Here is a 56,881-nt window from a genome sequence, read left to right on the forward strand (position 1 = left end):
CGGCGGGCCAGGATTGTTTACATCATTAAATTCATCGACTTGCCATGGCGTTTCGGTAGGCGCTCAAGGGAAACGTAAGAATCGTCGACATCCCTTTTCAGCGCCCCAGCTCGGTTGCCAGCACACGAGCGTCCGCCAGACTGTCGAAGCTGCGGCCATCCTTCAGCACGGCCCCGATCTCGTCCCGCGCTTCGGCCTTGCGGCCAGCCGCCGCCAGGGTCCATGCGAGGTGGTAGCGGATCTCGTCGCTCTGCGGCGCTCGCAAGCGAGCGTCGCGCAGCAGGCGCAGCGCCTGATCGTGGCGACCGGCGCGGGCCAGGGCCCAGCCATAGGTATCCATGAACATGGGAGTGTTCGGTGACGTGCGATAGGCCTTTTCCGCCGTACTGACGGCGGCCGGATCCTGCAGCCGGACCAGCACGACGGCCAGGTTGTTCACCAGATTGGGAGATTCGCCTACTTCCCGGATCAAGCCCTCCAGCGTCGTCCGTGCGCTTTTCCAGTCGCCGGTCATCATCTGGCCTTCGGAAATGGCAGCCTTGAGGCGCGGGTCGGGATACTTGCGTAGCCACTCCTGCAGGAACACCAGGCCCTTGGCGGGCTCTCGCGCCACCAGGTGAGCGCGCCAGACCCGCAGCGCGGACTCCACGCCGGGCTCCCGTGTCAGTGCGCTGCGGTGCTGTGCCAGTGCCACGGCGGTCTGTCCACGGCTGGCGGCGACATCCCCCAGCACGTGGTAGCCGGCCGCCTTGTCCGGATAACGGGCCACCAGGGTCTTGCCGTACTGCTCAGCCTGGGCGGTTTCGCCACCGCGCAGCGCGCTGTCGGCCTGCAGGACAAGCGCCTCGAAGTGTTCCGGCTTGGCTGACAGCGCCTTGGCCAGGCTGTAGCCGGCGCCCGTGGGGTTCTCGGCGGCGAGTTGCAGGCGGGCGATTTCCACCTGCAGGTCAGCGTCGTATTCGGCGAGCCGGGTCATGCTGGAAAGTGTCGTCCGGGCGCCAGTCAGATCCTGGTTGGCAAGTTGCGCACGGACATGGGCCGCCATGACGGTCAGGTTCTCCGGCTGTGCAGAAAGTGCGCTGCGCGTAGCCTCAAGCGCCTGCGCGGGCTGGCCATTGCGCAGGAGGATTTCGGCCAGGGCGAGCGCGGGGCGCGTGCCGCGGCTGTCGATGGCACGTGCCTTCTCCAGCCAGCGGATGGCGTCGGGCAGACGCCCCGCCGCTTCATCGAGCTGGGCAAGCTCGAACATGGCATCCAGATTGTTCGGCTCCACCTTCAGCAGTTCGTTGAGCCGGTTGCGAGCGCTGTCCCGCTTGCCCTCGGCGGCATCCAGGCGCGCCAGATTGAGGCGGGCTGCATTCAGTTTGGGATCGACCGACAGCGCTTTTTCATAGGCTTGGCGCGCTGCCGGGAAATTGCCCGCCGCACCCTGCGCCACGCCCAGCATGTTGAAAGCCAGCGGGTTGCGCGGGTTGCGCGCGGCCACCTGTTCCAGCACGCCGACGGCCTGCTTGCTTTGCCGCTCCTTCAGATAGATGGTGGCCAGCGCCATGCCGGTACGCGCATCACCGGGCGAGCGCGCGAATGCGGCCTGCATCTGCTGGGCGGCGGCGGCCGTCTTTCCCATGCCGACCAGGCTCAAGCCCAGGTTGGCCATGACGTCGGGAGAATCTCCGGCACCAAGCTGGGCGGCCTCCTGGTAGAGCTGCGCCGCGCGCTGGTAGTGCTTCAGCGCCAGATGGGCGTTGGCGGTGAGGATCAGGAAAGACGCATCGTTGCGGGCATTCGGGCGGATGCTGTCGAGCAGGGTCAGTGCCCGCGCCGGTTCGCCCGCGATCAGCGAAGCCGAAGCCAGCAGCTTGATCGCGCCGACGTTGAAGGGTTGCTGGCGCACCAGGATTTCGAGGTACTCGCGCGCCTTCTGCATGTTGCCAAGGCCGTAGTGCGCCGTGCCGCCGAGCATCAGCAACTGCGGCCGCCGTGCACGCGACTCGGGCGACATCGGATCAATGGTTGCCACGACCTCGCCCAACGCCAGTTGCACCGCACTGCCTTCGCCACGCCTGGCAGCTAGGTTGGCGCGCAGCATGGCGACGCGCGGATCATCCGGTGACAGCTTGCCGAGTTCGTCGATGTCCGCCTTCGCAGGAGCGTCCTGCCCGGCGTCCAGCAATACGGTGGCGCGGGCAAGGCGCGCCTCGATGTGCTTGGGCTCCGCAGCCAGCGCCCGGCCGTAGGCAGCCAGCGCCTCCGGCACCTGGCGCTGGGCCAGCAGCACGCCGGCCTTGGCGGCCCAGGCGTCGGCATTGGCCGGAGCGATGGACAGTGCCTTGTCGGTCAGCGCCAGGGCCGCATCGACACGACGCAGTTTCAATTGCAGCGAAGAGTCGGCGAGCAGCACGGCCACCGAGTTGGGATCAAGGCTGCGTGCTTCGTCGAGACTGCGGGCTGCGGCCTGGTTGTCACCCAGTTCGCTATAGGCAGACCCGCGCAGGACCAGCACTTCCAGTCTGGCCGCGGCGGGCAGGTCGGTCGGCTGCACCCGCTCGATGACCTGCTGGAACTTGGCCTGGCCGTAGAGCGCCCTGGCCATCAACGGCGCGATCTCGCTGCGCGCGACACCCAGCGAGGACGCCGTGACCAGCGCCACTTCGGCAGTCGACAACTCGCCCATCTGGATCAGCGAGCGGGCTAGCAGCAGGTGGGCCGCCAGCATGCGGCTGTCCTGCTGCAACGTGTTCTTGAGCTGGATCACAGCGCCCGCGTAGTCGGCGCGGTTGAATCTCACCAGCGCGTCTTCGTAGAAGGCTGCAGCCTTGTCCGGGTTGCCCGCCGCCTGCACCGCTGCTGGCACCGACGCCAGCACGGTCGCCGCCATGAGGAGCGGCAGCAAGGAACGGATCGAACGCTGCACTTTCATATGTTTGCCATGTCGCACGCTTTGTAAGGCCCGGAGTATAGTGCTTCGGCCCCAAGCGCCCCGTGACAGGATGCGCCCTTTGCCCAACAGAACGAAGGGCCACTTTCCCTAAGTTATTTCACCGATTGGACGACGCTCCGATCTGGTGCAATTTGTGCAGGTAGTTCTGCTGGGCCAGGGTGGTCCGGCAGGCATTTCAGTAGCTTGGAAAGGAACAAAAATGTCTGGTAACTGGAAAATCGGATGTGTCGCGGTAGCAGTACTGGCGGCCGGCATTCAATCGGCGTCGGCTCAGGAACTCACCGGCACCCTCAAGAAAGTCAAGGATTCCGGGGCGCTCACCCTGGGCATCCGCGAGTCCTCCTTCCCGTTGTCCTACCTCGACGCCAACCAGAAACCGGTGGGCTACCACATCGACATCTGCAACAAGATTGCCGATGCGGTGAAAACCCGTCTCGCGCTGAAGGCGCTGACGGTCAACCAGCAACCGGTCACCTCGCAGAACCGCATCCCGCTGACGGTCAACGGCACCATCGACCTGGAGTGCGGATCGACCACCAACGACGCCTCGCGCCAGCAACAGGTTTCCTTCGCGCCGACCACCTACGTGACCAACGTGAAGATGGCGGTGAAGAAGGCCTCCGGCATCACCAGCCTGTCGCAACTGGGCGGCAAGCCGGTCGCGACGACCACCGGCACCACCAGCGTCCAGCTGATGCGTGCCAACGAGAAGGGCAAGGGCGTCGACTTCAAGGAGGTGTATGGCAAGGACCACGCCGACTCCTTCCTGATGCTGGAGACCGATCGTGCCGTGGCTTTCGTCATGGACGACAACCTGCTGCTGGGCCTGATCGCCAGTTCCAAGAACCCGGCGGATTACGCCGTGGTCGGTGAATCCCTGTCGGTGGAGCCGATCGCCATCATGCTGCGCAAGGACGACCCGCAGTTCTACGGCCTGGTGCATGCCACCGTGAAGGACATGATGAAGTCCGGCGAAATCGACAAGCTGTACCAGAAGTGGTTCCTGTCGCCGATTCCGCCCAAGGGCGTGAATCTCGCCTTCCCGATGAGCGACGCACTGAAGAACGCCATCGCGAATCCGAACGACAATCCGAAGGAAGCTTACGTCAAGAAGTAAGCACTGAACGGGGCGGCGCCAGCCGCCCCGTGTTCGTCCCCCGCCCTACCTTTTACCGCGTGTTTACCGCATTCTCCCCTGCCATTCGGTGGGCGCACGGCGCCCTCGAGCGAGGAGCCCGCACAGCATGAACTATCAGTGGAACTGGACCTTCTTCCTCGACACTGCGATGAGCAGTGACGAGACCTATCTTGACTGGCTGATATCCGGCCTCGGCTGGACGGTGGCCATCGCGCTCAGCGCATGGGTCATCGCGCTGGTGCTCGGCAGCATCGTCGGCACGCTGCGCACGGCACCCAACAAATTGCTCGCCACGCTGGCCAATGCCTGGGTGGAAACCTTCCGCAACGTGCCGATCCTGGTGCAGTTGTTCCTGTGGTTCTTCGTGTTCCCCGAATTGCTGCCGCGCGAGCTGTCACTGTGGGTCAAGCAGGACATGCCGGCCAAGGAATTCTTCACGGCCACCATCGCGCTGGGCCTGTTCACTTCCGCGCGCGTTGCGGAGCAGGTCCGCGCCGGCATCCAGAGCCTGCCGCGCGGCCAGCGCAATGCCGGCCTGGCCCTTGGCTTCACCCAGGCCCAGACCTACCGCTTCGTGGTGCTGCCGATGGCCTTCCGCATCATCATCCCGCCGCTGACATCGGAGTTCATGAACGCCTTCAAGAACTCCGCCGTGGCCTTCGCCATCGGTGTCATGGACCTGACCTTCGTGTCGCGCCAGATGGTGGAAGAGTCCGGCCGCGTCATCGAAAGCCTGCTGGCGGCGACGCTGCTGTACTTCCTGTGTGCCTTCCTGGCCAACCGCATCATGGTGTTCATCGAACGTCGCGTGCGTGTGCCCGGCTTCATCATCGCGAAGTAGGAGGCCGGCATGCTCAGCAATCTTGACTTCAGCGTCATTCCGGTCAGCCTGCCTTTCATCCTGGAAGGCCTGCGCTACAGCCTGAAACTGACCATCACCGCGATGTGCGGCGGCATCATCCTCGGCACCCTGTTGGCGCTGGCGCGCCTGTCGGGCGGCCCGGTGCTCAGCCGCTTCGCCGCCGCCTACGTGGACACCCTGCGCTCCATCCCGCTGCTGATGGTGATCCTGTGGTTCTTCTTCCTCATCCCGCTGGTCACCGGCAAGCCGATGGGGGCGGAGAACTCGGCGCTCATCACCTTCACCCTCTTCGAGGCGGCGTTCTACAGCGAGATCATGCGCGCCGGCATCCAGAGCATTCCGAAGGGCCAGGTCAATGCCGGCTACGCGCTGGGCATGAGCTACTGGCAGACCATGGTCACCGTCGTGCTGCCCCAGGCCTTCCGCAACATGCTGCCGGTGCTGCTGACGCAGACCATCATCCTGTTCCAGGACACCTCGCTGGTGTATGCCATCGGCGCCAAGGATCTGCTGAAGGCCGCGGAGAACACCGGCAAGAACTACAACCGCCCGGTAGAGATGTACCTCTTCTCGGCCCTCATCTATTTCGTCATCTGCTTCTCGCTGTCCATGCTGGTCAAGCGGCTGCAGAAACGCATCGCCATCATTCGCTAGGTCAACGACATGATCGAGATAAAGAACGTCTCCAAGTGGTACGGCAACTTCAAGGTGCTGACCGATTGCACCACCAACGTCGCCAAGGGTGAGGTCGTCGTGGTGTGCGGCCCGTCAGGCTCGGGCAAGTCCACGCTCATCAAGTGCGTGAACGCGCTGGAGCCGATCCAGCAGGGCGAGATCATCGTCAACGGCACGGTCGTCAGTGACCCCAAGACTGATCTGCCGAAGGTGCGCGCGCGCGTCGGCATGGTGTTCCAGCACTTCGAACTGTTCCCGCACATGAGCATCACCGAGAACCTGTGTATCGGCCAGGTGAAGGTCCTCGGCCGCAGCAAGGACGAAGCACGCGAACGCGGCCTCAAGCTGCTCGACCGCGTCGGGCTGAAGGCCCATGCCAGCAAGTTCCCCGGCGAGCTGTCCGGTGGCCAGCAGCAGCGAGTGGCTATCGCCCGCGCGCTGTCGATGGACCCGATCTGCATGCTGTTCGACGAGCCCACATCGGCGCTGGACCCCGAGATGATCAACGAGGTGCTGGACGTCATGGTCGAACTGGCGCAGGAAGGCATGACCATGATGGTGGTGACCCACGAAATGGGCTTCGCCCGCAAGGTGGCGCACCGCGTGGTGTTCATGGACGCCGGCCAGATCGTCGAGGACGCGAAGAAGGATGACTTCTTCGGCAAGCCGCGCTCCGAACGCGCCCAGCAGTTCCTGTCGAAAATCCTTTCCCACTGAACGATGAAGCTCGCCCTGCTCGCCACCGGCGGCACCATCGCCGGCGTGGGCACGGCGGCGCGCTACACGGCCGCCCGGCTGGGCGTCGAGTCGCTGCTCGAAGCCGTGCCGCAGCTCACCGGGCTGTGCGCCTGGCAGGCGGAGCAGGTGTTTGCGCTGGACAGCCGGGACATGACGCCGGCGCACTGGGTCCGGCTGGCCAGGCGCTGCCAGGCCCTGCTCGACGACACCGGCATCGATGGCATCGTCATCACCCACGGCACCGACACGCTGGAAGAGACGGCCTATGCGCTGTCCTTGCTGCTGGCAACGGACAAGCCGGTCGTACTGACCGCCGCCATGCGTCCCGCCACCGATCCGCAGGCCGACGGCCCCGCCAATCTGCTGCAGGCCGCGCATGAGGCCCTTACCGGCCTGCCGGGTGTGCGCGTTGCGGTGCATGGCAGCGTCATTCCCGGGGCGCGGCTCACCAAGCTGCACACGCAGGCCCCTGGCGCTTTTGCCGAAGACGAAACGCCCTTGCCGGCGATACGCATTCCGCTGCCCTCCGGCGAGGCTTTGCCACGCGTCGATCTGATCCACGTCTTCAGCGGGATGGAACGGGGCGTGGTGGACCACGCCATCGCAGCCGGGGCACGGGGCCTCGTCATCGCCGCGGCTGGCGACGGCAGCCTGCCCGCGGCATTGCTGCCCGCCCTGAGGTCAGCGCGCGACGCCGGTATCACCGTCGTCCGCGGCAGCCGTGTGCCGCATGACGGGGTCCGGCGTGATCGCAATGCCGACGACACGGCAGAGGGCTGGATTCCGGCCGGAACCCTGGCGCCCCTCAAAGCGCGCGCTGCCTTGCTGCTGAGCCTCGCCGCCGGACTCGGCCCCTTCGAAACATTTGCCGCGCTCACCGGCGACACGCTCTAAATACCGGAAAAACAAAGATTTTTCTTGCATGCAACGCAGCAATCCGATAAAGTGCGCGGCTTGCTCGTGACCCGCCTTTCGTTTCGCGAGCCTTTGGTTCATCGTCCCTGACCCCTCCGACGCGTTTCCGTCCATCCGGAATCCCTAGCGTTCGCAAGTAATGGTTGGCGCCGATGTTTTATGCGCCGACTCACGCCTCTCCGTCCTGCCTGCCAGGACGCCCCTGCGTTGATTCGTGCCTGATTTGCGCCAGCCCGCCGCCTGTTGATGGCCGTGGCGAAGCTTGCGTCGTTTCCGATTGGAACCGTGATGTCGTTTGAATCCCTGGGCCTCAGCCCTGCCCTCGTAGCCGCCGTGAACAAGTCCGGCTACACCGAACCCACTCCCGTGCAGGCCGCCGCCATTCCGCTGGCCCTGCAAGGCGGCGACCTGATGGTCTCGGCCGCCACCGGCAGCGGCAAGACCGCCGCCTTCATGCTGCCCGCGCTGCAACGCCTGAGCGAAGCCCCCACCGTCAACAGCATCGGCCCGCGCGTGCTGGTGCTCACCCCGACCCGCGAACTGGCCCAGCAGGTCAGCCACGCCGGCTCCACCTATGGCAGCGCGCTGCGTCGGCTGTCGGTCGTCACCGTGGTCGGCGGCATGCCCTACCCGGTGCAGATCAAGATGCTGCGCCAGCCGGTGGACATCCTGGTGGCCACCCCGGGCCGCCTGCTCGACTACATCACCCGCGGCCGTATCGATTTCTCGCGTTGCGAGATGGTGGTGTTCGACGAAGCCGACCGCATGCTGGACATGGGCTTCAAGGAAGACATCGAACAGATCGTCGCGGCCCTGCCCCCGAAGTACCAGACCATGCTGTTCTCGGCGACCTTCGGTGGCGCCGTCGGCCGCCTGGCCGAATCGATGCTGAACAACCCGCAGCGCCTTGAACTGGCCACCCACCAGGACAAGCACGCCGACATCGAACAGCGTGTTCACTACGCCGACAACGTCGGCCACAAGAACAAGCTGCTGGACTACCTGCTGCGCGACGCCGGCATGGAACAGGCCATCGTCTTCGCCGCCACCAAGCGCGACGCCGACTCCCTGACCGAGACCCTGGCCGACCAGGGCTTCGCCACCGCCGCCTTGCACGGTGACATGCCGCAGGCCAAGCGCAACCGCACCTTGCAACACCTGCGCCGCGGCCACATCCGCGTGCTGGTGGCCACCGACGTCGCCGCGCGCGGCATCGACGTGCCCACCATCAGCCACGTCATCAACTACGGCATGCCGATGAAGCCGGAAGACTACGTGCACCGCATCGGCCGCACCGGTCGCGCCGGCCGCAGCGGCATCGCGGTGACGCTGCTGACCGCCGCCGAACGCGGCAAGCTGCGCGCCATCGAGCGCTTCACCTCCCAGCAGATCCCGGTGCATGTCATTCCGGGCCTGGAGCCGACCGCCCGCGTCGAAACCCGCGAGCGTCGCCCCTACGCGGGTGACCGCCCCGGCTACGGCCGTGGCCGTGACGGCCAGCGCGGCGGTTATCGCGAAGGCGGTGGCTATCGTGGTGGCAACGGCGGCTCCGGCGGCAACAGCGGCAGCAGCTATGGCCAGCCGCGCCGCTTTGAAGGCGACGCCGCACCGCGCCGTGCCGAAGGTGAAGCCGGCGCACCGCGTCGTTTCGATCGTGACGCCCGCCCTGCCCGCGCCTTCGGCGACCAGCCACGTCCGGCCCGTACGGAAGAAGCTCGCACCACGCGCACCTGGAACACCCGTAGCGGCGAGGCCCGCACCACCGAGCCGCGCAGCTTCGGCGACCGCCCGCAGCGCAGCTTCGATCGCCAGGACGGCAACCGTCCGCCGCGCTTCGAAGGCCGTGGCCCGGCAGGCAAGCCGAACGAAGGTTTCGCCCGCCGCAAGCGCGACGAGTAAGCCGACGCCCGGCAATTCGCCAGCCGCACCCCAAGAAACCCGCCACCTGGCGGGTTTTTCACATTTTCGTCAGTCAAAGTGTGATTGCTGCGGCGCATACAACCCACTTGGTCCGCCGCCCTCGCTATGATTCGCCGACACAAGAACCGCCCCCGCATGGCGGTCACAAGAAAAGCCTGAACGAACGGCCCCTGAGGAGACATCTTGTTGTCGCGGTTCACTTCATGTTTCGACCACCTGCCTCGCGAAGAACGGCAGGCGCTCTTGCTGCGCGCACTGTTGTACGCGCTCATCGGTATCGCACTCGGCTACCGGGTCTGGCTGGTGTTCACCTTCAATCCGGTCGACCACATCTGGAGCGATCCGGAACGCCACTGGGACCAGGGCATCGACGTGTTGCGCAGCGACCCGATGTCGCTGATCGATCCCATCGTGTACCAGGTGTACATCGGCGCCTTCGCCAAGCTGACGTTGAAGAGCCACGAGCTTGCCGCGTTCTACACGGCCCTGCTGTCGGTCGGCATGACCTGGCTGTGGTACCGCTTCCTGCGCGAACTGCTGCCGTCGAAGAACTGGGCGCTGCTGGGCTGGGCGCTGATCGCCTGGTCACCGTCCAACTCGGCGATCTATTCCTACTTCATGCAGGAAACGCTGATGCTGCCGCTGCTGGGCGCCTCGCTGTGGGCCACCTGGCGAGCGCGTCGCAAGGGCACGCTGAATGCCTTCCTCGGTGCTTCCGCGTTATGGATCCTCGCTGGCCTCACGCGCGGTATCTGCCTGCCGCTGGGGCTCGTGGCGCTGGCCTGGGTGTGGTTCGAGCAGGGCGACAAGCCGCGCCGTGCCGCCTGGGGCATGGTCGTCATGCTGCTGATGCTGGGCCCGCTGACCTACCGCAGCTACCAGCAGGCCAACATCTTCGCCCCGCATGGCATCGGCGCCCTGGTGCAGGCCTACCACCGTTCCGGCGCGCAGGAGATCCTGATCGGCTACGAACTGCGTGGCGCTCGCTGGGAGTTCGGCTTCACCTCGCCGGGCATCCTGCAGAAGCCCTTCGAGCCCTTCTCCGACTGGATGAGCAAGCGCCAGGGTTCGGTGCGTTTCTTCGTCAACATGGACGCCGGCGAACGCGACTGGAAGGCTGCCGTCGCCAACACACCGCTGACGCTGGACCGCTACCTGTGGCTGACCGGTGACAACCTGATCCACCTGTTCTTCGCCGAATCCTGGCCCGACACCGACCGCAGCCGCGACATCGGCGAGCTGAACCACTGGCTGCGCTGGCTGTGGGCACCGTTGTTCATCCTGTGCGCCACCGGCACCATCTGGTTGTGGCGCGAGCAGCGCGAGCGCCTGCTGCCGGCGCTGCTGCTCACCTGGTTCTGCGTGCAGGGGCTGTTCCCGCTGTCGGTGAATGAAGGCCGCTACCGCAAGCCGATGGAAGGACTGCTGATCGCGCAGGCCGTCCTGCTGGCGAGCACGCTGGCAGTACGCCGACGGCGCGAGGATGTGGTGGAGCCGGCCCCGGCGGCACCGGAAACCTTGATCGTATCGAGCACCTGACGATGGCGCTGGCGCGGCAGATCAAGCATTTCCTCGTCGTCGGTGCCGGTGCCACCGCACTGCAGTACATCCTGCTCGGGCTGTTCGTCGAAGCCTTCGGCATGAACGCCGTGCTGGCCAGCGCGCTGGGTTACGCCCTGTCGTCCCTGGCCAACTACGCTGCCAACCGGCGCCTGACCTTCCAGTCGGACGCCCGCCACCGCGACGCGCTGCCACGATTTGCCGTGGTCGCCCTCAGCGGCCTGCTGCTCAATACCGTCGTCATGTGGGTGGCACACAACCTGCTGGACTGGCACTACCTGGTCGCGCAGGTACTGGCGACCGCCGTGGCGCTGGTGTGGAATTTCATCCTCAACCGCTGCTGGACCTTCGCGCCGGCACGTCCCTGAACAAAGCACGAAGAGAAAGACCGACATGAAGCTGAGCATCGTGGTGCCCTGCTACAACGAAGAGGAAGTGCTGCCCGAAACCTCGCGCCGTCTCATCGAACTGCTGGACGACCTGGTGGCACGTGGCAAGGTGGGGGACGACAGCCACGTGGTGTTCGTCGACGACGGCAGCCGCGACAAAACCTGGTCGATGATCGAAGACCTGTCGCGCCAGCAGCGCCGGATCCGCGGCCTCAAGCTGTCACGCAACCGCGGCCACCAGAACGCGCTGCTGTGCGGGCTGATGAATGCCGAGGGCGACGCGCTGATCAGCGCCGACGCCGACCTGCAGGACGACCTCGGTGCAATCGAGCAGATGGTCGACGCCCATGCCAAGGGCAGCGACGTCGTCTACGGCGTGCGCAAGCGCCGTGACACCGACACCTTCTTCAAGCGCTTCACCGCCGAGGGCTACTACTGGCTGCTGGCGAAGTTCAAGGTGCAGGTGGTGTTCAACCATGCCGACTACCGCCTGCTGAGCCGCCGCGCCATCGAGGCGCTGCGCGAGTTCGGCGAGGTCAACATCTTCCTGCGCGGCATCGTGCCGCAACTGGGCTTCCCTTCTTCCATCGTGTACTACGACCGCGCCGAGCGCTTTGCCGGTGAATCGAAGTACCCGCTGCGCAAGATGCTGTCCTTCGCCTGGCAGGGCATCACCTCGTTCTCGTCGGTGCCGCTGCGCTTCATCACCACCATGGGCGTCACCATCTCGATGGGCAGCTTCGGCCTGGCGCTGTGGGCCCTGTTCGTGCGGCTATTCACCGAAGAGGCTGTCCCCGGCTGGGCGTCGGTCACCGTGCCGATCTACCTGCTGGGCGGCATCCAGTTGCTGTGCATCGGCATCCTCGGCGAGTACCTCGCCAAGATCTACATGGAAACCAAGAGGCGTCCGGCCTTCTTCCTGGAAAAACGCGCCGGCTTCGGCGACGCCGAGACGCGCTGAGAACCACTCACCGGCACGCCGGAATCCCGGCGTGCCCTGCCCGGACGTGTCCTGCGTCACGGCTGCTCCCTGCTCCCCGAGTCGCCACCATCAGATTGCGTGATGGATTCATCAACAAGATGAATCGTCCGCTTGGCGTCGCCGCGTCTGTCGAAAATAATAAATTCAACAAAACAACAAGCCAGCCGGTTTGATCCGCTGGCAACGGAGCACCGCTCCGGAGAGAGCACAGGCAGCCCGCCTCGGGCGGGTCGAACACCATCAGGGAGACAGCAACATGAAGAGAATTCTGGTCGGTCTGTGCATGAGCTTCGCGGCAATGGCGTCCCAGGCAGCGACGGACTACCCCTCGGGCTATACGAAGTGCGTTTCCGAGGGCAAAACCTGCACCTTCAGCGGCACCCGCTCGGTCGCCTTCGGCAAGGCCGGTTCCTTCGTGTATGCCATCCACACCGGCAGCGTCGTCTGCGCGGCAGCCAACTTCCCGTCCAGCAGCGTGACCGGCACCCGTTGGTGCTCGTACGCCGGCACGACGACCAGCTCCTCTTCGAGCTCCAGCAGTTCATCGACCTCGTCGTCCTCGTCCTCTTCTTCGTCTTCCAGTTCTTCTTCCAGCAGCTCGTCGAGTTCGAGCGGTTCGTCCGGTGGCAGCAGCAGCGGTAGCGGCGCCTGCACACCGGGCAGCACCATCAGCGGCACGGTGGATTGCGGCGGCGCCTCGGTGGGTACCAGTTGCAGCGACCAGAGCGAGAGCCAGCAACCGGTGTTCACGCTGGCCGACGGCGCCACGCTGAAGAACGTCACCCTGGCTGCCGGCAAGGCCGCCGACGGCATCCATTGCTCCGGTAGCTGCACGCTGCAGAACGTGGTGTGGGCGGATGTCTGCGAGGACGCCGCGACGATGAAGGGCGGCTCCGGCAAGGTCATGACGGTGAGCGGCGGCTCGGCGTCCAACGCCAGCGACAAGGTGTTCCAGCACAACGGCATCGGCTCCACGGTGAAGATTTCCGACTTCACGGCGACCAGCATCGGCAAGCTGTGGAAGAGCTGCGGCAACTGCTCCAACAACGGCGGTCCGCGCAAGGCCGAGATCAACAACGTCAGCGTCAATGGCGTGAAGGAGATCGCCAGCCTCAACGCCAACTTCGGCGACGTGGCGACCATCCGCAACCTGCGTGTGAAGGGCTACAAGTCCGGCAGCCCGACCATCTGCGTCGAATACAAGGGCGTGCAGAAGGGTTCGGAACCGAGCAAGGTCGGCGAAAAGTGGAACACCAGTGCCTGCAACGTCAGCACCAGCGACGTGACCAGCTACTGACAACAATAAAAGCAGGACGGAGGAGGCAGCCAGCGCGGGGCAGGCAGTACGCCCCCGCGCTCCCGGAGAAGGGGGAGTGTTGGCTCGAAGCGGGTTCGCCAACGGCAGCGTCAGCAGACGGACGCCACGCAAATCAACCCGCACCGGTCAGGTCCGTGCCCTGGCCCGCAGTACAAGCCCGCCGCCCAGAGGCGGGCTTTTTCCTTTCCGCGTCCTATTCCTTCACTCGGTACCAAGGCGGCGAAGCGGCGCGCCGACACGGAAGCCGTGCCGGTGCGCCATCGCTAATGCATGGCGAGCATCAGCGCCAGCGGCGTGGTGATGGCGGCCAGCCCGGTGGACAGCACCAGGCTGGCCGCCACCGGGCCTTCCAGTACGCGGAACTGGCGTGACATCAGATACACGTTGGCCCCTGCCGCCATCGAAGCCAGCAGCACGACCACCTGGGTTTCTACCGGCGGCAGGTGCAACAGCTTCGCCAGCCCCCACACGATCAAGGGGTGGGCGATGAGCTTCAGGGCACAGATGGCCAGCGAGATGCGCCAGCCGGCGCGCGGGTCGTAACCCACCAGCCCCATGCCCAACGACACCAGCGCGAGCGGGCCGGCCGCCTGTCCCAGCAAGGCCATCGGCATTTCGATGAAGCGTGGCAGGGCCCAGCCGAAATGACCGGCGATGAATCCCCAGGCACTGCCGAGCAGGATGCTGGCTACCACCGGGTTGGTGGTCACCTTGAACGCCGTCTTGGCGAACCCGGCCGCCGAAAAACTGCCGTGCCTCGCCCACTCCACCGACACCGTGACCAGCGTCCACAGCGTCAGCGCATTGAACACCAGCACCAGCGCCACCGACGGCAACGCCGCGTCGCCGATGGTCAGTCGTGCCAGCGGCAGGCCCAGCAGCACGGTGTTGGCGAACACCCCGCCCAGCGCCAGGATGGAGCCGGCCACTCCATCCAGCTTCAGCACTTTCGCCGCCACCACGCGGCCCAGCACGAAGACGATCAGGCAGCCGCCGAAGTAGGCCAGCAGCAGGCGGCCGTCCACTGGCGGCAGGTTCGACAACCCGCTCATGAGGTGGAACAGCATCACCGGCATCGCCACGTTGAAGACGAAACGCGCCAGCGGGCCGCCCAGTCCCCTCGCCCAACCGGCCCAGCGCGCCAGCCCGTACCCGACGAAGACCAGCGCGAACAATGGAGTGACGACGAGGACCAGCTCGAAGAAGGTACGCATTGCAACGAAAGACGTTTGCGGGGGAAAGCGGCGCCGCGAACCACCCGCGCGGCGCTGGTGCTACGGGAGACGCGTCACTGCCACTCGGTCAGCGACAAGCCGATGCCAATGGCATTCATGTAGAGGTTGTAATCGATCATCGACTGCCCGTAGCCGCTGAACAACTGCAGATGGCCCTTGAGCCCGCCGTTCTCGGTCAGCGGGAACGCCCAGTCCAGCTTGGCCGAACCACGGCTGCGGTCACCGCCGCGCAGGCTGTGGCGCAACTGCAACGAGAACACGTGACCACGCGGGGAGCGGTAGATGCCCAGCGCCTCGCCACGTCCCATGTAGTCCTCGATGTCCGGGTTGTCGTCCTTGCCTGCGTCTTCCTCGATGCGGTACCAGGGCTTGATCAGCAGGGAGTACGGGCCGGACTCCAGGCCGAACAGCAGGAACAGCCGGTTCCAGCTGCGCGACAGCGGGTCGGCACGGCCGTTGGACTGATGCACGATGCCGCCGTTGAGCATCTTCCATGGCCCGAACGAAGCCGGCATGCGGAAGCTGGCATAGGCTTCCGGCTCGTAGTTGGTCTCGCGGAACGGCGCGGACTGGTCGCGGTTGTAGAGCTGCCAGTTCGACTGCTGGGTGTAGCCGAACCAGATGTCACCGTTGTCCGCCGTGAGGTTCTGCCACAGCTTGGTCTTGAAGCTGAGCTGGAACTTCACCTCGGTCTGCTCGTACGGCACGCTGGCCGAGCTGCCGCCACGGGTCGGCGAGCTCGGGTTGTCGTTCACCGGGCTGGCGTAGAACGCCGGCAGGATGTAGGTCGGCTTGTAGGGCAGTGGCACGAAGGTGCCGCGCTTGTCGTCGCCGTCCAGCTCCCAGCGCTGCGACAGCGTCTGCGTGCTGCGCCCGGAGCGTACGAACAGGCCGCCATCCGGTGCAGTGGCCTGACGGTCCACGTTGGCGTCCAGGCCTCGCTCCCGTGGTGCGGCTTCCGGCGCGACGGTGGCCGCCGGCGGCGTCGCCGGCAGGGCCGGTGCTGCAGGCTGGCGGCCGGAGAGCGCGTCGTAGCAGCGCAGGCGTGCGGCATCGTCCGCCTCGGCAGCACAGCGGGAGAGATCCTGCGCGGCCACCGGCAACGACAATGCCGACAACATCAGGCCGGCAGCCCAAGGCGCCCTCCCGCCGAGCAGTCCTTGCTTCACACGGCCTTGCTTCACACGGCCTTGCTTCACATAGCCTTGCCTCATACAGCCACCTCCACCAGTTCGGGCGACAGCACGGCAAGCACGGCCTGCGGGTCCAGCCCCACCAGGTACCCGCGCTTGCCGCCGTTGATGTAAATCCTCGGCAGGTCGAGGATGCTGCGCTCCATATACACCGGCATGGCGCGCTTCGTGCCAAAGGGGCTGGTGCCACCCACGACGTAGCCGCTGTGACGGTTGGCGACCTCCGGGCTGCACGGTGCAATGGTCTTGACGCCGATATGCCGGGCGAGATTCTTGGTGGACACCTCGCGGTCGCCGTGCATCAGCACCACCAGCGGCCGCTTGCCGTCGTCTTCCATGACCAGCGTCTTGATGACGGCATGCTCGTCCACCCCCAGCTCCCGGCTGCTGGTGGCCGTGCCGCCCCGCTCTTCGTAGGCATAGAGGTGATCGCTGAAATCGATCTTGTGTTGGCGCAGCGCACGTACGGCCGCGGTGACAGGAGCCTTGTCCTGGGACATGGTCGGTTTTGCAGCAACAGGAACGGCTGCATGATGACATGCCGGCGCGGCTGCACACCATCGCGTTCGCTGCGGCGCAGCGAGCGTGTTCAGTGCGTCAGCGCGAGCATCAGCGGCGTCGTGACCGACGCCAGCGCGGTGGACAGCACCAGGCTGCTGGCCACCGGCCCTTCGAGCGCACGGAACTGGCGCGCCATCAGGTACACGTTCGCCCCCACCGCCATCGAGGCCAGCAGCACCACGGCCTGCGTCTCGATGTCCGGCAGGCCCAGCGCCAGCGCCAGCAGCCAGACTACCAGCGGCTGCAGCAACAGCTTGATGCCGGAGATCGCCAGGCTCACCCGCCAGCTCGCCACCACGCCGAATTCCGCCAGGCTCATGCCCAGCGCGACCAGCGCCAACGGCCCGGTGGAGTCACCCACCAGTTCAAGGCCGCGGTCCAGCGTCAGGGGCAACTGCCAACCGGTCATGCCCCAGCCGCAGCCCAGCAGCACGCCGATCACGATGGGGTTGGCCAGCACGCGGCCGCCGGTGCGGGCGAAGCCGATCCACGAGAAGCTGCCGTGCCTGGCCCACTCCACCGACACCGTCACCAACGTCCACAGCACCAGGGCGTTGAACACCATCACCAGCGCCACGGCCGGTATCGCTGCGTCGCCCAGCATGATGCGCGCCACCGGCAGGCCCAGCATCGCGTTGTTGGAAAACACGCCTCCCAGCGCAAAGACCGAACCGGACACCCCGTCCAGGCCGAAACCACGCGCCGCCACCAAACGCCCCAGCAGGAAGACGAGCAGGCATCCGCCGAAAAATGCCAGCAGCAGGCGCATGTCCACCGGCGGAAAGCCCGCCTGGTTGCTCATCAGGTGGAACAGCATGACCGGCAGGGCGATGTTGAACACGAAGGCCGACAAGGCATGCCCGATCCGTTTCAGGTCCCCTGCCCAGCGCACCAGCGCATAGCCCGCGAACACCAGCGCGAACAGCAGGGAGATGAGGACGAGCCTTTCCGTCAGCGCACTCATGCCTGATGGTCAGCCTGTAAAAACACGCCATATTGTCGGACAACTTTCGACATGAGAAGACTCGCGAAATTCTCCCTAAACATCAGAATTAAAAGGCTTTGTCAGATAGTGCGGCGGCCGGTCATTCTAAAAGGCCTGACAAGAAAAAGGGCGCTGCCGTCCATCGCCTACACTGCATTCATGAGAATGCTCACACTCCTGCCCGCGATTCACGGGGCCTTGCTTGCCGCCGCACTCCTGACGGCCGGGTCGGTGCAGGCGCAGACCTACAAATGGGTCGATGCGCAGGGGCGTACGCATTACGGGGATTCACCCCCGCCGGGCGTCCGCGCCCGTGTCGTCGAAGGCGGCGTGAACGTGGTGACCCGCCCCCCACAGCCCGCTGGCGGATCAGCGCCGACGGCCAGCCCTGCCCCCGCCGCGGCCCCCCAGCGCGCGGCCCAGGCCCCCGCCGCCGCAGCGGCCACCGACGACGATCGCGCGGCCCAACGCCAGCGCATGATCGAACGCTGCGAGCGCAACCGCGGCGTGGATTGCGAGGACGAAGTGGACGCCATGCTCGACGGCGTGCCCGACGACAGCTACGCCGAATGGCCGGTGTATGCCCGACCGCCCCTGTGGCCGGGCGGACGGCCGCCTCCCAAACCCAGGCCGCCGCGGCCACCACGGCCCAAGGCCGAGGAACCGCCTCGTCCGGCGCCGGTGACGAGACGCATCGGTGACTCGTAACAGCCCCCCGGGAGGCGCGTCATCGAGCTTTTTGCTGCACTGCATAGCATTTGCTGATGCATATATCCAAACTAACGATTGGCAAGGTTTCGATAGCCTGACTAACTTGAAGTCAGGGCGCTTCACCGTGAAGCCCAGACCGACAAGGAGTCCGCCATGTATGCCACCAGTTCCCGCTCGTATGCCCATGCCGCCGCCGACGGCGAAACCCTTCGCCTCGCCGGCGCCAGCCCCCTGGCCCTGCTGCTGCTCGCAGCCCACGGCGCCCTGCGCCGCCTGCTGAGTCGCTGAACCGGCAGGACAGCCGGCCCGAGCGGCCGGCGCCTGTACCGCGGCCCCGGCACTGTTTCAGTGCCGGGGCCGCACCACGCTGGAAGCCCGACTGTCCACAGCCCCAACCGGCGTGTAAGAAGCGGTCCTACAAAATCCGGCGCGTTTTCACCCGCAGGCGGCATTTGCGGGCGGGTAGCGTGAGCCGCCCCGTGGCACGCAATTTGCGGAAGGAAGTCCAGGCACTTCGTCCTTCCGCCCCATGCACACCCCCGATCCGACTCCCGGCACCGTAGCCGCACCCTCCGCAGCAGCGATCGCGGGACGCCAGGCCAACACCCTGCTGCGCGCCAGCCTCGCGCTTGCCGGCGCCTTCCTGCTCGGTGCAGCCTGGCAGGGAGCCGGCACGATGGCAGCGGCGTCCGGCGCCATGCTTGTCGGGGCCAGCCTGGCCTGGCGGTTTGCCTTGGCCCGCCAGCAGCGACGGCAGGCGGTGTTGTTGACCCACTTCGCCGAGCGCCTGGCGGAAGGCGACCTCACCTGCCGCATCGCCAGCACCGCGCCCGGCAGCGACAGCGCGGGCATCAATGAGCGCTTCAACGCCATGGCACGCAACCTCGCCCGCCTGCTGCTCGGCCTGTCGCGCGCCTCCCGCGAGCTGTCCAGCGTCGCAGCGGAATCGAACAGCAACGCCTGCAACGGTGACGACGGCGTGCGTGCCCAGCGCGACATCACCGTGTCCTCCGCCGCAGCCCTGGAAGAACTCTCGCAAAGCCTCGCGATGTCCCGCGAACTGGCGCAGGACGCCGCCAGTTTTGCCGACGCCGCCGAGACCGCCGCCCGCGACGGCAACGACCGCGGCCAGACGCTGGCCCGGCGCATGCACGACATCGGCGACAGCCTGCAGGCCACCGCGCAGTGCGGCGAAGAACTGGTCGCGCGCAGTGGCGAGATCGAGCACATCGCCACCCTCATCGCGGAGATCGCTACCCAGACCAACCTGCTGGCGCTCAACGCCGCCATCGAGGCCGCGCGCGCTGGCGAGGACGGCCGCGGCTTCGCGGTGGTGGCCGACGAAGTACGCAAACTGGCCGAGCGCACGAGCGCCGCCACCCGCGACATCCAGGCCCGCATCCAGGTGGTACGCAGCGGCGGCAGCGAGCTGATGCAGGCGCTGCAGCACGCCGGCCTGCAGGTGCGGGAGGGCAGTGGCGACATGCAGGACATGCTGGGCGCGCTTGCCGGCATCCGCGACACGGTGGGCCGCAACCTCGGCGCGATCCGCGAGATCGCCACCGCCAGCCACGAACAGAGCAGCGCGAGCCAGAGCCTGGCCCGCGACATCGAGCAGGTAGCCAGCCTCGCCGAGCGCAACGAGGCGCTGGTGCGCGACAACCGCGAACTGTCGCGCTACCTCGACCAGATGGCCGGCCAGCTCAACGACACCCTGCAGGCCTATCGCTACGAGTGAGCGCGCCCCACCCGCGGCCCACTCGTGCCACCCACCCTCAACCACACCCCACGCCCGACCCGATCCGATCCGCGAGCCAACGTGCAACCCGACCTGCAAACCAGCGCTCCACACCAGCCCGCATGAAACCTCCACACCACCCCGCTCACTCCCTGGATCGCTCCGCTGCGAGAGGCCCGCGCCCGTGCTGACCCTTCTCCTGCTGCTGGCCGTTCCCGTCCTTGCCGCCGCCGCCCTGTTCTGGTGGCAGCGCAGGCAGCACGTCGCCGTGCAGTCCCGCGTCGGCATGGCCCGCCAGGACTGCGAGCAGTTGCTGGAACTGGTGAAGCTGCTGCAACAGCACCGCGGCATGAGCAGCGCACGCTTGGGCGGCGACACCAGTTTCGAGGCGCCCCTGCGCGAGCGCCGTCGCGACATCGATGCCGCACTCGGCAGCCTTGCCCGCACCGTGAAGGCCGAGGCCGACATGCCGCGGCCCTGCATCACCCACAACGAACTGGTGCTGTTCCGCCACCGCTGGAACGAGCTGATCGAGAAGCTGCCCACCCAGTCCATCGAACAGAGCATCGCCCTGCACACCCAGCTGATCGGCCGCGCGCTCGACTGGCTCGCCGCCCTCGGCGAGGCGCGCATCGAACTGCCCTCGCAGGACCGCCTGCCCGCACCGTTGGTGCGCAACTACACCAACCACCTGCCGGCACTGGCGGAATGCCTCGGCCAGATCCGCGCCATCGGCGCCGCCGCGGCCGCGCAACGGCACTGCTCGCCGGTCGCCCGGGTGCGCCTGATGTTCCTCGTGACCCGCGCCACGACCTTGATCGGACAGGCCGGCGGCGGGTCCGTGGAATCCGTTACCGTACTGGCACGCCAGGCGGTCGACAGCCTGCTGGGGACGGTGCGCCGCGACATACTGACCGGCAGCGAAGTGAGGATAGGCGCGGAGAGCTACTTCGCTACCGCCACCTCGGCCATCGACGCGGTGTACGCGTGGGCCCGCCACTGCGGCCACCAGATCGGCGAGATGCTGGACCAGCACAGCCGCCTCGCCAGCAACGAAACGGTACAGCCGGGCTGAGAAACCTATCCATGCAAGACGCGATCAGCCTGCACAGGCTCTTCACCCGCCATCGCAGCAATGACCTGGCCGGCACGACTGCCGAGCTGCGCGCGGGCGTGGACCACCAGCGCATGCTCAGCACGCTGGAGCGCAACCTCGACGGCATGGTGTTCCGCTGCGCAATCGATGCGCACTGGACCATGCAGTACGTCAGCGAAGGCTGCCGCGTGCTCACCGGCTACGGCGGCGAGGCGCTGGTCGGCAATCGCGAGATCAGCTACGAGACCATCACCCATCCCGAAGACCGCAACACCGTGCGCGAGCAGATCGAGGCCGCGCTGGCGGCCGGCGACCGCTACCGCGTGGAGTACCGCATCAACCATCGCGACGGCGGTGTGCGCTGGGTCGTCGAACGGGGCACGCAGGTGCGCGACGAACATGGCCAGATGGTGCTGGAGGGCTTCGTGCAGGACATCACCCTGCAGGTCGCCGCGCTGCAGCAGCAGATCGAGACCGAGCTGCGCTACCACAGCATCTTCGACAACTCGGCGATCGGCATCTTCCAGACCAGCGTCGACGGCCACTACCTGGCCGCCAACCCGGCGCTGGCCAGGCTGTACGGCTACGCCTCGCCCAGCGAGCTGATGGCATCGCTGCAGGACATCGGCACCCATCTGTACGTCGACCCGAAGCGGCGCGCCGAATTCAAGCGCCGCATCCGCGAACATGGCCGCGTCGTCGCCTTCGAGTCCGAGGTCATGCGTCGCGACGGCCAGCGCATCTGGATCGCCGAGAACGCGCACGCCGTGGTGGCCCCCGACGGCAGCGTGCTGTATTACGAAGGCACGGTGGAAGACGTCAGCGAGCGCCGCCGCGTACAGGCCCAGCTGGAGTACCAGGCCAACCATGACCTGCTGACCGGCCTGCCCAACCGCCACCTGCTGGACGAGCGCCTGGAGCATGCCATCCGCGTCACCCGGCGCCATGGCGGTGGCGTCAGCGTGGCCTTCATCGATCTCGACAACTTCAAGCTGATCAACGACAGCCTCGGCCACGCCGCCGGCGACGGCCTGCTGGTCGAGGTCTCGCAACGGCTGGCGCACTGCCTGCGCGACAGCGACACGGTGGCGCGCTACGGCGGCGACGAGTTCGTGCTGATCCTCACCGACCACGGCACCGACGGCGAGACCGAACGCATCCTCGACCGCGTGCTGGCGAGCATCGCCGAACCACTGGTGGTGGAGGAGCAGGAGTTGCGCGTGTCATGCAGCATCGGCGCGGCGCGCTACCCTGCGGATGGCGACGACCTCGACACCCTCATGCGTCACGCCGACGCCGCGATGTATCTCGCCAAGTCGCGCGGCAAGAACCAGTACAGCTTCTTCACCGGCTCGCTGAACACCGCGGCCACTGAACGCCTGCAACTGGAGTCCTCGCTGCGCGGCGCGCTGGAGCGCGACGAGTTCTGCGTGGTGTTCCAGCCCAAGGTCGGCGCCGATCGCCGCGTCACCGGTTTCGAGGCGCTGCTGCGCTGGACCAGCGAGGAATGCGGCGCGGTGTCACCCGCCAAGTTCATTCCGATTGCCGAGGAAATCGGCCTCATGCCGGCGCTGACCACCTTCGTGCTGCGCGAGGCCTGCCTGCAGGCACGCGCCTGGCCACGCACGAAGGGCAGCACACCGGGAAGCGCACCGCTGCATGTCGCGGTGAACCTCTCCGCCCGCCTGTTCCAGGAGCAGGACATCGCCAGCCTGGTGCGCGACACGCTGGAGACCACCGGCCTCGACGGACGCGCGCTGGAACTGGAGATCACCGAGAGCATGCTGGTCGGCGACGTCGCGCACACCGCAAGGGTGCTGGCCGACATCAAGGCGCTGGGCGTCGGCGTGGCGGTGGACGACTTCGGCACCGGCTACTCGTCGCTGGCCTACCTGGGCCGCCTGCCGCTGGATACGCTGAAGATCGACCGCTCGTTCGTCAGCGGCTGCGACCGCGGCGGGCAGGGCCTGCTGATCCCGCGCGCAGTCATCTCGCTCGGCCACGGCCTCGGCATGAAGGTGGTGGCCGAAGGCGTCGAGAACGAACTGGAACTCGCCACCCTCATCGGCCTGGGTTGCGACGAATTCCAGGGCTACCTGTTCGCCCGCCCGATGGCGGCGGACGCGGTGCCAGCCTACCTGGCCCGCGCGGCGGCCTGATCCGCTGAATCGTTCTCCGCGCCACCAGACCCTTCCCCGCCCGTGCGGGTGATCCAGCCGGCTCCACAGGCTGGCTGTCGTCAGCCGCGCACGGCCCACATTGGCCACGTGCAAACCACGCGCACCAGACCTGCCCATGAGCTGCGGCAAACCGGCTCGTATGCGGGGCAGAGGCAGGGCCAAAATCACCAAAACAGGGCATTGATCGCAATGCACAAGCACCATGAAAGTGCATTCCAGCCGAGCGGCGGCTACATAAGCGACTGAATAATAACCAGAAAAATCTGGCTCGCTTTCTGCTTCATCCACCGCCGTCAATCATCACGGAGCCCCAAAGTGGAGCAGACACACAGCCCTAACGACGTTCTTTTCATCCTGCTTGGCGCCATCATGGTGCTCGCCATGCACGCCGGCTTTGCCTTCCTGGAGGTCGGCACCGTCCGCAAGAAGAACCAGGTGAACGCGCTGGTGAAGATCCTCAGCGACTTCGCCATGTCCACCATCGCCTACTTCTTCATCGGCTACAGCATCGCCTACGGCGTCAATTTCTTCAGCGGCGCCGAAGTGCTGGCGCAGAAGAGCGGCTACGACCTGACCAAGTTCTTCTTCCTGCTGACCTTCGCCGCCGCCATCCCGGCCATCGTGTCCGGCGGCATCGCCGAGCGCGCGAAGTTCTCACCGCAACTGGCCGCCACCTTCCTGCTGGTCGGCTTCGTCTACCCCTTCTTCGAAGGCATCGCCTGGAACGGCAACCTCGGCCTGCAGGCCTGGCTGGAAGCCAGCTACGGCGCCAGGTTCCACGACTTCGCCGGCAGCGTGGTGGTGCATGCGGTGGGCGGCTGGATCGGCCTCGTCGCCGTGCTGCTGCTCGGCGCGCGGCGCGGGCGCTACGGCAATGACGGCGCGATCGCCGCCCACCCGCCCTCCAGCATCCCCTTCCTGGCCCTCGGCGCCTGGATCCTCACCGTCGGCTGGTTCGGCTTCAACGTGATGAGCGCGCAGACCGCGCAAGCCATCAGTGGCCTGGTGGCGGTCAATTCGCTGATGGCGATGGTGGGCGGCACCCTGGCGGCCCTGCTGGTCGGCCGCAACGACCCGGGCTTCGTGCACAACGGCCCGCTCGCCGGCCTCGTCGCCATCTGCGCCGGCTCCGACCTGGTACACCCGCTGGGCGCACTGGTCATCGGCAGCATCGCCGGCGCGCTGTTCGTCATCCTGTTCACGCTGACGCAGAACCGCTGGAAGATCGACGACGTGCTGGGCGTATGGCCGCTGCACGGCCTGTGCGGTGCCTGGGGCGGCATCGCGGCCGGCATCTTCGGCAGCCAGGCACTCGGCGGCCTCGGTGGCGTCAGCCTGATGGCGCAGATCATCGGCACGCTGGCGGGCATCGCGGTCGCAGTCGTGGGCGCCGGCATCGTCTATGGAACGCTGAAGCTGATCAGCGGACTGCGCCTGGACCCGGAGGAAGAATTCGCCGGCGCCGACCTGACCATCCACAAGATCGGCGCCACGGCGGAACGCGAGACCCTCTGGTAAACGGAAGGCTTCAGTACCGCGGTACAAAGAAAAACGCCGGCCAACAGGCCGGCGTTTTCTTGTCCGTCACATCAAGCGGTGGCGTCATCACGCTCGGACAACCACTTGTTGGCGCGCAGGGCCAGCAGGGTGCAGGCGCAGCCGGACAGCAGGTACACCGTCACCGCGATCAGCCCGAAGCGCGACGACAGGCCCAGCGCGACCAGTGGCGCGAAGGCCGCGCCGATCAGCCAGGCGAGGTCGGAGGTCAGCGCCGCACCGGTGTAGCGGAAGCGCGGTGCGAAATTGGCTGTCACCGTGCCCGCTGCCTGCCCGTAGGACAGGCCCAGCAGCACGAAGCCGACGAGGATGAACAGATCCTGGCCGAGCACGCCGCCGTCGAGCAGGAAGGGCACCAGCAGGCTGAACACGGCGATCAGGATGGCCAGCAATGCCAGCGTGCTGCGCCGTCCCACGCGGTCGGCCACCAGGCCGGACACCGGCATGGCGGCAGCGGCCAGCAAGGCGCCCACGATCTGCACGCCCAGGAAGTCGCCGATGGCCTGGTCGGAGTAATGCAGGATCCATGACAGCGGGAACACCGTGACGATGTGGAACAGCGCGAAGCTCGCCAGCGCCGCGAAGGCACCGATCAGGATGTTGGTGCCCTGCTCGCGGAACAGCTCGCTCTCGTTGCAGGGCTCCAGTTCGAAGTCCTCGAGATCGCGCTCGTACTCATGCGTCACGACCAGGCGCAGCCGCGCGAACAGCGCCACCACGTTGATGGCGAAGGCGGCGTAGAACGGATAGCGCCAGCCCCAGCCGAGGAAGTCGCTGGTCTGCAGGTTGCCCCACAAGTAAGCGAACAGGGCGCAGGCGATCAGGAAGCCCAGCGGCGCGCCCAGTTGCGCCAGCATGGCGTACCAGCCACGCCGATGCGGCGGGGAATTCAGCGCCAGTAGCGACGGCAGGCCATCCCAGGACGCGCCCATGGCGATGCCCTGGCCGATGCGACACAGCGCGAGCAGTGCGATAGCCGCCACGCCCAGGCTTTCATAGCCGGGCAGCAGGGCCATGCCGGCGGTGGAGCAACCGAGCAGGAACAGCGCGGCGGTCAGCTTGGTGCTGCGGCCGAAGCGGCGCTGGATCTCCATGCCGATCAGCGTGCCGAAGGGCCGTACCACGAAGGCCGAGGCGAACAGCAGGAATGCATACAGCGTGCCTTGCAGGCGATCCACGAACGGGAAGAAAACCGCCGGGAACACCAGCACCGAGGCAATGCCGAAGACGAAGAAATCGAAGTATTCCGAGGCGCGGCCGATCACCACGCCGACGGCGATGTCCCCCGGTGCGACCCGCTCGTGCTCCTGCTGGGTGCGCTTCTCGGAATCGTGGATGCTGCTTGTCTCTCTCTGCGGCACCGGGCGGTAGATGACCGGCGTCGCGGGACTTGTTGTATCTGTCATGGCGAAAGCTCTGTGTGGCTCTGGGGTTGGGAGGGTAGGACAAAATGTCCTATCGTTGATCCAGGTCAATAAGGCTATATTGCACCGCCGCGCACAAGTAAGGATTTCCCGTGCGCCCGGAAGTTCAATGTCTTCGATACACTCCATGCCTCACGCCTCCCGCCCGCCCCTCCGCGGCTGCAGCAATCCCGGGATCGTGCTGCCTGCTCTGCTGTCAGCGCTGTTCCTCGGTGGTTGCGACATGGTGGTCATGAATCCCTCGGGCGACATTGCCGCCCAGCAGGCGGATCTGATCGTCACCTCCACGCTGCTGATGCTGCTGATCATCGTACCGGTGATCGCCCTGACGCTGCTGTTCGCCTGGCGCTACCGCGAATCGAACAAGGAAGCGACCTACAGCCCGGACTGGGACCACTCCACCCGCCTGGAGCTGGTCATCTGGGGCGCACCGCTGCTGATCATCATCGCGCTGGGCGCGCTGACCTGGATCAGCACCCACAAGCTGGACCCGTGGCGACCGCTGGAGCGCATCGACGCCACCCGCGCGCTGGACCCGCAGGTCAAGCCGATGGTGGTGCAGGTCGTGGCGCTGGACTGGAAGTGGCTGTTCCTCTACCCGGAGCAGGGCATCGCCACGGTGAACGAGATGGCCGTGCCGGTGGACCGCCCGATCCAGTTCCAGATCACCTCGTCGACGGTGATGAACGCCTTCTACGTGCCGGCGCTGGCCGGCATGATCTACGCCATGCCGGGCATGGAGACCAAGCTGCACGCGGTGATCAACCGCCCGGGCGTGTATGACGGCTTCTCCGCCAACTTCAGCGGCGACGGTTTCTCGCACATGCGGTTCAAGTTCCACGGCCTGTCGGATGCCGGCTTCGAGCGCTGGGTCGAGGCCCACCGCAAGGATGGCGAGGAACTGAACCGCAAGGTCTTCCTGCAGCTGGAACAACCCAGCACGCGCGAGCCGGTGCGCCGCTTCGGCAATGTCGATCCGAAACTCTTCGAGGCCATCGTCAACCGCTGCGTCGATGCCAGCAAGATGTGCATGTCCGAGATGATGGCCATCGACGCCGCCGGCGGCATGGGTCGCGCCGGCCTCGCCTACCTCGAAAGCACGCAGTGGCGCGGCGGCACCCGCCTGTACGTCGGCGCGGCCCTGTGCACGCCCGACAACCCGAGCGGCGCGCCGCTGCCGGTGACCGCCGGCCCGCTTTCCGCCAACACGCTGTCGGCCGACCCGATCCCGGCCGACCAACTCCCCGCCGCGACCGCCCTCAACTGAGGCGGCCGCTCACGCGAGCGCTCGACAGATGCCCACAGAATCCCTCGACCTATACAAGCTCGTGTTCGGCCGCCTCGGCCCGGACGCGATTCCCCACGACCCCATCATCTGGGCCACCTTCGCCATGGTGGTGCTCGGCGGCGCCGCCATGCTCGCCCTGATGACGAAGTACCGCGTGTGGGGCCCGCTGTGGCGTGACTGGCTGACCAGCATCGACCACAAGAAGATCGGCATCATGTACATCATCCTCGGCCTGGTGATGCTGCTGCGCGGCTTCGCCGACGCGCTGATGATGCGCCTGCAGCAGGCCGTGGCCTTCGGTGACAACCTGGGCTACCTGCCGCCGCACCACTACGACCAGATCTTCACCGCCCACGGCGTGATCATGATCTTCTTCGTGGCGATGCCGCTGGTCACCGGCTTCATGAACTACGTGGTGCCGCTGCAGATCGGCGCGCGCGACGTGGCCTTCCCCTTCCTGAACAACTTCAGCTTTTGGATGACCGCCGGCGGCGCCGTGCTGGTCATGGCCTCGCTGTTCGTCGGCGAGTTCGCGCGCACCGGCTGGCTGGCCTACCCGCCGCTGTCGGGCATCCTGCAGAGCCCCGGGGTCGGCGTCGATTACTACTTATGGTCATTACAGGTCGCGGGGGTCGGCACCACCTTGTCGGGCATAAACCTGATAGCGACCATCATCAAGATGCGCGCGCCCGGCATGACGATGATGAAGATGCCGGTGTTCAGCTGGACGTCCCTGTGCACCAACGTCCTGATCGTCGCCACCTTCCCGGTGCTCACCGCCGCGCTGGCGCTGCTCACCGCTGACCGTTACCTCGGCACCAACTTCTTCACGAACGACCTGGGCGGCAACGCCATGCTGTACGTGAACCTGATCTGGATCTGGGGCCACCCCGAGGTGTACATCCTGATCCTGCCCTGCTTCGGCATCTTCTCCGAAGTGGTGTCCACCTTCAGCCGCAAGCGCCTGTTCGGCTACGCCTCGATGGTGTACGCCACGGTGGTGATCACCATCCTGTCCTACCTCGTGTGGCTGCACCACTTCTTCACGATGGGCTCGGGCGCCAGCGTGAACTCCTTCTTCGGCATCACCACGATGATCATCTCGATCCCCACCGGGGCGAAGATCTTCAACTGGCTGTTCACGATGTACCGCGGGCGCATCCAGTTCGACGTGCCGATGCTGTGGACCGTGGGCTTCATGGTCACCTTCGTCATCGGTGGCATGACCGGCGTGCTGCTCGCCGTGCCGCCGGCCGACTTCGTGCTGCACAACAGCCTGTTCCTGGTGGCGCACTTCCACAACGTGATCATCGGCGGGGTGCTGTTCGGCCTCATGGCAGGCATCGTGTTCTGGTTCCCCAAGGCCTTCGGCTTCAAGCTGGACCCGTTCTGGGGCAAGTGCTCCTTCTGGTTCTGGCAGATCGGCTTCTTCTTCGCCTTCATGCCGCTGTACGTGCTGGGGCTGATGGGCATCACCCGCCGCATGAGCCACTTCGACGATCCCTCGCTGCAGATCTGGTTCCAGATCGCCGCCTTCGGCGCGGTGCTGATCGCGCTGGGCATCGCCTCCTTCCTGATCCAGCTGGTGGTCAGCTACCTGCGCCGCGAGCAACTGCGCGACATTACCGGCGACCCGTGGGAGGGCCGCACCCTGGAGTGGTCCACCTCCTCGCCGCCGCCCGCCTACAACTTCGCGTTCACGCCGGTGGTGCATGACAACGACGCCTGGCACGACATGAAGCGTCGCGGCCACCGGCGCCCGGTCAGCGGCTTCAAGGCCATCCACATGCCGAAGAACACCGCCGCCGGCATCATCATCGCCGGCCTGTCGACGGCGCTCGGCTTCGCCCTGATCTGGCACATGTGGCTGCTGTCCGCCCTCGCCCTGGTTGCGATCGTCGCAGCGACGATCATCCACACCTTCAACTACAAGCGCGACTACTACATTCCCGCCGAGGAAGTGACGCGCAGCGAAGACGAGCGCACCCGTGCGCTGGCCGCCGCGCAAGCCTGAGGCGACACGACATGAGCCTTCAACCGACTCTTGCCGCCGCCAACGGCGCCGACGCAGCAAGCCACGAGGAGCCGGTGTTCTACGACAACGGCGACCATCACCCGCAACAGGGCACGCTGCTGGGCTTCTGGCTGTACCTGATGAGCGACTGCCTCATCTTCGCGGTGCTGTTCGCCACCTACGCGGTACTCGGCCGCAGCTACGCGGCGGGCCCGTCCGGCGCCGACCTGTTCGACCTGCAGCTGGTGGCCTTCAACACCGCGCTGCTGCTGCTGTCGTCGATCACCTACGGCTTCGCCATGATCGGCGCGCAGAACAAGCGCAAGGCGCAGGTGCTGGGCTGGCTGGGCGTCACCGGCCTGCTGGGCCTGGGCTTCCTGGCCATCGAGATCTACGAGTTCGCCCACCTGATCCACCAGGGTGCCGGTCCGCAGCGCAGTGCCTTCCTGTCGGCCTTCTTCACGCTGGTGGGCACCCACGGCCTGCACGTCACCTTCGGCTGCATCTGGCTGGTGACCCTGATGTTCCAGGTGAAGAAATACGGCCTGATCGCCGAGAACAGGCGTCGCCTGATGTGCCTGTCGATGTTCTGGCACTTCCTCGACGTCGTGTGGATCGGCGTCTTCACCTTCGTCTACCTGATGGGAGTGCTGCCATGAGCGCCACCGGACACCACCACGAGCACGACCATCAGCACGGCCATGCGAGCCGTGACGGTCATGGCGACCACGCTCACCACGACCACCATGACCACCATGACGACGGCGATCACTACCACTTCTCGGTGAAGGGCTACGTGCAGGGCTTCATCTTGTCGGTGATCCTCACCGCCATCCCGTTCTGGCTGGTGATGGGCAACGTGCTGCCGACGCCGGGGCTCACCGCCTTCGTGATCCTCGGCTTCGCCGCGGTGCAGATCGTGGTGCACATGATCTACTTCCTGCACATGAACTCGAAGATCGAGGGCGGCTGGTCCATGCTGGCGCTGATCTTCACGATCGCGCTGGTGGTCATCATGCTGGCCGGCTCCATCTGGGTCATGTACCACCTGAACACCAACATGATGCCCACGCACGACATGAGAGCCATGCCATGACGACGACATCGCCAGTCACGGACCCACGCGAAGACACCCGGCGGCGGCCGCTGGCCTGGGCGGCGCTGCTGCTGACCGGCCTGTTCGCCTTCGCCACCTTCGTCGCGCTGGGCATGTGGCAGCTCGACCGCCTGGCCTGGAAGACCGACCTGATCGGCCGCATCGCCGAGCACCAGAAGGCCGCGCCGATCGCCGCGCCGGGCCCCGCGGACTGGGAGGTGCAGGCCGACGCAGACGCCGAATACCGTCGCGTCACGCTGCGTGGCCGCTTCGCCAACGACCGGGAAACCCTGGTGCAGGCCTCCACCGCGCTGGGCACCGGTTACTGGGTACTGACGCCGCTGCAGACCGAGCAAGGCTACTGGGTGATCGTCAATCGCGGCTTCGTGCCGGCGGACAAGCGCGACCCCGCACAGCGCGACCAGCCCGCACCCGAGGGGGTGCAGACCGTGTCCGGCCTGCTGCGTCTCAGCGAACCCAAGGGCCGCCTGCTGCAGGACAACGCACCGACCGAGAACCGCTGGTACTCGCGCGACGTCGAGGCCATCGCCCAGGCCCGCGGGCTGGGCGGCGGCACGCAGCCCGGCGCAGGTGCGTCCTCGATCGCCCCTTCGATCGCCCCCTATTTCGTCGACGCCACCGCCGACAACGATGCGCCGCTGGGCTGGCCGCGCGCCGGCCTGACCGTGCTGCACTTCAACAACAGCCACCTCGGCTACGCACTGACTTGGTTCGTGCTCGCCGCCATGACCGCCGTGGCCCTGGCCTACGCCGTCGCCATCGAACACCGGGCGCAGCGCCGTCGCGCCGCGGCAAGCCTCGCCACCGAGCGCAGCTGACCCCTCCCGCATGAGCGCCGCCGCGCCGCGCACCGCTCAGGGAGAGGCCACGCAGGCCGCCGACACCCTCGCGGGCCGCAGCAACCTGCTGCAGCTCATCCAGCTACGCTGGCTGGCCGTCGGCGGACAACTGCTGACCATAATCGCCGTGCACGTCGTGCTCGGCATCGACCTGCCGCTGGGGGCGATGCTCAGCACGCTGGGCGTGCTGGCCCTGTTCAACGCCGCGTGCTGGCTGCGCAGCCGCAGCGCGTCACACATCGGCGACCGCGAGCTGCTGGCCGGCCTGCTGGTGGACGTCGGCGTGCTCAGCGCCCAGCTCTACTATTCCGGCGGCATCACCAACCCCTTCATCTTCCTGTACCTGCTGCAGGTCGCGGTGGCCTCGGTGCTGCTGCGTCCGCATCACACCTGGACCATCGTCGGCGTCACCGGCCTGTGCTTCGCCGCGCTGACGCAGTGGTACCAGCCCCTGCCGGAACCCGAGATCCAGAACGGCGCGGTATCCACCCACTACGCGGGCGGCCTGCTGCTGTGCTTCCTGCTGAACGCCGCACTGCTGACGATCTTCCTGGTACGGATCGGGCGCAACCTGCGCGCGCGCGACGCGCGCCTGGCCGACTTGCGCCAGCGTGCCGCCGAGGAAGAGCACATCGTGCGCATGGGCCTGCTGGCCACCGGGGCAGCGCATGAACTGGGCACCCCGCTGGCGACGCTGTCGGTGATCCTCGGCGACTGGACGCGCATGGCCCCCTTCGCCGGCGAGCCGGAACTGCGCGAAGAGATGGAAGAGATGCAGCTACAGCTGCAGCGCTGCAAGACCATCGTCAGCGGCATCCTGCTATCGGCCGGCGAGGCGCGTGGCGAGGCGCCGGTGGTCACCACCCTGCACGCCTTCCTCGACGAACTGGTGGCGCACTGGCGACGTACCCGCAACGCCGTCTTCGGGCTCAACTACGACCGCAGCAACACGCCGGACTTCCCGATGATTTCCGACTTCGCGCTGCGCCAGATGATCGACAACATCGTCGACAACGCGCTGGACGCCTCGCCCCACGCCGCGCCCAGCCTGCTGGCGCATTGCGAGGGCGATGAGCTGGTGCTGCGCGTGCTCGACGAAGGCCCGGGCTTCGCCCCCGCCATGCTGGAACGCTTCGGCAAGCCCTACCAGTCCAGCAAGGGCCGGCCGGGTGGCGGGCTCGGCCTGTTCCTCGCCGTCAACGTAGTGCGCGCGCTGGGTGGCAGCATCGCCGCGCGCAACCGCAACGTGGGGGGCGCCGAGGTGGAAGTCCGTTTGCCTCTTGCAGCGCTGGCGCCGCCGCACGAAGATGACGCGGATGACCACCGCTGATCCCGCCCAGCGCCTGCTGCTGATCGTCGAAGACGACGACGCCTTCGCCCGCACCCTGATCCGCTCCTTCGAGCGGCGTGGCTACGAAGTGTTGCGCGCGACCAACCTGGATGAAGTGCACGGCCTGCTGCAGAAGCATCGCCCCGGCTATGCCGTGGTGGACCTGCGGCTGGCGAATGGCGACTCCGGCCTGGCCTGCGTGCAGGCCCTCCACCAACATGACGCCGCCATGATGATCGTGGTGCTGACCGGCTACGCCAGCATCGCCACCGCGGTGGAGGCCATCAAGCTGGGCGCGCGCCACTACCTGGCAAAGCCCGCCAACACCGACGACATCGAGGCGGCCTTCGCGCGCGTGCAGGGCGACGCCGGCGTCGAACTCACCGAGCGCACCACCTCGCTGAAGACGCTGGAGTGGGAACGCATCCACGAAACCCTCGTGGCCAGCGACTTCAACATCTCCGAAACCGCCCGCCGCCTGGGCATGCACCGCCGCACCCTGGCGCGCAAGCTGGAGAAGCAGCGCATCAAGTAGCGACCGGCGCCTGGCAGGCCGAGCGGTCCGTTCGCGGAGTCGTGCTCAGCCCTGCGTCTTGTCCACCGGCGTCTCGGTATGCATGACGCAACGCCAGGCGCCGTCCCTGCGCGTCCACACCGACGAATCCGCCATGTTCTGCTGGACCTCTTCTGCGTTGTCGCGCATCGACAGCGTCTGGCTGACGCGATAAGTGAGCACGGCAGTATCCGCGTTGGGGAAAACCGCCTGCATGTCGCTGAGCCGGTACTCCTTGACGGTCATGCTGCCCATCTCCGCCATCTTGCGGTAACCGGCGTGGTCGAACTTCATGGCGCCGTGCGAGCTCACCATCAGCGCCGGTTCGTCGAGCAGGGACACGGCGGTGTCGGCGTCCTCGTCCATGATGGCCTGCCAGAAGCGGTTTTCGAGGGCGATGACTTCTTCGCTTGCGGTCTGCATGGCGATCTCCTTGGTAGAACTTCGGGAGCTTCCAATATGGCTGCTCCCAGGTGAGAAGCCTGTCAGACGGCACGGCAACGGGCGTCGGCGGATGCCTACCTGTACTGCGTCGGAAGGGTGCAGCAGCCACGGGCGCGCCAGTGAGCTCCTGTCTCTTTGTGCGACCGGCCTCGGTGACCCGGCCACCGTCGCGCGCCTGATGCACTGGCCCGCTGCGCGTCGCGGGGGCTCACCCAGCTACGTGCGCGCCGTCTCCGCGTGCGGCGCCTGCCACCCCGCGTTCTTCCCTCCCCATAGGCGCGCCACAGCCTCCAGCGCGCCTCCACCCGACCTCCATCCCACGACCGCCCGTGTCGGCCGGACAAACTTCATGCGTCCGTCCGGAACCCTGCTTCGCCCTCTCCACTCAAAGATATCGTTGCTAATGCGAATAATTCGTATTTAAATAGCAATAGTTTCTGCCGCATGCAATCGCCCGCCAGCCTCGCAACGCCAGAAGCACGGAGAACAACCCATGTATCCCCTGATCCGCCAGATGAAAACCACTGCCCGTGTCCGGCACGCCTTCGGCCTGAGCATCGTCGTGGCCGGTGCCGTCATCCTCCTCGCCCACGCCTGGCAGGCGATCGCGGTCGTGCCCGCGATGCGTGCCGCGCTGGCGTCCGGCAGCATCGCCGCCCTGGCCACCGCGCTGGGCGTGTTGCCGATGCTGCTGGCCCGCGCGCCCGGCCGCCGCATCCACGACGCGATGCTGGGCTTCGGCGCGGGCGTCATGCTGGCGGCCACCTGCTTCTCCCTCATCGTGCCGGCCCTCGGCGCCGCCCAGAGCCAGGGGCACGGTGCGTGGAGCGCGGCGCTCATCACCGGTGGCGGCCTGTTGCTGGGCGCCGGCTGCCTGATGCTGCTGGAGCGCCAACTACCCCACGAGCACTTCTTCGGCGGTGCGGGCGCCGAAAGCAGCCTGCGCATCCGCCGCCTGTGGCTGTTCATCTTCGCGATCGTGCTGCACAACATCCCGGAGGGGCTGGCCATCGGCGTGTCCGCCGCGGGTACCGACCCGGCGCGCTCTGCCGCACTGGCCACCGGCATCGCCATCCAGGACGTGCCGGAAGGCCTGGTCGTCGCGCTGGCCTTGCAGAGCGCCGGCATCCGTCGCTGGCCGGCCGCCCTGCTGGGCGCCGCGTCGGGGCTGGTCGAGCCGATCGCCGCCGTGCTGGGCGCCGCCGCCCTGAGCTACAGCGCGCCGCTGCTGCCTTGGGGCCTGGCCTTCGCGGCCGGCGCCATGCTGTTCGTGGTGAGCCACGAAGTGATTCCCGAATCGCACCGCCAGGGGCACGAACGCTACGCCACCACCGGCCTGCTGCTGGGCTTCGTGCTGATGATGGTGCTGGACACCGCGCTGGTCTGACCGGACTCCACCCCGATCCCGCTCATGTCGATCCCCCTCGTGTCGATCCCCCTCACCACACCCGCCCTGTACGAACACTGGCTGCACCTGCAGTGGCAGTTGCGTTGCGCGCTGGCCACCACCGACAGCGGGCTGATCGACGACTACCTGGCCTGCGCCGACGAACTGCTGCGCCGTCGCGCCTGCAACCCTGTGAGCACCCGGCTGCGCACGCTGCAGACCTTGCTGCGCAGCGCCAGTGACTCCGCGCTGCCGTGGCGCTGGCGGCGCCTGTGCCTGGCCTACGCGCCGGCCGCGCAGGCACGCATCGTGTCGCTACTGCACCCGCATGACCCGATTGCCCTGCGCGCGGTGGACGCCGCCGTGCAGCGCTGCCGCGGCGAGCTGCAATCGCCCGTGCTCGACAAGTGCTTCCCCGCGCCACACCGGCACGCGTAGCAGCGTTGATCCGCGCATTGATCACCACGCGTCACGAGCCCCCCGCCCCCCAACCGGTCATTCGCCCCTGGTCGCCACCAATCGCCATGCCACACACCCCCTCCGCCGAGCCGGTCGCCGGCGAGCACTGGAAGCAGATGACCCGCAAGGGCAACGCCCTCTTCGGTGACGAGGCCTTCGAGCAGGCCCTGCAGTGCTACGAAGAAGCCCGCAACATCGTGCTGCTGCATTTCGATGACTGGCCGCAGGCGGACGACGCGGTGGCCGCGCTGGTGGTCAGCTATCTCAACCTTGCCGACACCCAGGCCTGCCTGGGCCGCCTGGACGGCGCCGCCACCACGCTGTGCGCCATCCACAACAGCCTGGCCGAGGCCGCCGCCGACCCCGACCTGCCGGCCCCCCTGCGCACGGCCGCCATCCGCCACCTGCGCGAGGCCTACGCGGCACTGGTGCAGTTCCGCCAGCAGCACGGCGAGCATGCCATCCGCATCGACGCCACGCTGGCGCGACGCGCCGCCAGCACCGGCACGCTGCACTGAGAGGTCCTCGCAACGCGCCCTCTCCACCGCCCACCCGCTTTCCCTCAGCCACGAGACAACAACCATGCCCCACACCCTGCCCGCCCTGCCCTACGCCGTGGATGCCCTGGAGCCACACATCGATGCGCAGACCATGGAGATCCACCACACCCGCCACCACCAGACCTACATCAACAACCTGAACGCCGCGCTGGCCGGCAGCGGGCTGGAAGAGGAGCCGGTGGAGCAGCTGCTGCGCCGCTTCGACAGCCTGCCGGAGCGCCTGCAGACCGCCGTGCGCAACCAGGGCGGTGGCCACGCCAACCACAGCCTGTTCTGGACCGTGATGACGCCCGCATTCGACGGCACGCCCGGCGAAGCGCTACGTGCCGCCATCGACCGCGACCTCGGCGGCTTCGACGCTTTCAAGACGGCCTTCACGCAGGCGGCCGTCAGCCGCTTCGGCAGCGGCTGGGCCTGGCTCAGCGTCACCCCGCAAGGCAAGCTGGTGGTGGAAAGCACCGGCAACCAGGACAGCCCGCTGATGCAGGGCAATACGCCCATCCTCGGCCTGGACGTGTGGGAGCACGCCTACTACCTGCGCTACCAGAACAAGCGGCCGGAATACATCGCCGCCTTCTACCGCGTGATCCACTGGCAGGAAGTCGAGCGCCGCTGGCGCGAGGCGACCGGCGCCTGAACACCATGTGCAGCGCCACGGACGACTTCGACCTGCTGGCCCACGAGCTGGCGGTGCTGATGCGGCACTACGCGCGCGTGCAGGCGGACTGCGCGGCGCTGGCCGCTGCGCAGCGCCTCGCCATCGACGCGCTGGAGGCCGAACTCCTGCGCGCACGGGCCGCCGCCGTCATCCACCTGACCGCACGGGCCTTCGCGCGCGAGGACCGCGCCGCGCTGGAGGCCGCCGCACCGGGCCTGCGGCGGCGCGCCGTGCTGCAGCGGGACCTGGTGTCGGCGCAGGAGCGCGTGCAGGACCTCATCCGCGAGCGGCAGTACTGGCAGCGCCGCGCCCATGCGGCGGAGGCGCGCATCGGTGAGCCGCAACCCGGTTCGTCGGTGCTGTGCCTGGCGCCGGACGAAGCCGGCACCCTGCATGCGCAGGACCTGCGCCCGGACGGCAGCGGGCAGCTCACCGCCATTGCTGGCGTGCGCGTGAGCAGCGAGGCGGAACTGGAAGCCAGCCTGCTGGCCGCCGACCTGGTCATCTGCCAGACCGGCTGCATCAGCCACGATGCCTACTGGCGCGTGCAGGACCACTGCAAGCGCACCGGCAAGCCCTGCATGCTGGTGGAACATCCGCAGGCGATCCGCTTGGTGCGCCGTGGCGGCCGCCTCACCGCGGTCGACGGCAACGGGCCGCTCGCCACCGCCACCTGAAGCGCCCGAAGCTGCGTCAGACCAGGGCCACCACCAGCGGGCCGATGAGGGTCAGGCCGACGTTGCCGACCGCGTAGGGCACCGTGAAGCCGAGCACCGGCGTGGCGCTCTCCGCCGCGTCGTTGGTGGCCACCATCGCGGCGTCCTGCGTCTGTGCGCCGGCCAGCGCGCCACATAGGTACACCGGGTGCATGCGCAATACGTAGCGGCCGAAGTACAGCGCCGCGACCTGCGGCACCAGGGTCACGATGGCGCCGGCCATCAGCACCTGGCCGCCCTGCTCCCTGAGCGCGTCCAGTGCCTGCGGGCCGGCGTTCAGCCCGATCAGGGCCACGAACATCGCCAGCCCGATGTCCCAGAAGCCGCGGCTGGCATGGTGGGGAATGTAGCCGACCAGCGGATGGCGCGAGTTGTACCAGCCGAACAGCAGGCCGGCGATCAGCACCCCGCCGCCGGCACCCAGCTCCACCGGAATGCCACCGACATGCACCCCCAACAGGCCGAGCAGGGTGCCCGCCACGAGGCCCAGGCCAAGGTAGGCCAGGTCGCCGCTCTCGCCGTGCGCCAGCGGCTTGCCGACAAGCGCGGTCACCCGCTCCACGTCGGCCGACGAGCCGATCAGGGTCAGCACGTCACCACGCATGAGCTCGGTCGCCGGGGTGATCGGCAGGGCCACGCCGCCGCGGCGCAGCGCCTTCAGGAACACGCCGCGCGCCTGCGCGCCCAGCGTCGCCGTCGCTTCGCCCAGGCTGCGCCCGGATGCCGCCGCCTGCGTGATCACCACCTCCGCCTGCACACCCTGCACCGGCGCCAGCAGTTCGTAGCCTTCCAGCTCGGGGCCGATCACGCTGGCCGCCTTCACGATGGCCGCCCTGTGGCCGGCCACCACCACTTCGTCGTCTGCCTGCAGGAACAGCCCCGGCTCCACCACGAGCGGACGTCCCGCGCGTCGCACCGATTCGACCAGCGACCTTCCGCCGGACAGCATCGATTCGATCTCCGCGACGCTCGCCCCGGCCGCCACGCCCACCCGGTACGCCCGTGCCTCCAGCCGGCGATAGGCCAGCGTCTCCTGCGCCGCGCCGGACGCGGCGAAGAGTTCCGCCTCCAGCGTGGCGGCCTCCTGCTTCAGGTCGATGCCCAGCAGGCGCGGCGCGATGTGTGGAATGAATACGATCACCGCCACGGCGCCGAAGATGTAGGTCAGCGCGAACGCCACTGCGGCATTCGCCTGCTGCGCCTGCAGCTCGACGGCACTCAGTCCCAGTTCGCTCAGCGAGCTTACGGCGGTGGCCAGCATGGCGGTCTCGGTCAGGCCACCCGCGCCGATGCCCGCCGCGGTGCCCTTGTCGAACCCCCATAGCTTCGCCACCAGCAGCGTGGTCAGCAGGCCGACCGACACCAGGAACACGGCCAGCACCACCTGCTTCACGGTGCGCCGGCTGAGGGAAGCGAAGAACTGCGGCCCGCCCTGGAAGCCGACGCAGAACACGAACAGCCCGAAGGCGACCGTCTTCAGCAACGCCGGGTACTGGATGCCCAGCGGGCCGGTCCACACCGCGCCCAGCACGGTGGCAACGATCAGCACGCTGGCCGCATTGCCCAGCGACACGCCTGCGACGCGCCGACGCCCCAGCCACACGCCGATCGCCAGCGACAGGAACAGCGCGATCTCCGGCGACGCCTTGACGACATCATTCAACCATTGCTGCATCCGTCTCCCCTGGGCCCCGACTCACACGTCAGCGCACACCAGCTCACCCCAGCCCACACACCTCAGCGCCAGGCGTTGCCCACCTGGATGTAGAAAGCCTGCTCGCCGTCCGGGCCCCACGCATAGTCCATGCCCATCCACAGCTTCAGCACGCTGGCGATCTGGTAGCGGAAGCCCGCGCCTTTCGAGAACTTGTTGCCGGCGTCGTCGAAGCTGGTGCCGTTGCCCCAGGCCCGCCCGACGCCCGCGAAGCCGATCAGCCCCCAGCGGTGCGTCACGTTCCAGCGCGCCTCCACTTCGGCCAGCGCGATGTTGTCGTTCTGGTAGCGCGCCGCCGGCACGCCACGCATGTCGATGAAAGGCATCTGGTAGAAGGGCACGTCACCGCGTGCCAGGCGCCCGTCCAGGCGACCGCCGAGCACCACCGCGCTGCCCACCGGGGTGTAGGCGAACACATGGCCGCGATAGGTCTGGAAGGTCTCGTCGCTGCCGAAGGCCGGTGCGTAGAACATGGTGTCGAATGCCGCCAGCGCACCGCGCGACGGCGTGAACATGGTGTCGCGCGAATCGTGCTCGAACGACAGGCCGAGGCCGGAGCTCTTCGACGCGAACGACGGCTCCGGCAGGTCCGGCCGCAGGCGATTGACGTCGAAGGTGCTGTCCATGTCGATGTAGATCCAGCGCAGGGCCAGGAAATTGCTGCTGGCGCCCAGGCGGTACATCGCCTGCTGGGACGAGATCAGGCCCTTCAGGTTGTAGCCGATCTTGTAGTCCTTGCCGAAGCGGCTGCCGATGCCATAGAAGTCGAGGTTCACGTCCGTGTAGCCCACGCCGCCGCGATAGCGCCAGCGGTCGTCGAGGAAGGACAGCATCGCCCCGCCACCGCCGAACTTCGTGCCGTTCTCCGTCGCCGCGATGGCGCCGCCGTAGATGTCCGGCGGCGTCACGTGGCCGGTGTTCCTGGCCTGCGCGGCCGCCTCGGCCATCGACTGGCTGAAGAACGCCACCGCCACGCCGCCGCCGTAACCCACGGCCGGCTCGGTGATGATGATCGGCACCGGCAGGAAGCCCTTCTTCGTCAGCAGCCACTCGGACAGGTCGAGCTGGCCGTCCTTGGGGTCGAAGAACACCGAGTGCTTGCCCTGCTCGCGGGCCGCCTCCGGCGACACCGACGATGGCACGGGTGCGGGATCGGCCGCAGGGACTGGCGCCTGCATCTGCGCCTGCGCCATGCCACCCCATGCCAGGGCCAGCATCGCACCCACGATCAACCGTCCCGTCGATTCCAGTCCTGTCTGTCCGAACATGCTGCGTCCTCTCTCAGTAGCGCACCACGCGCGCCGACGTACCACTGCCCTCGATCCGCACATCATCCCCCACGCGCAGGTTGGATGACGGCTGGGTAATGCCGACGGCAACACCGTTGTTGAGCTGCACGATGATGTGCTGCCCCGGTTGCTTCTCCGCGTTCGACTGCACCGCCGATCCGGCCGCGGCGCCAGCCAGCGCACCGGCCACGGTCGCCACGTCACGGCCGGAGCCCGCGCCGAACTGATGCCCCAGCACGCCCCCCGCCACACCGCCGATGATGGCACCGATACCCATGTGCGCCGGCGTGTCGATCTGCACGTTGTCGATACGCGAGATGCGGCCGTAACGCACCTGGGTCTCGCCGAGCGGCGGGGACTGCGCGCAGCCGGCCGCCAGCGCCAGTATGGCGAAGCAAGCCGCGAGCCGGGCTGACAGCAAGGCTGGAAACGATGATGTGATGAGCATGGCGGACTCCTTTTTCATGTCTGGATGAGAGGATCATCAACTACCGGTACGGCTCGACGTCCGGCAGCTTCCATTCCTTGTCGAAGAAAGCCTTCTCCGGCCCGTACAGGCGGAACAGCAACTCGAACCTGCGCTTCGGATCGGTGGGCACCCAGTTGGCCTGCTTGCCAGGCGGCGCCTTGGGGCCGAAGTACACGTCCACGCTGCCATCGCTGTTGGTCTGCACGCCCGTCGACGTCGAAGCAACACTGGCGCGCGACATGTTGCGGATGAGTCCATGCGTCTCGCGGTCGTACGCCGTGGCCGACCAGTACTGCTTGACCGGCACATTCGCGGGTACGCGCAGGCGATAGGTCTTCGCGCCGTCCAGGTTCTTTCCACTCCCGTCCTTGGCGACCATCAGGTAGTACTGCGCAGTACCCAGGTGCTTGATACCGGTGAAGCCCAGCGTATAGCTCACGCCACGCGAATCGACGGGGTACTGGTCCGGGTCTGCATAACCGCTGGAAGCGGCGCGCGCCATTTCCGGCAGGGCGGCGCCGAACCAGCGGTACTCCGGCACCATGCGGACGAAACCCTGGTCGTACCGCGCGGCCAGTTCGGCGCGGGCCTGTTTCGCCGCGGCATCCAGAATCTTCGTGGTCTTCGCATCCGGCTGGTAAGGCTTGCCCTTCTCGATGCCCAGCGATTTCAACTGGTCGATCATCGCCCGGTCACGCTGTATCCAGGGCTCTTTCTGCACCACGTCGTTGAGCGTCTTGAAAAAGCTGGCGTCGTAGCGGATGGTGGCGTCGAACAACACGTCGTTGGCGTCGGTGAAACGCGTCGCGGGCGGATTGGCTGCCTGCGACAGCGGATACACCTTGATGCGCTTGCCATACTCCACCGATTTGCTGATGTCGGCATCGCCGTGCCCGGCCAGGTTGGAGCGCATCAGGGTGAAGCCGCCGTAGGAGTCCGAACGCAGCACGATGTAGCCCTCCGGCGGCGTGTCCTTGTAGTCCGGCGGCAGGATCAGGTACTTGCCGCCCTGCCCCTTGTCGGCGCCTTCGGGGCCGGCATCTTCCAGCGGCATCTGCCAGGTGGTCACGATGTTCACCGCCAGTGAGCCACCCTCCGCCGGCGGAATCTCCACCACGAGCGGGCCCGCCGTCTTCGTGTTCACGAAGGTCATGAGGTAGATCGCATCCGGGTTGGGCGTCAGGGTCTGGTTTTTCCAGTGCGGCGGTTTCGACCAGTACAGGATTTCGTTCTCCTTCCCGGACGTCACCTTCAACATCGTCTGCAACATCAGTTCGGTGTTGACCGCCGGCATGCCCCAGATGACGGCCTCGATCGCGCGACGCTCGACGACGCGCGGGTCGACCGCGGCGCCTTTCGACTCCTGTGCCTGCGTACCCTGGGAGCCCAGCGCGCACAGCGCAAGCAGTGCTTTGGTCAGTATGTTCTTCACGATCCGATCCTCACTTCACGCGTTCAAAGTCACCCGGCTTCCAGCAGCCGTCGAAGGCCGGTCCGGTGGGGCCGTACAGACGGCAAGGGTCACAAGGGGAACTGCAGGTTCAGACCCATGAAAACCTGGAACTGCGGCACCGCCGGTCCGTGGTGCTCCACGGTCCACTGCGGCTCGACGAAAGCGTTCCAGGTGGTGCCGGCGTACTTCCACACCTTGCCGGCCCCCAGGCCGACCGGGATGTAGTGCGAATCCGTTTCGAGGTCGAAGGTCCAGGTCGCGCTGCTGCGCAGGTACCAACCCGCAGGCAGGTTGTAGATGACGACGGGCTGCGCGATGGCGTTGTTCTGGCGACGACGGTCATCGTCGCCCGCGAACGAGGCTTGCCAGGTGACCAGACCGCCGAGCAGCCCCCAGCTCTGCGGTGCGATCACCGCACCCGCCAGGCCGGCCTGCCACTTGCCGGTGCCGAGCGTGTCATCGCTCGCGGTAGGCATCGTGATCTGCGGGCCGATACCCACCTGCACGTTGCCCGCCTTGAACAGGATGATGTCGAAGATGTTGAGGTCCCCCGTACCCGTCGTCCGGCCATCCGGCGGCAGGTCCAGCGAGGTGACGACAGGCATCGTCGCCCGCATGATCTGCGGTGCGCCGAACAGCCTGTGCGGCAGGATGCCGCGCAGCAGGAAGGCATTGGAGTCCTTGTCGTCCAGGTCGTGATAGCTGCCGACGTACTGGTCCTGGAAGTTCAGGCCCGCCGCCGGATGCAGCGGGTTGTTGGAGTTGTTCATGTCCGCACTGCTGGCGGTCTGCGCCTGCGCATTCGCGACGACACCGCTGACCATCAGGACGGCGCACAGCCTGGGTATCGATAGATGGGACATGGCGTTACTCCTTTGTGCTGCGTGGAAAGACAAGGCATCCAGGCGCAAGCGATGGACGCAAGGCGCCTAGGGCTTGCCTGCCCCCAGCGGAATCGACATCGACAACCACAGGTTCCAGCCCTCGGGCCGGTTCTGCGCGCCGGCCTCGTAGTAGCCCTTCACGTTGGCGTACCACAGCGCATTGCCGACCTTGAAGAAATGCCCGATCTGCGGGCCGACAGCATTCACCCGCGACTTGTAGTCGCCCAGGCGCGCCCCACTGCCGCTGTCACCCGTAAGCTGGTGGTAGAAGTAGCCGACCAGTCCTGCATGGGTATCTGGCCGGAAGAAGTACGACGCCCCCCAGTCGAGGTGTGAATCGACACCACTCTGGTAGTCGGTGTCGGGGTTCTCGAAGTTGTAAGTGAAGCCGGCGACCGCCGAGAATTCGTACTTCCTGTCGAAATAGGTGTAGCCACCACCGCCATCCAGCGACCAGTGATTGAGGCCGATGTTCACCAGGCGATTGGCGTCGTAGGACCCCACCGGTGCGCCGACCATGGTGTAGGCCATGAAGTTGTGCACGCCGCTGTTCCACTTCAGCGAGCCCAGACCATAGAAGTCGCTGACGCCGAACAGCGATTCACCGGTGCCACCACCAATGACATTGCCTTGTGGCCCGCTCAGCGTTGCGCTGACGTCCAGCTTGCTGTTTCCCACCGCCATGATTCCCGACAGCGCGAGCTGGCCACCGAGGACCTTGTCGGCGAAGGCATAGGCCGGCGCCACGAAAACGAGATCGGCCTTGGCATCGGCACCCGCGGTGACGCGACCGCCGCGCTGGGTGGCGTGGCTGGAGCCCTCATCTGCGGACACGTGGTAATACACCGTGCCCAGCGACCAGCCCGGCGCGGTCGGCACAGCGGCAAGGCTGCCGAACTGGCCAGGCAGCCAGAAGCTCATGCCACTCTCGTCCGCTTGCGCCATCGTTCCTGCAAGAACGGCGCAGACGGCTGCGCTCCTGCGCAGGCGGCGAGAAAACGCCCCGCGATGCATTTCACATCCGGGCGCCTGGAGAGTTGAACGCTTCATCGTCTGCCCCTGAAACCCCCGCCACCGAAATGACCACCGCCGCCGAAGCGGCCACCCCCACCGCCGAAGCTGCGGCCGAAGCCGGCGTTGTTGGTGTGGAAGTCATGGGCGCGCTGTGCGCCCAGCTCGCGGCCGGCGCGGTCGCGGTCGAGCTGCTGCATGCCGCCCAGGCCCTGGCCGGCCTCGCGTGAGGCACCGGGGTTGGCGTTGCGCTCCGCGCCCAGCCCGCCGCCGGCCTGTCGTGTCGCCTCGCCCTGCGCGCTGCCGGGCACCGACGACCAGCCATTACCGGTGTGCTGCTCCCAGCCGCCATCCGTGTGGCGATACACGTTGCCGTCGCGACCGGCGTAGACGTTGTCGCCGACGTGCGCCACCTGGCCGCCCCCGGCGCCGGTGTGGTGGCCGAAGGTCGTCCACTGCCCGGTGTCCTTGTTGTAGACGGCACCACCGCCACCGGCGGCGACGTTGCCGGTCTGTGCATTGCCGGCGATGCCGCGCCCGCCGACCACCACGTTGCCACCCGGCCCCGTCGCCACGCCGCGCGACCCGGCCGCGAAGTTGCCGTTGTAGACGTTCGCCACCGCGCCGCGCTGCCCGGCCGACGCGATGCCGGTGCGCGAGTTGTAGGAGCGCCCCACCTGCGCCGCCCAGGCGTTGCCGGTCCACGCGTTGTAGCCGCCGGCCGCGCGCGACACCGTCGCGCGGTTGCCCCATTGCGAGTAGATGTTGCCGGTATAGCCCGCCCAGCCACCCGGCCCCCAGGCCACCGCACCGCCACGCGCACCCCAGGCCACGCCCCATGCCGGATAGGCCCACGGCCCCCAGTAGGGGTAGGGCCCCCAGCCCCAGCCGATGGACATCATGGCGGCGCCCCAGGCCCAGCCGAAGCAGAAGCCCACGGCCCAGCCACCCCAGGGGGTGTAGGCCACCGCGGCGCCGTAGCCGTAGGTCACCGGCGCGCCGTACCAGTAGGTGCCCAGCCAGGGGTCGTAGTAGTAGCCGGTGCCGTACACCACCACGCCGGTCACCGGGTCGATGTAGGTGCCGGTGTAGCCGGGGCTGTAGCCCACGTACACCACACCGTTGCCATAGCCGTAGATGCGCACGTAGGTCACGTAGTACAGCGACGAGCTGGGCGGAATGCCATAGATCGCCACCGGCACCGACAAGGCCACGGTCCATGGGCCGTCCAGCGAGGGCGCCGTGAACCACACTCCGTTCTGCAAGGCGAAGTAGGTGCTGGCATCCACCTGGATGACCGGCACCGAGGTGTTCACCACGTACTGCAGGCTGGTGCCGGCGATGGGCCGCAGCACCGGCGCACCGTCGAACCTCGGCTGCTCCATCGTCGTGCCGCTGACCTTCACCGCGGCGGTCTGCGGCACGCTGGCGGAGATGGCCGCCTCGCGTGCCTGCGGCGTCCCGGCGACCGACGCCTTCACGTTCTCCTTGGCGCTGTCGTCGGGAATCTTCGCGAAGTCGGCGGGCAGCGCGTTGGCCGCCACGAAGCTCCAAGGGCCGGTCTCCTGCGTGGCGCGGAACCAGCGTCCGCTGATCAGCACGTACGTGCTGTTGTCCGCGATGTGCTTGAACACATGGCCGCTGGTGTTCTCCACGAACAGCAGTTGCGTGCCCTGCACCGGCACGTACTTCGGCGGCCCGTCCGTCACCACCAGTTCGGTGGGCGCGGTCGCCACGTAGATCTGCGGGGCGCTCTGCTGCAGGGACGGCGGCTTCGACTTGTCGTCGGTCTGGCCGCTCAGCGGGTCGATCAGCTTCTGATCGCTCGCCAGCCGGAAGGCTGCGTCCAGCGAGGCCGGCGGGCTGCCGACCACCGTCCACGGACTCTGCAGGCTGGCCGCGCTCATCCAGCCGTCGAACACCTTCAGGTACAGCGTGCCGCCGGGCTCGCGCAATAACAGCGGCCGGGTGTTGATGACGCGCTGGTAAGGCGTGCCGGCGAACGCCTGGTAGTTCGGCTCGCCGTCGATGTAGATCAGCATCGCCGCCACCTGCGAGAAGATGATGCGCGGCGCGTCGTTCTTCAGCGGCCCCTTGGCATTCCTCGTGGCCGCCCCGCTGACGGAAAGCTGCGACTCCAGCCGGTCCATCGCGATGCGGGTGTGACGGGCGGACAGCGCCTTGATGACCGCGTCCGACCAGGCTTTCGCCTCGTCCGGAGACGCCGATGGAAACTCCGCGCTCGCCAGCTTCACGTTCTCCATGCTCACCATGCGGCTGGCCTTGTCGGTCAGCGTGGAGACCTCCAGGTTCAGCACGCCGAAGTTGCTGCGCGGTGGCTTGTCCCCGGTCACCGCCTGCACCGCGACGCGCGCCTGCAGGGTGAAGCCGTCCCAGCTGTCGAGCTGTGGCGCATAGACGCTCAGCGTGCGCTCACCGGCCCTGGTGGTGAGCGGCCAGGGCGCCTCGCCGGCCGGGGCGGGCGCGGACGCGCTGCGCGCCGATGTCTGCGCGGGCACCGGCAGCGGCAGGATCACCAGCACCACAAAAGCAAAAATGCTCGCGACGCCTGCCCGCGAACGACGGCATGCCTCTCGTGTTGTCATGTCCATCGGTGTTCTCCTGCCGGCGAGCCGTCGATACGCCACATCAGACGCCCTGCCGCATCGCGACCGGCAGGTCACCGGTCGCGTCGTAGCCGCACCAGCCCTTGCTTACTTGGCGCCAGCCTTGCGGGCGGCGTCGACCTCGGCCTTCGGCCACAGCGCGATGGCCAGCGATTCACTGACGACGGCCACCACCTGGTCACCCTTCTTCAGGTCCTTGGCGATCACCGGGTCCACCACCTTCACGTCCACCACGCGGCCCTTGGGGCCGCGCAGGGTGGCGATCTGCGTCTTGGTGTCATAGGCCTCCACGGCGGCGGTCAGCGTGGTGCGCTGGGTCACCTGGCGGCCGGTCTCGTAGTTGGTGAGCGGGCCGGAGGCCGTCGCCTCCACCAGCTCGCGCTGGCCCTTGCCGTCCTTCTTCAGCGCGATGGCCACGGCGGCCCGGTAATTCACGACGATCTCGTCGCCCGCCTTCACCTTGTCGAAGGCCTTCACCTGCTCGCTCACGTACATCTCGTGGGCGCGGCCATTGCGGTCGCGCAGGGTCAGCAGGCGGCGCGTGGCGTCCTTGGCCTCCACGATCAGCTCGGCCTGCACTTCGCCGGCAGCCATGTCGGCGGCGACGTACTTGTCCTGCGCGACGACCGCCGTCGGCAGCCAGGTTGCGGAGATCGCCAGGGCGGCGGCCAGGGCCGGGAGGATGCGGTTGATCATGGTGTGTTTCTCCTGTGGACTGTGGATGAGCGGTGCAGCGTTGCACCTAGTGAGGTAAGGAAGTCGGGGGAAGTCGCAACAGCGGACGGTCGAGCACCTGCGCCACGGCCTGCAGCAGGACGTCGCCCTCGAAAGGTTTGACGAGGTACATGGTCTCGAACTGGCCGGCGAGTTCGCGGGTCGCGGCGTCGTCGTAGGCGGTGATCAGCACGCAGCGACGCGACAGGCCCTGCGGCAGCCGGCTGACCAGCTCCAGCCCCGACACGCCGGGCAGGTGCAGGTCGATGACGAAGCCGTCCGCGCTGCGCATGTCCTGGCCGACCAGGCAGGACTCCGCGCTCTCGTGCGACGAGACCATCAGCCCGCTGGCGGCCAGCAGACGTTGCATGGCCCGCCGCAAGCTGGCGTCGTCTTCCACGATCACAACGCGCCGGGGTTCCTCGGCCATGTGGACCTCTCTCGATGAACCGCTACGCTATGCCAAGACAATGGAATGCGCAGCGTCCCAGGGGGCAGACGTGCATGCACTTTGGTGCAAGCCAGGCGAACGGCCCAGGCTGCATGACAGATCGAAGGCCGGGACGGCTGCCTGCACATGGCGGACGTCGACTGGATCTGGCGAAGCCTTCATCGGCACAGGGGCCTCACTTCTCACGGGTTGAGCGGTGGCAAGGCGGGGGCTTCATGCTGGCGGGCATGCGAAGCCTTGCGCAGCTTTTTCGCCCAGGCCGTGAGCTCGCGGGCACCCTGCGGCTTCGCCGCGCTGGCGTAGTGCGCGGCCAGCAGAGCCTCCGCCTGATGCGCCAGTTCCACGTCGCCGCGCTGACGGGCCGCCTCTTCCAGCGTGGCCGGCGTGGGCGCCGCCGGCAGCCGGCCCACCCAGCGGTAGAGCGCCGACCAGGCCGCGTCGCCGTCGGCCTTCATCAAGGCGGCATACGCCGCGGCCTCGGACCCTTCGTAGGCCGCGCGACGTCCGGCGCTACGCGCCTGCGCACGCCGCCACCAGGACCTGGCCCACGGGTACAGCCACCACGCTGTGAACAGCGCCGCGCCCACCGCCAGCAGGACCGCCAGCGCGAGGTGCCAGTCACGGTGCCGGACCGGCGCCACGACCGCGCCCGACTGCTCGGCCTGGAGCGCGAACGCGGGCTGGTAGCCGGGATTCGCGGCCACGCTGAACTTCAGGGCCGGCACCTCGGCCTTGCGCAGTTGCCCGGCGCGCAGGTCCCACCATTGCAGGCTGACGGCGGGCAATTCGTAGTCGCCGGGCTGCTGGGCGACGTAGGTCACCGCATCGACACGCCGGCCACCAATGAAGTGGCTGCGGTCCCCCAGGATGTCCTCCACCACCGGTTGCACCGGATAGGTAGCGAGGCCTTTCACCGGCGGGAACCCGACCGGCGTCAGCATCATGGCCTGTACGCCATCGGCATCCACCTCGATGCGGCGGGTGAAGCTGTCGCCCTGCTTCAGGCCATCGAGCTTGCGGTCCAGCGTCTGCTTCATGACGATGCGCGTGGAGCCGATGGCGTTCTCCGCCCCCGGTGGCCGCTCCACCGCCTTGACGTGGATCGTCAGCGGCGCGGTGCGCACCGTCGCATTGGTGCCGCCGGGCCCGAGCTTCACCGTGATGGACAGCGCCGGCACCTGCAGCTCACCACCGGTCTGCGGCGTGATGATGTAACGGTGCGACATGCCGAACCAGGGCTTGCCGTTGATCGTCTCGTTCAGGCGCACGCTCTCGTCGCCGGGTGGCGTGACGATGGCGCCGGGAATGTCCAGCGCGGGATAGGTCGGCGCACCGGTGAAGAAGCCATCGGTCAGCACGTCGACGACCAGCGTGACCGGCTGGCCAGGCATGACCTCGCCGGCGGGTTGCAGATGGGCGCGTGCCATCTGTGCGGCGTGGGCGGGTGGGAGTGCGAGGCAAAGCGAAGCGATCAGTGTCGCGATGGGTTGCCACAAGGTGATGCGGAATGCGGGTGCGGGGGACGCGGGTATGCGGACGTCGGGGGGGCTCGCGAAGCAAGCCACCGCTGTGTGGCGCATAGGTGCGAATGGCGAGGTCGGCGGTGGGTTGTCGCTTCGGGCCGGCCCCATCGCGCGAGGCCAACCGGAAACGGCTGCGACACTCTTGCCACGCTGAACGTCGCTGGATTCCCGCTTTCGCGGGAATGACGGAGCTTGTTGATCGTGCAGTGGCTGCGATGCGGAGAATCCGGTGCCTGCAGGCCGACACCCCTTGCGACGGTAGTGCCAGAACCCGTTACTTTGGGAAAGCTCCGTCATTCCAGCGTAGTGGGTTTCGCAGGCATTCCGGCGAATGCCGGAAGCTCGCAAAGCGGGAATCCAGCGACGTTCACTACCGCGACCGACTTCTGGGCGCACGTTGGATGGGTTCGCGAAGCAACCCACCGTCCTCCGCCAAAGATGCAACGGTGCAGAGATCCGCACTGAGCCCTCACTTCGCACCGACCCCAACCCAAGCAACCGGACGCCATTGCCCGCGAGTGCCGACAGCGAACGCCGACTCCAACGCCACAGCCCGCACATGACGCCCGTCAGCCCTCTCATGGCTTCACCCCACCCGCAGGAGGCGTCGGCGTACGGGGCTCCGGCCGCGCGGCCTCGATCTGGAATTTCTGGCGCAGGAAGTCGGCGGGCGACACCTTGAGGTTGCGCATCCACAGCTCGGCGCTCTGCTTCCTCAACGCGGCCATGTCGACCTGCTTCTCCTTGCCCTTGCCGTCCTTGTTGTCGAACTTGATCTGGTCCGGCGGAAGGTCCGGGCCTTCCTCGCCGCCGTCGTCCTTCTTCTCCTTCGGGATCAGGCTGGCCACCAGCTTGCGGTTGGCGCTGGCTTCCGGGAACGTGGCGCGCGCCGCCAGGGCGTGGTCGTAGGCGACGATGGATTGCGGGTACAGGTGCAGCTGCGCGTAGCAGTTGCCCATCATGAAGAAGGCCTCGGCGCTGTCGAGGCGCGCGAAGGCGGTCAGCGCGGCGTTGTAGTCGCCGGCGCGGTAGTACGCCCGGCCCTGCCACATCGGGTCGCGGAAGTGCGCGGCCGCGGCCGGGTAGTTGCCGTGCTCGAAGTGCCAGCGTCCCTGCTGGTCGGGCGTCAGCAACGCATCCATGAACCACTGCTTCACCTGCGTCGCCGCCGCGCTGCCGTCGGCCGCCCACGCAGGTTGCGGCTGCGCCAGAGCGATGCCGAGCAGCAGGCAGGCGGTCCAGCGCAGCACCCAGCCGCGGCGGAAGCCGAGCGCGGCCAGCAGCGCGATGGGGAAGCACAGGTAGTAGCCGAACTCGCGCCAGCGCACCTCGGCGTCCTTCTCCTGCGCTTCTTCCATGTGCCGCCTGGCGCGACGCTGTACCCATTCGACATCGTCTTCGTCCAGGGTCAGGCTGGCCAGCGGCACGTCGGCCTCGTCGGACAGCCGCCTCAGCGCGGCGCCGTCGAACGTGCCCTGCACCGGGCGGCCGCCGGCGTCCAGCGCGACGCGGCCATCCGGCGTGCGGATGGGGCCGCCCTGCTCCGTGCCGGCGGCCAGCACCAGCACCTGGTGGCGGCTGGCCTGCACCTGCCGGGCGAAGCCGGCGATCTGCGCCTGGTCGAAGCCGTCGGTGATGAACACCACCGTGCCGGCCGCGGTCTCCTTGCGCAACAGGCGCTCCGCCTCGTCGAGCGCCGCCCGCGCGTTCTTGCCGCTGCGCGGCATCATCCGCGTGTCCAGCGCGGCGAGGAACAACTCCATCAGGGCCGGGTCCTCGGCCGGGGGCAACACCATGTGGGCGGTACCGGCGTAGACCACCAGGCCGGTGCGCGAACCGGCGCGCAGCTTCATCAGGTCGCGCACCTTCTGCTTGCTGCGCTCCAGGCGGGTGGGCGGAATGTCGGTGGCATCCATGCTGCGCGACAGGTCCAGCGCGACGATCATCGGCGCCTTGTCGTCGGTGAACGGCGGCGGCTCCTTCTGCCAGGTGGGCCCGGCCGCCGCCACGCCGATCACGCACAGGCTGGCGGCGACCAGGTGCGCCGGCCGCAGCCGCCAGCCCGCCGCGTCGCTGACCAGCATGCGCTCCAGCAGGTGCGGGGCAATCACGTCACGCCAGCGCCTGCGCTGGTCGGTGGCGCGACGCCACAGCCACAACAGCAGCAAGGCAGCCGGCACCAGCAGCAGCCACAGCGGGCGCAGGAAGTGGAAGGCGGCGAGGTTGATGTCCACGACGTCCATCGCTCAGTTTCTCGATGTGGCCGTGGCAGCAACCGTAGCCGCGACGGGTGCGGCCGCACGCGAAGCCCCCCGACGCAGCAGCGACGCCAGCGCGGCGACCAGGTGGTAGCCCGCCAGCAGCAGCCCGGCCGCCCCCAGCGGGTAGTAGTACAGCTCGCGCTTGGGCCGGTGCACCTCGCGCTTCGCCTTCTCGGGCGTGATGCGGTCCAGCGTGGCGTAGATCTGCTCTAGCGCGGCGCGGTTCTCGGCGCGGTAGGAGTGTCCGCCGGTGGCGGTGGACAGGCGCTGCAGGGCCGCAAGGTCGACCTTGTCCTCCCCCGTCGCATTCGGGTTGCCGATGCCGATGGTGTGGATGATGAGGCCCAGCGATTTCGCCACCGCCGCCGCATGCTCGGGCGGCACCTTGCTGGCGGTGTCGTTGCCGTCGGTGAGCAGGATCAGCACCTTCTCCTGTGCCTTCGATTTCTCCACCATCTTCGCCGCCACGCCGATGGCGTCGCCGATCGCGGTCTGCGGGCCAGCCATGCCGATGCGCAGTTCGTCGAGCAGCATCAGCACGCTGTCGTGGTCCAGGGTCAGCGGGGCCTGCGGGAAGGCACTGGCACCGAACACCACCAGGCCGATGCGGTCGGTCTTGCGGCGTGCGATGAAGTCGCGCACGACACCCTTCACCGCGACCAGCCGGTCCACGCGGGCGCCCTGCGCATTGGTGAAGTCACGCGCCTCCATCGACTGCGACAGGTCGATCGCCAGCATCAGGTCGCGGGCGGCCTCGATGCGCTCGATGGGCGGCTCCACCCACGCCGGCCGCGCCACGGCGGTCACGATGAGCAGCCAGCACAGCAGGCCGACCAGGCGCAGCAGCCAGCCGGGCTTCATCACCACCGCGCCGGGCGCCGGCGTCTGCCCGGCCAGTTGCGCGGCCTCGTCGAAGAACGGCAGGCGCAGCGCCTCGGTGCGCTCACGGTACGGCGACCACCACCACCAGACGAGCAGTGGCAGCGGCAACAGCGCGAAGGCCCACAGGAAATCAAACGCGAACATGGTGGTGGGCGATCCAGCGCCGGACCAGGGTAACCAGAGCCTGCGTGGCGTCCGCCGACGGCGGACGGGGGTCGTAGGCCAGTGCCGGCAGCACGCGGCCGGCCCCTTCGCTGAAGGCCTTGCCGGGCAGCGTCCGGTCCAGGAAAGCCAGCCATTGCGCGTCGCTCAGCGCGGCAACCTGCGCACGCGGCGCGGCCGCCAGCGCGGTGCGCTTGACCAGCGCCGGCAGCGCGACCAGTGCCTGCGCCCGGCTCTCTCCGTCCTCACCCCGGGCCGTGAGCGCCTGCTCGATGCGGCCGAGTTCCGCCAGTGCTTCACGGCGGTAACGGTTGGCGCGGTGATGGCGCCAGACGCGCCACGCGATCCACGCAATCAGCGCGAGAACCAGCGCGGCGATGACGACCCATCCCCAGGTCTGCGGCAGCCAGGATGGCGGCGCAGGCAGCGCGATCTCCTGCAGGCCCCTGAGCGCTGCCGGTGCCGAGGCGCTGCCGACGTCGGCACCGGTGGCGTGGACCAGGCCCTCAGCCATGCGCCCTCCCCTGCACAGGACGACGACCGAGGAACCGGCGCAACTGCTCCAGCGTGCTGGCCTCGGTGTCGAAGGCCATCATGGGCACGCCGCTGTGGCGCAACAGCTCGGCCACTTCCACCAGCCGGCCGGAGAAGAACTTCTCGATCGGCTCGCGCACCGCGCTGGCGCCCATGTCGAGCTCCACCTGCAGGTCACCCTCGGTGACGACCAGCCGTTCGCGGCCGGGATGCGGCGCCCGCGCCAATGGATCGAACACCAGCGCGGCGATGACGTCGTTGTGCGCCGAGAGCTGGCGCAGCAACTGCCGGCTGCGCGGCGTGGCGCCCGAAAAGTCGCTGACGACGCACACCAGGCAGTCGTGCGGCGCAAGGCGCAGGGCACTCTCCAGCGCGCGGTCCAGTTGCCCCGGCACCGGGCGCGATGCGGAGCCGGCGTGCAGCGCCTGGTTCATGCGCGCCAGCTCGCCCAGCGCGCCATGCACGCGGGCGCGGCTGCGCAGGGGGCGCACCAGTTGCGTATCGCTGTCGTTGAAGATCACCGCGCCGACGCGGTCGCCGGCCTGCAGCGCGATCCACATCGCCAACGCGGCCAGCTCCGCCGCCACCACCGACTTCAGCGCGCGGCGCGAGCCGAAGAACATGGACATGCGCTGGTCAACGACGACGAGCACCGGCCGGTCGCGCTCCTCGGTATATACGCGGACCAGCGGGTGGCCGGTGCGCAGGCTGGCCTTCCAGTCGATGTGGCGCACGTCGTCGCCGGGCAGGTAGCCACGCAACTCCTCGAAGTTGAGGCCGCGCCCGCGCATGCGCGAGGCATGCCGCCCCGCCAGCACGCTGGCCCGCGGCTGGCGCGGCAGGAAGGCCAGGCCCTGCACGCTGTAGGCCAGCCGGGCGAGATACGCGGCGTCGACCCACACCGTGCCGATATCCGTGCCGGTGCTGCCGGGAGACGGCTGCAGATCCGTGGTGGCGGCGCGGGCCATTCGATGCGACCTCAGGCCGGCACGGCGACGAGATCGATGAGCTTCTTCAGCACCGTGTCGGCGTCGACGCCGTCGGCCTGCGCGTCGTAGGACAGGCTGATGCGATGGCGCAGCACCGGGAGCGCCACGGCGCGCACGTCGTCCGGCGTCACGTGGTCGTGCCCGTTCAGCCAGGCATGGGCGCGCGAGGCGCGGTCCAGGCTGATGCCACCACGCGGGCTGGCCCCGACGGCGATCCACTTCGCCAGCGTGTCGTCGTACTTCTTCGGCCCGCGCGTCGCACCCAGCAGGTCGACGATGTAGCGCTCGATGGCCTCGGCGACGTGGATGGCATGCACCTCCTGGCGTGCGGTGAACACCGACTCCTGCGGCACGCGGGCGCCGTCCTGCCGCGCGGCACCGGCGGGCGTGGCTTCCTCGCCACGCACCAGCCGCAGTACTTCACGCTCGTCCTCCGGCTTCGGGTAGTCCAGCACCACCTTCATCAGGAAGCGGTCCATCTGCGCCTCCGGCAGCGGATAGGTGCCTTCCTGCTCGATGGGGTTCTGCGTCGCCAGCACCATGAATAGCGGCGGCAGCGCATGCGTGTTGCCACCCACCGACACCTGCCGCTCCTCCATCGCCTCCAGCAGCGCCGACTGCACCTTGGCCGGCGCGCGGTTGATCTCGTCGGCGAGGATCAGGTTGCCGAACAGCGGCCCCGGCTGGAAGCGGAAGCTGTTCTTGCCGCCCTCCTGGTACAGCATGTCGGTGCCGGTCACGTCGGCGGGCAACAGGTCCGGGGTGAACTGGATGCGTCGCATGTCGGCGTCCAGGCTGGCCGCCAGTGCGCGCACGGTGCGCGTCTTGGCGAGGCCGGGCAGGCTCTCCAGCAACAGGTGGCCGTTCGCCAGCAGGCCGATGACCACCTGGCGGATCAGCGCCTGTTGCCCCTTGATGGAGGCTTCCATGTGCTGGATGAGCTGTTCGATGTCTGCACGTGCGTTCATGTCTTCAGGCTCCGTCAGGAATCAGCTTGCGGGTTGCGCCTCGGGGAACTTCCACTTGCCGTTGAGGATCTCCGCGCGCGGGCGGTACAGGCGCACCGTGTAGTTCCAGCCATTCACGATTGGAAGGCAGTTCGCCACCTTGCCGTCGCAACCACCGAACTGCACCGTCACCGCGCCGTTGGCGTCGCGCTTCGCGGTCAGGTTGTTGAGCGAGTAGGCGTTGAGCTCGTTCTTCTGGAAATAGCCTTCGGCGTTGTAGACGCTGATCGACCAGAAGGCGTCGACGGGGACGTCCTTCACCGTCAGCTTGTGCACCGTGGTGCCGTCGTTCTTCGGCGGGGTGAAGCTCAGGTAGGTGGCGTCCTTGTCCGGGTTGCCGCCCCAGCCCGCGGCCGTGCCCAACAAGTGGCGCACCGGGTCGACCTCTTTCTTCGTGCCGAAGGCCTTCTGGAAACCCGTGGTCGTCGAACTGAGCACCAGCAGCGCATCGCGCACCTTCTTCTGGCTGGCCTGGTCCCAGGCCGGTATCTCGAACTTGCCGACACTCTTCTGGCTGGACTTGATGCCGTCCTGCAGCGCATGCACCTGCGCCACATCTTTCGCATCGGCCGGATCGACCAGCGTGCGCACGCCAGCGACCACGTATCGCGTCCCCACCTTGTCGCGCGTCAGGGTGTGGCTGCCCTTGCCATAGGCCACGAGCGGGACGTAGTGGTCCTCGTTGATGATCTGCAGGGACATGAAGCGCTTGCCCGCATCTGGCAGCGTGACCGTGACGGGTCCGGCGTCCAGATCGAACACCGCCGAGGAGTAGAGCGTGTCGCGATTGAGGCGGATCACGGATTGGTGCTCGATGCTTGCCGGCTCGCGACGATGGGTGAACCTGCCCAGCCCGCCCTCCTTGATGAGGTTGCTCATGTACAGGTCGCTCTCGGCGCGCGCGAAGTTGTCGATGGTCACGGGCACCGTGCCACCGGTTTGCGCATGTACGGCGGAAGCTCCCGCCAGGATCGAGCCGACAAGCAGTAAGGTGAATTTCATGACGAACTCCATGGTTGGCATATCCAGGGCCTTCTATTGCAATCCCTTGCTACGACGCTCTGAAATCGCGCGAAGTGAGGCCGGTTCCCCCTGCCCCGGCCCGACGCGTGGTTGATGAGCACGGTCCAACTCACTTCGGAAAGAGGAAGGTCACCACAAAGCGCAGGCCCCAGCCATGCGGCCCGCTCTCGGTGCTGTCCGCCCAGTAGCGCACACCGCCGGTGAAGCTGACCGGCAGGCCGCTGACCTTGGTGAGCTTCGCCACCGTCAGGTTGAGCGGCACGGACCACTCGTTCGCCCGCCAGTCGTAGGTCGACTCGGTGTTGAACGCGAACGTCCATGCCCCCTTCGTCGTGTGCGCGAGAAAGGGCTGCAGGAAGGTGTTGCTCAGATCTGAACGCTGGTCGTCACCCGCCACGGACCAGA

The 56,881-nt window shown here is 67.5% G+C and carries 52 protein-coding genes (1 of these 52 cut by a window edge); 28 read left to right on the forward strand and 24 right to left on the reverse strand.

Annotated elements, in window-relative coordinates; translation table 11 throughout:
• Nucleotides 1-97: 97 nt before the first annotated feature.
• On the reverse strand, nucleotides 98-2,893 hold the full coding sequence (gene prsT, locus VVD47_RS09040) for an XrtA/PEP-CTERM system TPR-repeat protein PrsT (RefSeq protein WP_327603077.1): 2,796 nt from the start codon (nucleotides 2,891-2,893) through the stop codon (nucleotides 98-100).
• 247 nt (nucleotides 2,894-3,140) lie between these two features.
• Here prsT and VVD47_RS09045 point away from each other — a divergent pair, with 247 nt between their 5' ends.
• From VVD47_RS09045 to VVD47_RS09090, 10 genes are all read left to right on the forward strand, one after another.
• Nucleotides 3,141-4,058 carry an amino acid ABC transporter substrate-binding protein gene (locus VVD47_RS09045; protein ID WP_327603078.1) on the forward strand — a complete coding sequence of 306 codons (918 nt, stop codon included), beginning with the start codon at nucleotides 3,141-3,143 and terminating at the stop codon, nucleotides 4,056-4,058.
• Between the two features lie 127 nt (nucleotides 4,059-4,185).
• A complete protein-coding gene (locus VVD47_RS09050; RefSeq protein ID WP_327603079.1) occupies nucleotides 4,186-4,920 on the forward strand; it encodes an amino acid ABC transporter permease in 735 nt (244 codons plus the stop codon).
• A 9-nt stretch (nucleotides 4,921-4,929) separates the two neighbouring features.
• Nucleotides 4,930-5,595, forward strand: a complete 666-nt coding sequence (locus VVD47_RS09055; protein ID WP_327603080.1) for an amino acid ABC transporter permease — start codon at nucleotides 4,930-4,932, stop codon at nucleotides 5,593-5,595.
• A 9-nt stretch (nucleotides 5,596-5,604) separates the two neighbouring features.
• Nucleotides 5,605-6,333, forward strand: coding sequence for an amino acid ABC transporter ATP-binding protein (locus tag VVD47_RS09060; RefSeq protein WP_327603081.1), 729 nt, complete (start codon nucleotides 5,605-5,607; stop codon nucleotides 6,331-6,333).
• A 3-nt stretch (nucleotides 6,334-6,336) separates the two neighbouring features.
• Nucleotides 6,337-7,248 carry an asparaginase gene (locus VVD47_RS09065; RefSeq protein WP_327603082.1) on the forward strand — a complete coding sequence of 304 codons (912 nt, stop codon included), beginning with the start codon at nucleotides 6,337-6,339 and terminating at the stop codon, nucleotides 7,246-7,248.
• Between the two features lie 309 nt (nucleotides 7,249-7,557).
• Complete coding sequence (locus tag VVD47_RS09070; protein WP_327603083.1) at nucleotides 7,558-9,168, forward strand: DEAD/DEAH box helicase; 1,611 nt, start codon at nucleotides 7,558-7,560, stop codon at nucleotides 9,166-9,168.
• A 207-nt stretch (nucleotides 9,169-9,375) separates the two neighbouring features.
• The gene (locus tag VVD47_RS09075) at nucleotides 9,376-10,728 is read left to right on the forward strand and encodes a glycosyltransferase family 39 protein (protein ID WP_327603084.1); all 1,353 of its coding nucleotides are present in this window, start codon (nucleotides 9,376-9,378) and stop codon (nucleotides 10,726-10,728) included.
• 2 nt (nucleotides 10,729-10,730) lie between these two features.
• Entirely contained in the window at nucleotides 10,731-11,117 is a 387-nt protein-coding gene (locus VVD47_RS09080; RefSeq protein WP_327603085.1) for a GtrA family protein, read from the forward strand.
• A 25-nt stretch (nucleotides 11,118-11,142) separates the two neighbouring features.
• A complete protein-coding gene (locus tag VVD47_RS09085; RefSeq protein ID WP_327603086.1) occupies nucleotides 11,143-12,099 on the forward strand; it encodes a glycosyltransferase family 2 protein in 957 nt (318 codons plus the stop codon).
• Between the two features lie 277 nt (nucleotides 12,100-12,376).
• Nucleotides 12,377-13,417, forward strand: a complete 1,041-nt coding sequence (locus VVD47_RS09090; RefSeq protein WP_327603087.1) for a pectate lyase — start codon at nucleotides 12,377-12,379, stop codon at nucleotides 13,415-13,417.
• A gap of 284 nt (nucleotides 13,418-13,701) precedes the next feature.
• Here the strand turns inward: VVD47_RS09090 and VVD47_RS09095 are convergent, their stop codons facing one another.
• The 4 genes from VVD47_RS09095 to VVD47_RS09110 all read right to left on the reverse strand — a co-directional run bounded on the left by VVD47_RS09095 (nucleotide 13,702) and on the right by VVD47_RS09110 (nucleotide 17,391).
• On the reverse strand, nucleotides 13,702-14,652 hold the full coding sequence (locus tag VVD47_RS09095; protein ID WP_327603088.1) for an AEC family transporter: 951 nt from the start codon (nucleotides 14,650-14,652) through the stop codon (nucleotides 13,702-13,704).
• A gap of 74 nt (nucleotides 14,653-14,726) precedes the next feature.
• Nucleotides 14,727-15,887 (reverse strand): phospholipase A, encoded by a 1,161-nt coding sequence (locus VVD47_RS09100; protein WP_327603089.1) that lies wholly within the window; start codon nucleotides 15,885-15,887, stop codon nucleotides 14,727-14,729.
• Entirely contained in the window at nucleotides 15,884-16,366 is a 483-nt protein-coding gene (gene ybaK / locus VVD47_RS09105) for a Cys-tRNA(Pro) deacylase (RefSeq protein WP_327603090.1), read from the reverse strand. Before ybaK ends, VVD47_RS09100 begins: the two co-directional genes overlap by 4 nt.
• 89 nt (nucleotides 16,367-16,455) lie before the next feature.
• On the reverse strand, nucleotides 16,456-17,391 hold the full coding sequence (locus VVD47_RS09110) for an AEC family transporter (RefSeq protein WP_327603091.1): 936 nt from the start codon (nucleotides 17,389-17,391) through the stop codon (nucleotides 16,456-16,458).
• Between the two features lie 186 nt (nucleotides 17,392-17,577).
• Here VVD47_RS09110 and VVD47_RS09115 point away from each other — a divergent pair, with 186 nt between their 5' ends.
• From VVD47_RS09115 to VVD47_RS09140, 6 genes are all read left to right on the forward strand, one after another.
• Nucleotides 17,578-18,120: a DUF4124 domain-containing protein gene (locus tag VVD47_RS09115; RefSeq protein ID WP_327603092.1), complete on the forward strand. Its 543-nt coding sequence runs from the start codon at nucleotides 17,578-17,580 to the stop codon at nucleotides 18,118-18,120.
• 156 nt (nucleotides 18,121-18,276) lie between these two features.
• Nucleotides 18,277-18,411, forward strand: coding sequence for a hypothetical protein (locus tag VVD47_RS09120; protein ID WP_327603093.1), 135 nt, complete (start codon nucleotides 18,277-18,279; stop codon nucleotides 18,409-18,411).
• Nucleotides 18,412-18,652: 241 nt separating this feature from the next.
• Nucleotides 18,653-19,861 (forward strand): methyl-accepting chemotaxis protein, encoded by a 1,209-nt coding sequence (locus VVD47_RS09125; RefSeq protein WP_327603094.1) that lies wholly within the window; start codon nucleotides 18,653-18,655, stop codon nucleotides 19,859-19,861.
• Nucleotides 19,862-20,045: 184 nt separating this feature from the next.
• A complete protein-coding gene (locus VVD47_RS09130) occupies nucleotides 20,046-20,936 on the forward strand; it encodes a nitrate- and nitrite sensing domain-containing protein (RefSeq protein WP_327603095.1) in 891 nt (296 codons plus the stop codon).
• 11 nt (nucleotides 20,937-20,947) lie between these two features.
• Complete coding sequence (locus tag VVD47_RS09135; RefSeq protein ID WP_327603096.1) at nucleotides 20,948-23,116, forward strand: putative bifunctional diguanylate cyclase/phosphodiesterase; 2,169 nt, start codon at nucleotides 20,948-20,950, stop codon at nucleotides 23,114-23,116.
• Between the two features lie 336 nt (nucleotides 23,117-23,452).
• Nucleotides 23,453-24,655 carry an ammonium transporter gene (locus VVD47_RS09140; protein ID WP_327603097.1) on the forward strand — a complete coding sequence of 401 codons (1,203 nt, stop codon included), beginning with the start codon at nucleotides 23,453-23,455 and terminating at the stop codon, nucleotides 24,653-24,655.
• 71 nt (nucleotides 24,656-24,726) lie between these two features.
• Here VVD47_RS09140 and VVD47_RS09145 read toward each other — a convergent pair whose 3' ends face one another.
• On the reverse strand, nucleotides 24,727-26,100 hold the full coding sequence (locus VVD47_RS09145; RefSeq protein ID WP_327603098.1) for an MFS transporter: 1,374 nt from the start codon (nucleotides 26,098-26,100) through the stop codon (nucleotides 24,727-24,729).
• A gap of 196 nt (nucleotides 26,101-26,296) precedes the next feature.
• On the opposite strand from VVD47_RS09145, the gene cyoA reads away from it, so the two are divergent.
• Genes cyoA through VVD47_RS09180 form a run of 7 tightly spaced genes read left to right on the forward strand, consistent with a single transcriptional unit; the run spans nucleotide 26,297 to nucleotide 33,241 of the window.
• Nucleotides 26,297-27,385: a ubiquinol oxidase subunit II gene (gene cyoA, locus VVD47_RS09150; protein ID WP_327603099.1), complete on the forward strand. Its 1,089-nt coding sequence runs from the start codon at nucleotides 26,297-26,299 to the stop codon at nucleotides 27,383-27,385.
• A 28-nt stretch (nucleotides 27,386-27,413) separates the two neighbouring features.
• On the forward strand, nucleotides 27,414-29,420 hold the full coding sequence (gene cyoB, locus VVD47_RS09155; RefSeq protein ID WP_327603100.1) for a cytochrome o ubiquinol oxidase subunit I: 2,007 nt from the start codon (nucleotides 27,414-27,416) through the stop codon (nucleotides 29,418-29,420).
• Nucleotides 29,421-29,431: 11 nt separating this feature from the next.
• Nucleotides 29,432-30,079 carry a cytochrome o ubiquinol oxidase subunit III gene (gene cyoC, locus VVD47_RS09160; protein ID WP_327603101.1) on the forward strand — a complete coding sequence of 216 codons (648 nt, stop codon included), beginning with the start codon at nucleotides 29,432-29,434 and terminating at the stop codon, nucleotides 30,077-30,079.
• Complete coding sequence (cyoD, locus tag VVD47_RS09165; RefSeq protein WP_327603102.1) at nucleotides 30,076-30,516, forward strand: cytochrome o ubiquinol oxidase subunit IV; 441 nt, start codon at nucleotides 30,076-30,078, stop codon at nucleotides 30,514-30,516. Before cyoC ends, cyoD begins: the two co-directional genes overlap by 4 nt.
• A complete protein-coding gene (locus VVD47_RS09170; RefSeq protein WP_327603103.1) occupies nucleotides 30,513-31,355 on the forward strand; it encodes an SURF1 family protein in 843 nt (280 codons plus the stop codon). Before cyoD ends, VVD47_RS09170 begins: the two co-directional genes overlap by 4 nt.
• Before the next feature lie 10 nt (nucleotides 31,356-31,365).
• Entirely contained in the window at nucleotides 31,366-32,706 is a 1,341-nt protein-coding gene (locus VVD47_RS09175) for an ATP-binding protein (protein ID WP_327603104.1), read from the forward strand.
• Nucleotides 32,693-33,241 (forward strand): response regulator transcription factor, encoded by a 549-nt coding sequence (locus VVD47_RS09180; protein ID WP_327603105.1) that lies wholly within the window; start codon nucleotides 32,693-32,695, stop codon nucleotides 33,239-33,241. Before VVD47_RS09175 ends, VVD47_RS09180 begins: the two co-directional genes overlap by 14 nt.
• A gap of 45 nt (nucleotides 33,242-33,286) precedes the next feature.
• Here VVD47_RS09180 and VVD47_RS09185 read toward each other — a convergent pair whose 3' ends face one another.
• Entirely contained in the window at nucleotides 33,287-33,682 is a 396-nt protein-coding gene (locus VVD47_RS09185) for a nuclear transport factor 2 family protein (RefSeq protein WP_327603106.1), read from the reverse strand.
• Between the two features lie 514 nt (nucleotides 33,683-34,196).
• Between VVD47_RS09185 and VVD47_RS09190 the strand changes: the two genes are divergently transcribed.
• From VVD47_RS09190 to VVD47_RS09210, 5 genes are all read left to right on the forward strand, one after another.
• On the forward strand, nucleotides 34,197-35,090 hold the full coding sequence (locus tag VVD47_RS09190; RefSeq protein ID WP_327603107.1) for a ZIP family metal transporter: 894 nt from the start codon (nucleotides 34,197-34,199) through the stop codon (nucleotides 35,088-35,090).
• 24 nt (nucleotides 35,091-35,114) lie between these two features.
• On the forward strand, nucleotides 35,115-35,528 hold the full coding sequence (locus tag VVD47_RS09195) for a hypothetical protein (RefSeq protein ID WP_327603108.1): 414 nt from the start codon (nucleotides 35,115-35,117) through the stop codon (nucleotides 35,526-35,528).
• Between the two features lie 86 nt (nucleotides 35,529-35,614).
• Nucleotides 35,615-36,067 carry a hypothetical protein gene (locus VVD47_RS09200; RefSeq protein ID WP_327603109.1) on the forward strand — a complete coding sequence of 151 codons (453 nt, stop codon included), beginning with the start codon at nucleotides 35,615-35,617 and terminating at the stop codon, nucleotides 36,065-36,067.
• Nucleotides 36,068-36,131: 64 nt separating this feature from the next.
• The gene (locus VVD47_RS09205) at nucleotides 36,132-36,746 is read left to right on the forward strand and encodes a superoxide dismutase (RefSeq protein ID WP_327603110.1); all 615 of its coding nucleotides are present in this window, start codon (nucleotides 36,132-36,134) and stop codon (nucleotides 36,744-36,746) included.
• 5 nt (nucleotides 36,747-36,751) lie between these two features.
• Nucleotides 36,752-37,444 carry a DUF2325 domain-containing protein gene (locus VVD47_RS09210; RefSeq protein ID WP_327603111.1) on the forward strand — a complete coding sequence of 231 codons (693 nt, stop codon included), beginning with the start codon at nucleotides 36,752-36,754 and terminating at the stop codon, nucleotides 37,442-37,444.
• Between the two features lie 16 nt (nucleotides 37,445-37,460).
• On the opposite strand, the gene VVD47_RS09215 is transcribed toward VVD47_RS09210, so the two are convergent.
• From VVD47_RS09215 to VVD47_RS09295, 17 genes are all read right to left on the reverse strand, one after another.
• Nucleotides 37,461-39,146 carry an aspartate:alanine exchanger family transporter gene (locus tag VVD47_RS09215; protein WP_327603112.1) on the reverse strand — a complete coding sequence of 562 codons (1,686 nt, stop codon included), beginning with the start codon at nucleotides 39,144-39,146 and terminating at the stop codon, nucleotides 37,461-37,463.
• 74 nt (nucleotides 39,147-39,220) lie between these two features.
• A complete protein-coding gene (locus VVD47_RS09220) occupies nucleotides 39,221-40,465 on the reverse strand; it encodes a BamA/TamA family outer membrane protein (protein ID WP_327603113.1) in 1,245 nt (414 codons plus the stop codon).
• A gap of 13 nt (nucleotides 40,466-40,478) precedes the next feature.
• Nucleotides 40,479-40,934 (reverse strand): glycine zipper 2TM domain-containing protein, encoded by a 456-nt coding sequence (locus tag VVD47_RS09225; protein WP_327603114.1) that lies wholly within the window; start codon nucleotides 40,932-40,934, stop codon nucleotides 40,479-40,481.
• Between the two features lie 40 nt (nucleotides 40,935-40,974).
• On the reverse strand, nucleotides 40,975-42,387 hold the full coding sequence (locus tag VVD47_RS09230; protein ID WP_327603115.1) for a DUF1254 domain-containing protein: 1,413 nt from the start codon (nucleotides 42,385-42,387) through the stop codon (nucleotides 40,975-40,977).
• An 89-nt stretch (nucleotides 42,388-42,476) separates the two neighbouring features.
• On the reverse strand, nucleotides 42,477-43,271 hold the full coding sequence (locus VVD47_RS09235; protein ID WP_327603116.1) for a hypothetical protein: 795 nt from the start codon (nucleotides 43,269-43,271) through the stop codon (nucleotides 42,477-42,479).
• A gap of 66 nt (nucleotides 43,272-43,337) precedes the next feature.
• Nucleotides 43,338-44,213 carry a SphA family protein gene (locus VVD47_RS09240; protein WP_327603117.1) on the reverse strand — a complete coding sequence of 292 codons (876 nt, stop codon included), beginning with the start codon at nucleotides 44,211-44,213 and terminating at the stop codon, nucleotides 43,338-43,340.
• 125 nt (nucleotides 44,214-44,338) lie between these two features.
• Entirely contained in the window at nucleotides 44,339-46,915 is a 2,577-nt protein-coding gene (locus tag VVD47_RS09245) for a hypothetical protein (protein WP_327603118.1), read from the reverse strand.
• 102 nt (nucleotides 46,916-47,017) lie between these two features.
• The gene (locus VVD47_RS09250) at nucleotides 47,018-47,626 is read right to left on the reverse strand and encodes a hypothetical protein (protein WP_327603119.1); all 609 of its coding nucleotides are present in this window, start codon (nucleotides 47,624-47,626) and stop codon (nucleotides 47,018-47,020) included.
• Between the two features lie 46 nt (nucleotides 47,627-47,672).
• The gene (locus VVD47_RS09255; protein ID WP_327603120.1) at nucleotides 47,673-48,074 is read right to left on the reverse strand and encodes a response regulator; all 402 of its coding nucleotides are present in this window, start codon (nucleotides 48,072-48,074) and stop codon (nucleotides 47,673-47,675) included.
• Nucleotides 48,075-48,277: 203 nt separating this feature from the next.
• Entirely contained in the window at nucleotides 48,278-49,522 is a 1,245-nt protein-coding gene (locus tag VVD47_RS09260) for a BatD family protein (RefSeq protein WP_327603121.1), read from the reverse strand.
• A 674-nt stretch (nucleotides 49,523-50,196) separates the two neighbouring features.
• Nucleotides 50,197-51,861, reverse strand: a complete 1,665-nt coding sequence (locus VVD47_RS09265) for a VWA domain-containing protein (RefSeq protein ID WP_327603122.1) — start codon at nucleotides 51,859-51,861, stop codon at nucleotides 50,197-50,199.
• 3 nt (nucleotides 51,862-51,864) lie between these two features.
• Nucleotides 51,865-52,905, reverse strand: a complete 1,041-nt coding sequence (locus VVD47_RS09270; RefSeq protein ID WP_327603123.1) for a vWA domain-containing protein — start codon at nucleotides 52,903-52,905, stop codon at nucleotides 51,865-51,867.
• Nucleotides 52,892-53,437 (reverse strand): DUF4381 domain-containing protein, encoded by a 546-nt coding sequence (locus tag VVD47_RS09275; RefSeq protein ID WP_327603124.1) that lies wholly within the window; start codon nucleotides 53,435-53,437, stop codon nucleotides 52,892-52,894. Before VVD47_RS09275 ends, VVD47_RS09270 begins: the two co-directional genes overlap by 14 nt.
• Complete coding sequence (locus VVD47_RS09280; RefSeq protein ID WP_327603125.1) at nucleotides 53,430-54,425, reverse strand: DUF58 domain-containing protein; 996 nt, start codon at nucleotides 54,423-54,425, stop codon at nucleotides 53,430-53,432. Before VVD47_RS09280 ends, VVD47_RS09275 begins: the two co-directional genes overlap by 8 nt.
• 11 nt (nucleotides 54,426-54,436) lie before the next feature.
• Nucleotides 54,437-55,414: an AAA family ATPase gene (locus VVD47_RS09285; RefSeq protein WP_327603126.1), complete on the reverse strand. Its 978-nt coding sequence runs from the start codon at nucleotides 55,412-55,414 to the stop codon at nucleotides 54,437-54,439.
• 21 nt (nucleotides 55,415-55,435) lie between these two features.
• On the reverse strand, nucleotides 55,436-56,455 hold the full coding sequence (locus VVD47_RS09290) for a DUF1254 domain-containing protein (protein ID WP_327603127.1): 1,020 nt from the start codon (nucleotides 56,453-56,455) through the stop codon (nucleotides 55,436-55,438).
• A gap of 130 nt (nucleotides 56,456-56,585) precedes the next feature.
• Nucleotides 56,586-56,881, reverse strand: partial view of a transporter gene (locus tag VVD47_RS09295; protein ID WP_327603128.1) — the 3' end only. The gene runs 589 nt beyond the window's last position; only the last 296 of its 885 coding nucleotides appear in the window; its start codon lies off the right edge, out of view; it ends in the stop codon at nucleotides 56,586-56,588.

This window comes from Uliginosibacterium sp. H1, assembly GCF_036017065.1.
Lineage (GTDB): Bacteria > Pseudomonadota > Gammaproteobacteria > Burkholderiales > Rhodocyclaceae > Uliginosibacterium.

Excerpts from the sequence above, each read along its gene's own strand:
- VVD47_RS09220 (WP_327603113.1), bottom strand. The coding sequence starts at position 40,465 with ATGTTCGGACAGACAGGACTGGAATCGACGGGACGGTTGATCGTGGGT.
- VVD47_RS09085 (WP_327603086.1), top strand. The coding sequence starts at position 11,143 with ATGAAGCTGAGCATCGTGGTGCCCTGCTACAACGAAGAGGAAGTGCTG.
- VVD47_RS09185 (WP_327603106.1), bottom strand. The coding sequence starts at position 33,682 with ATGCAGACCGCAAGCGAAGAAGTCATCGCCCTCGAAAACCGCTTCTGG.
- VVD47_RS09145 (WP_327603098.1), bottom strand. The coding sequence starts at position 26,100 with ATGACAGATACAACAAGTCCCGCGACGCCGGTCATCTACCGCCCGGTG.
- VVD47_RS09285 (WP_327603126.1), bottom strand. The coding sequence starts at position 55,414 with ATGAACGCACGTGCAGACATCGAACAGCTCATCCAGCACATGGAAGCC.
- VVD47_RS09235 (WP_327603116.1), bottom strand. The coding sequence starts at position 43,271 with ATGTCCCATCTATCGATACCCAGGCTGTGCGCCGTCCTGATGGTCAGC.
- VVD47_RS09090 (WP_327603087.1), top strand. The coding sequence starts at position 12,377 with ATGAAGAGAATTCTGGTCGGTCTGTGCATGAGCTTCGCGGCAATGGCG.
- VVD47_RS09070 (WP_327603083.1), top strand. The coding sequence starts at position 7,558 with ATGTCGTTTGAATCCCTGGGCCTCAGCCCTGCCCTCGTAGCCGCCGTG.
- VVD47_RS09190 (WP_327603107.1), top strand. The coding sequence starts at position 34,197 with ATGTATCCCCTGATCCGCCAGATGAAAACCACTGCCCGTGTCCGGCAC.
- VVD47_RS09045 (WP_327603078.1), top strand. The coding sequence starts at position 3,141 with ATGTCTGGTAACTGGAAAATCGGATGTGTCGCGGTAGCAGTACTGGCG.
- VVD47_RS09115 (WP_327603092.1), top strand. The coding sequence starts at position 17,578 with ATGCTCACACTCCTGCCCGCGATTCACGGGGCCTTGCTTGCCGCCGCA.
- VVD47_RS09275 (WP_327603124.1), bottom strand. The coding sequence starts at position 53,437 with ATGGCTGAGGGCCTGGTCCACGCCACCGGTGCCGACGTCGGCAGCGCC.
- VVD47_RS09125 (WP_327603094.1), top strand. The coding sequence starts at position 18,653 with ATGCACACCCCCGATCCGACTCCCGGCACCGTAGCCGCACCCTCCGCA.
- VVD47_RS09100 (WP_327603089.1), bottom strand. The coding sequence starts at position 15,887 with ATGAGGCAAGGCTATGTGAAGCAAGGCCGTGTGAAGCAAGGCCGTGTG.
- VVD47_RS09225 (WP_327603114.1), bottom strand. The coding sequence starts at position 40,934 with ATGCTCATCACATCATCGTTTCCAGCCTTGCTGTCAGCCCGGCTCGCG.
- VVD47_RS09240 (WP_327603117.1), bottom strand. The coding sequence starts at position 44,213 with ATGAGCTTCTGGCTGCCTGGCCAGTTCGGCAGCCTTGCCGCTGTGCCG.
- cyoD (WP_327603102.1), top strand. The coding sequence starts at position 30,076 with ATGAGCGCCACCGGACACCACCACGAGCACGACCATCAGCACGGCCAT.
- VVD47_RS09270 (WP_327603123.1), bottom strand. The coding sequence starts at position 52,905 with ATGTTCGCGTTTGATTTCCTGTGGGCCTTCGCGCTGTTGCCGCTGCCA.
- cyoC (WP_327603101.1), top strand. The coding sequence starts at position 29,432 with ATGAGCCTTCAACCGACTCTTGCCGCCGCCAACGGCGCCGACGCAGCA.
- VVD47_RS09180 (WP_327603105.1), top strand. The coding sequence starts at position 32,693 with ATGACCACCGCTGATCCCGCCCAGCGCCTGCTGCTGATCGTCGAAGAC.
- VVD47_RS09055 (WP_327603080.1), top strand. The coding sequence starts at position 4,930 with ATGCTCAGCAATCTTGACTTCAGCGTCATTCCGGTCAGCCTGCCTTTC.
- VVD47_RS09050 (WP_327603079.1), top strand. The coding sequence starts at position 4,186 with ATGAACTATCAGTGGAACTGGACCTTCTTCCTCGACACTGCGATGAGC.
- VVD47_RS09210 (WP_327603111.1), top strand. The coding sequence starts at position 36,752 with ATGTGCAGCGCCACGGACGACTTCGACCTGCTGGCCCACGAGCTGGCG.
- VVD47_RS09280 (WP_327603125.1), bottom strand. The coding sequence starts at position 54,425 with ATGGCCCGCGCCGCCACCACGGATCTGCAGCCGTCTCCCGGCAGCACC.
- VVD47_RS09245 (WP_327603118.1), bottom strand. The coding sequence starts at position 46,915 with ATGGACATGACAACACGAGAGGCATGCCGTCGTTCGCGGGCAGGCGTC.
- VVD47_RS09265 (WP_327603122.1), bottom strand. The coding sequence starts at position 51,861 with ATGGACGTCGTGGACATCAACCTCGCCGCCTTCCACTTCCTGCGCCCG.
- VVD47_RS09205 (WP_327603110.1), top strand. The coding sequence starts at position 36,132 with ATGCCCCACACCCTGCCCGCCCTGCCCTACGCCGTGGATGCCCTGGAG.
- VVD47_RS09290 (WP_327603127.1), bottom strand. The coding sequence starts at position 56,455 with ATGAAATTCACCTTACTGCTTGTCGGCTCGATCCTGGCGGGAGCTTCC.
- ybaK (WP_327603090.1), bottom strand. The coding sequence starts at position 16,366 with ATGTCCCAGGACAAGGCTCCTGTCACCGCGGCCGTACGTGCGCTGCGC.
- VVD47_RS09195 (WP_327603108.1), top strand. The coding sequence starts at position 35,115 with ATGTCGATCCCCCTCGTGTCGATCCCCCTCACCACACCCGCCCTGTAC.
- VVD47_RS09060 (WP_327603081.1), top strand. The coding sequence starts at position 5,605 with ATGATCGAGATAAAGAACGTCTCCAAGTGGTACGGCAACTTCAAGGTG.
- VVD47_RS09095 (WP_327603088.1), bottom strand. The coding sequence starts at position 14,652 with ATGCGTACCTTCTTCGAGCTGGTCCTCGTCGTCACTCCATTGTTCGCG.
- VVD47_RS09260 (WP_327603121.1), bottom strand. The coding sequence starts at position 49,522 with ATGGCACGCGCCCATCTGCAACCCGCCGGCGAGGTCATGCCTGGCCAG.
- VVD47_RS09120 (WP_327603093.1), top strand. The coding sequence starts at position 18,277 with ATGTATGCCACCAGTTCCCGCTCGTATGCCCATGCCGCCGCCGACGGC.
- VVD47_RS09250 (WP_327603119.1), bottom strand. The coding sequence starts at position 47,626 with ATGATCAACCGCATCCTCCCGGCCCTGGCCGCCGCCCTGGCGATCTCC.
- VVD47_RS09255 (WP_327603120.1), bottom strand. The coding sequence starts at position 48,074 with ATGGCCGAGGAACCCCGGCGCGTTGTGATCGTGGAAGACGACGCCAGC.
- cyoB (WP_327603100.1), top strand. The coding sequence starts at position 27,414 with ATGCCCACAGAATCCCTCGACCTATACAAGCTCGTGTTCGGCCGCCTC.
- VVD47_RS09200 (WP_327603109.1), top strand. The coding sequence starts at position 35,615 with ATGCCACACACCCCCTCCGCCGAGCCGGTCGCCGGCGAGCACTGGAAG.
- VVD47_RS09065 (WP_327603082.1), top strand. The coding sequence starts at position 6,337 with ATGAAGCTCGCCCTGCTCGCCACCGGCGGCACCATCGCCGGCGTGGGC.
- VVD47_RS09170 (WP_327603103.1), top strand. The coding sequence starts at position 30,513 with ATGACGACGACATCGCCAGTCACGGACCCACGCGAAGACACCCGGCGG.
- VVD47_RS09175 (WP_327603104.1), top strand. The coding sequence starts at position 31,366 with ATGAGCGCCGCCGCGCCGCGCACCGCTCAGGGAGAGGCCACGCAGGCC.
- VVD47_RS09135 (WP_327603096.1), top strand. The coding sequence starts at position 20,948 with ATGCAAGACGCGATCAGCCTGCACAGGCTCTTCACCCGCCATCGCAGC.
- VVD47_RS09080 (WP_327603085.1), top strand. The coding sequence starts at position 10,731 with ATGGCGCTGGCGCGGCAGATCAAGCATTTCCTCGTCGTCGGTGCCGGT.
- VVD47_RS09110 (WP_327603091.1), bottom strand. The coding sequence starts at position 17,391 with ATGAGTGCGCTGACGGAAAGGCTCGTCCTCATCTCCCTGCTGTTCGCG.